The following is a 57,476-nucleotide window of genomic DNA, read 5'->3' on the forward strand; positions in this document are numbered from 1 at the left end:
GGTGGACGTGCTGACCTCCGGCAGGATCTCCTTCAGTTCACCGTCGAAGGACCGTGACGCGTCAGCCTGCAGGACAGCCTTCACCTTCTGCCCAGGTGCAAGGCGTACAGCCTGGACCTCGGGAATCTCGGCCACTGCCCAGACTTTCTCCAGGCCGGCAATGCGAAACAGCGTCACGCCGGGCGTGACCGCGACGCCTTCGCGCACGCCCAGCTCGGCAATGACGCCGCTGGCCGGCGCCGTCAGCACGAAGCGGGCTTGCGCGGTGCCGGCTTTCTCGCTCTGGCGAATGAGTTCGGCCGGAATCGACATGGCCCGCATGCGGTCGCGCGCGGCTGCGATGAGATCAGCGGGAACGCCTGCGCGCTGAAGCGCGATCAGCTCGTTCTGCGGACCCAGCCAGTCCGGCGCGAAGATGGTGGCCAGCGCCTGGCCCTTGCGGACCCGCTCCATCGGTGCGCGCACCGAGAGGCGCTCCACGTAGCCCGCGACGCGGGTCTGCACCGCGACATCGAGCCGCTCGTCGAACTGCACCGCGCCGATCGCGTCGAACGACGAAGAGACCTCGGCGCGCCGCACGGTTGCGTATCGGATGCCGAGGTTCTGCTGTACACCGGGATTGATGCTCACGCCGCCGGCGCCCGCATCGCCTTCGGCGTACACGGGGACCAGTTGCATGTCCATGAAGGGCGACTTGCCGGGCTTGTCGAAGCGAGGACCCGGCACCATCGGGTCGTGCCAGTAGAGAACCTTGCGGCCGTCCGTGCCGGCGGCCGGTGTCGACGCAAGCGTCATGGCGGCGTCGGGTGCATGGCCCGTCGTGCGGCCGGCGTAGAAGGCGCCGCCGGCGATCAGCAGGACGGCCGACAGCGACAGTGTCGCGAGCAGGGCGCGTTTCATGGTGCCACCTCGGAAGCAAGCGGCCGGAAGGCCAGTTGCGCCTGGGCCTTGGCCAGGTCGCGTTGAAGCATCAGCAGCTTTCGCTGCGCTTCGACCTCTGCATGCCGCGCCTCGAAGAGCGTCACCAGGCTGGCCCGGTTGGACCGATACGCCGCGGTGGCAGCGGCCGTTCTTTGCTCGGCTGGAGTGACGACGCCCTCGCGATAGCGCCCGATGCGTTGCTGCAGACGCTGGGCGTCGCTGTCGAGAGTCCGGTACTCGGCCGCCGCGGCGCGTGTCGCCTCCGCCAAGTCGGCTTCCGCCCTGTCGACCAAGGCCAGCTTCGCGGCGGTTTCCCGATCCTGGCGCTCGCCCGGTGCGATCGGCAGCGGGATGCTGACACCGAACGACACCATGTCCGAATAGCCCGTGCGCTGGCCGTAGGCGACCTCCCAGGTCCAGTTCGGCTTGCGGTTGGTCGCAGCGACGGCCGCGACCTGTCTCGCCATCTCGAGGTCTTGTTGCATGGCAGCGACCGAGGGGTGTCCAGCCACGTAGGCCTCTTCGGTAGGCAGCGACGCGAACTGTATGGGCGCCAGATCATCGGGCATCACGCCCACCCAGCGCTGGAGCGCGAGCCTGGCGGCACTCTGTTGTTGTCGGACGTCGGCCGATTCGTCTTCCGAACTGCCCTTCGCGCCGGTGAGAGAAAGCACGTCCTGGCTGTTGCCAGCCGCGGAAGACAGCCTGGCGCGGGCGACCTCGAATTCCTCATGCACGTGGTGCTCCATCAAGGTGGTGAGCTTCAGCGTCTCGCCGGCGTAGAAGGCATCGACGTAGGCGAGCGTGGTTTGCAGGCGGGTGTCGGCGATCGCGATCTGGGCCTGTACCGCCTCCCGGGCGATCGATGCCTGCGCAGCGGCCTGGCGCGCCTCGCGCTTTTCCGCCGACAGCCACTCCTGGCTGATGCCGATGCGCTTCATCGTCATCGAGTCACGCGTCGTGCTGAAGCGGTCCGGCCCAGTCGCCGGCAGGTTGTCGACCCCGGCGCGCAGTACCGGGTCTGGCAGCTGGCCGGCGACGTGAGCGATTTCCGTGGCGCTCAAGATGCCGGCGCGGGCGGCGCGAGCGGCTTCGGAGCGCTGGACGGCGAGTTGCAGGGCTGTCTCGAGAGACAGGGGCGCGGCCTTCGCAAGGCAGGGCAGCAGTGCGGCGGCCAATGCGGCCGCGCGCAGGAAAGGGATGAACATGGGATCTCCGCAGGCGAACGAGGGCTTCGCTGGCGAGCGGACGAGCCGCGCCAGCACCGGTCGGTCGACGGAGATTTCAGACCCGGAGTCTGCGGGTCGAGAGAAAGACGGGATCGGGAGGAGGGCGCTGCTCAGGCTCGCTCTGCGGCGGAAGGCCATGGCCTTCCGCGTCCAGCACCAAGGGCACGAGCAGGACTTGCACCACAGCCGGCAGCGATGGCGTGGCCACCTTCGCCTGCTCGAACGACAGCGACGTCCCGGCGGCATGCTGATGGCAGAGGACCGGCTGGGCCGTATCGGTGCCTTCGCAAGGCTCGCCCGCGACCATCATCCCGGTCATCACCGCCGCGTCGGACATCCCTGGGCAGACGTAGCTCGCCAGCGCCAGCTGCGAAAACAGCAGCGACAGCATCACCATCAGGGCGATGGCGCTGCGGGGGAGGGAGCGACGGCGAGACATCTGGGCCGAAGTGTAGCGTCTGGCCCCCAACCTTTTCAGAGACCGGGAGGCTCGTAAAACGAATGGCAAAGAATGCGAAGAACTTCTCAACGCCGATTCAATTGGCGCAATCCAAGCCATCGCGGCAACATGGAGACGAGCACACCGTCCCTGAGAACGAGGTGATGGTAGAGCCCCGCAAGCGCGTGAAGTCCCGCAAGCCACAGGATCGCATCGCCTAGCCATGTGTGTATGTTGGCGATCTTCGCGCCCGCATTGTGCGAGGCACTGAGGGGGGATGGAATCTGCAAGCCGGCGAGGAATGTCAGGGGATGTCCTTCTAGCCAAGCACCGGCGATCGCGGTCAACGGCAGAGCGAAAAGGAGCAGATAGAGCCCTCCTTGCACAGCCTTCGCGGCGATGCCCATCCAGCGCGAGACCTCAGGTGGGTTTGGGTGTGTGTCGACCAAGCGCCAGAGCACCCGCAAAACAGCGAGTACGAGCACGCAAAATCCCAGTGTCTCGTGGAGCCGCCGGCCGGAATCGAAAGCTGGCGAGTACACGCGCTGCTCGGACCCTCCGGGCCCGTAGATGAAGGCAGCGAGAACGAGGATCGCGGTGGCCCAGTGAAACGCCTGGGCAACCGCTCCGTATCGCGCATGTGATCGATGATTCATTCCATCTTCCTTCGTGAGTCTCTGCGTTGGCGAACGCGCTATTCCGAATACCTCACCGGTGCCAGAACGCGCACAGTCGTCCCGCTGGCGCCAGCGGATTCCACTTCGACCGATGCGTCCAGCAGATCCGATAGCCGCTTGACAATCGACAGGCCTATTCCCTCGCCGGGTCCTTGACGAACAGGGCGATCCTCCTTGGACAAATGCGACAACTGGGGGTCGCTGGAAGAATGGACTGAATCCCCGGCGTCGGCCGCATGCGTGAGTTCCGTCGCCTCCTTGAGGGCGCCTGCCACTGGTCTGCCGGGGTCGGCCCGAAAACCCGGGCCCGTGTCTCGCACCGTCAGGGCCCACCGCTTTTTGTCCTCGGTATCACCAAGGCTCCAGGTCACCGTCACGCCTCCCGTCACGGTGTACTTCAGGGCATTCAAGATCAGGTTCTGCGCGAGACGCCGGGTTTTGAGCGCGTCCCCTTCGACCCAGAAGGGAGCTGGACCTTCAACACGCAGATACAGATTGCGCGCGTGGGCGAATGCCTGGAGGCCTTCGCACAGTTCGCTCAGAAGCGATGCCGCATCCATTTCCGCGAGCTGGCGTTTTTCTCCTCCGGCCTGCAATTTCGTGAGGCTGGTGACGTCATCCAGAAGATGTCGCAACGACTTGATGTTGCGCTCCAACATGTGGAGAAACCGTTCCCGATATTCCGCGGGCGCATCCTTGAGCGTGAGGCCGTGCGCGGCGCTGGCGACGACCCCGACATTGCCTCGGAGGTCGTGCGCGATCTGCCGCCAGAGCTCCGCTCGCTGTTGATCCAACTCGCCAATATCCCGCAACGCCTGTTCGAGATCCTGGACATGTCCAGCAGCCTCCAGACGCTGAAGACGGAAAAACTGCGAAGTGCTCTCCTCCACATCCATCGTGCAGGTGGCTGCCCAAGCCCGGCGGGCGGCGGCCATGACGTCGTGCGATGCGTGCTTGGACTGCGCATAGGCGTCCAGCTCGGCCACCATGACCTCATTGAGCAGGCCCAATTCGCGCGTCACTTCTCGCAGGTCATAGCCTTGCTGCCAGCGATGCAAACCGTGGGCAGCAGCCTCGTCGCCCCCCTTGCTCGGTCGAGCACCCTTGGAGATGGCGTCGGGCTCTCGAAGTTGCCTTTCGAATGCGGCCAGAACCTCGGGGATGTGATCATTCAACTGGGCACGCGGAAGTGCGTCGCCCGCGGTCAGGCTGCGATCGCGTCTGATCGTGTTGCGCCAGATCTGCAGGATGGCTGCACGCCGCCATTCCAGATGCCGGGCAAGCCCTGCAAGTTCGGTTTGGATGTCGGCCATCCGGCGGATTCTATTTCTTGCTTTGCGTGCTTTGTCGGCCGTGTGTCGGCATCGGCCCTTCCTGCCAGGCGCGTCACCGCGGGGCGGCTTCGCAGGCGAAGAGAGCTGCAAGTCAAATGTTGGCCGTCCTCTTTCCGACTCGCATGGCAATTCCCGTGAGTGCCAACGCGATGCCGGCCAACACGATGACGAAATCCAGCACCCAGATGCCGGTCGGAATTTGGCGCAGGGTGCTGCCAGCGTCTCTTGTGGTCATGGGGGTGGTGGCGCGAAATTGCCGTCGGAGTCTAGAATCCGTGCCAATGGTCCGGTTCCGCGCAATTCTGCTTTGGCTCGTCATGCTCGCTGTGCCCTTCCAGGGTTATGCGGCGGCGGCCATGGTGTTTTGTGAGACAGGAGCCTTGCCTGAAACATCGTCGGTCGGTGTCTCTCACGACCACGCGAAACACGATCACGCCGCGGCAGACCATGCGACAGCGAATCACGCCAAAGCGGACTCAGGCTCCAGCGTTCATTCGGACCCCACCGCCAGAGCTGAGCAGGTCGACCACGCCGCTGTAGGCGACCTCCCGGATTCATCTCACGCGTGCAGCACCTGCGGCACGTGCAGTGCATGCCACGCCGTGGCACTCACCACGACGCTCTCGGCCGTCGAGAGCAACAGCCTTCCTCAGGCTGACCTCGCAGAACCCTCTGACGTCATGGCGACTGTCTCGCCCAGCGTCCTCGACAAACCTCCTCGCGCCTGATTGCGTTCACGCAGGGCAGCGTTGCTGCTCGCGCCCTTGAACGCCATTCATCGTTCGTCGCCGTCACGCCCTTCGGGGTTCGTTGACGGCACTTCGTTCATGAACATCGCGAGGATTCCATGTTCACTTCGTCGCCGGCCCGTTGGCTGGCTGCTTTGCCCGCCCTCGTGGCCTTGACGGCCGCCGCTCAGGCCAACGCGCCTACGCCTTCTTCTGCATCGGTCGAGCCGGCGCCTTCGCTGTCTTTCCATTCGGCCATGGAGGGCTACAAGCCATTCGCCGAGGAAAAGCCCATCCCCTGGCAACAGGCCAACAAGACCGTCTACCAGCGCGGCGGCTGGCGCGCTTACGCCAAGGAGGCCTCGGAAGGGTCCAAGGACGAGCCTGCCCGGGACACCCCCGCCGAGGGCGTCAATCCGCGCGCTGCCCATTCGATGTCGATGCCGATGACCGAGCCTGCGAAGGAAAAGCCATGAGCCGCGTGCTGCGCCTCACAGCGGGCGCGCTCGCTGCCGCCTTCCTGATGGGGTGCGCGCCGGTCGGCATCGATGACGCCTTGAAGGAAACGAATTCCTCCGCATCCCAATTCACTGGCGGAAAGCTCGAGCTCAGTCGAACGAAGGCACAGCGCGAGGCCCGCGCGGCGCTCGCCGACGACCTGCTGAGCGAGCCGTTATCAGAGGACGGCGCCGTGCGCCTCGCACTCGCGAACAGTCCTTCTGTCCAGGCGCTGATCGCCCAAAGCGGGGCCGCCATCTCCTCAGCCAACCAGACCGGTCGATTGCCCAACCCGGTCTTCACCTTCGAGCGCATGCGCCTGAACAGTGAGCTCGAGCTGGACCGCCTGTTGTCCTTCGGCTTGGTCGATCTCATCTTGTTTCCGCAACGGCTTTCGATTTCGCGCAGCCAGGCAGCCCAGGCCAAGATTCAACTCACGGGCGCGGTGGTCGACCAGGTCACGCAGGTGAAGCAGGCCTGGGTGCGGGCGGTGGCCGCGCAGCAGTCGCTCCAGTACGCGGAGCAGGTCAACCAGTCGGCCGAAGCCAGCGCCGAGCTGGCGCGACGCATGCAGCTCATCGGCAACTTCAGCAAGCTTCAGCGCGCGCGCCAGCAGGTCTTCTATGCCGACGCCACGACGCAGCTTGCCTCAGCGCGCCACGCCGTCACGGCCAGTCGCGAAGCGCTGGTCCGCGGCCTGGGCCTGGACGATTCGCAGGCCGCCAGGCTGCAGCTGCCCGAGCGCCTTCCGGATCTCCCAAAATCGCCACGCGACGCGCGCGAGGTCGCGAGCACTGCCAGCCAGCAGCGCCTCGACGTGCAGCTGGCCCGGGCGCAACTCGATGTAGCAGGGAAGTCACAGGGCATCGATCTGCTGTCGACCTTCGTCGACGTAGACGCCGGCGTGCGGCGCGACACGGTGTTCGACAGCGGGACGCGCAGTACCCGCCGCGGGTTCGAATTCGATATCCGGCTGCCGCTGTTCGACTGGGGTTCTGCCCAGCGCGATGCGATGAATGCGCAGACGCTGGCGGCGGCCAACCGCTATGACGCCACAGTCCGGGGCGCGACCTCCCAATTGCGCGAGGACTATTCGGCCTACCGAACGGCCTATGACATCGCGCGCCATTACCGCGACGAGATCGTGCCCCTGCGCCAGTCCATGGCCGAGGAAAACGTCCTCCGCTACAACGGGATGCTGATCGGCGTCTTCGAGCTGTTGGCCGAAGCACGCGACCAGATCGCGAGCGTGACCCATGCCATCGACGCCCAGCAGCAGTTCTGGCTGGCGGATTCAGCGCTCGCCGCATCGGTGATCGGCAAGCCCATGACCACGGGCGAGTCGATGGCCGGCGCGGCCTCTCAAACCCCTTTCGGCGCCGCGCATTGAGCGGACAGCCATCCATTGAACGACATGAAGAACAGACGCAACTTTCTGAGCGGTGCAGGCGCGATCACGGGCGCGATGGCCGCCGCCTCGGTGAGCCAAGTGGCGATGGCCGCCTTGCCCGAGCCAGTGCTTCAGACCCGGCCCGACACGATGCCACCCCTGACGCCTCCCACCGGTCGACCCTACAACCCCGTGGTCACGCTCAACGGCTGGACGCTGCCCTGGCGCATGAATGGCGGCGTCAAGGAGTTCCACCTGGTCGCTGAGCCGGTGGTGCGCGAGATGGCGCCCGGCTTCAAGGCTCATCTGTGGGGATACAACGGCCAGTCGCCCGGACCCACGATCGAAGTCGTCGAAGGCGACCGCGTGCGCATCTTCGTCACCAACCGGCTGCCCGAGCACACCAGCATCCACTGGCACGGCCAGCGGCTGCCCAATGGCATGGACGGCGTCACGGGCTTGACGCAGCCGCCGATCCAGCCTGGCAAGACCTTCGTCTACGAGTTCGTCGCGCGCCGGCCGGGCACTTTCATGTACCACCCGCATGCGGACGAGATGACGCAGATGGCGATGGGGATGATGGGTTTCTGGGTCACGCATCCCAAGGGAAAGCATCCACTGATCGCCGAGGTCGACCGGGATTTCGTGTTCCTGCTCAATGCCTACGACATCGAGCCCGGCAGCGCGACGCCAAAGATCATGACGATGCTGGACTTCAACCTCTGGTCCTGGAACAGCCGGGTCTTCCCCGGCATCGACTCGCTCAATGTGCGGCAGAACGACAAGGTGAGGGTTCGCATCGGCAACCTGACGATGACCAACCATCCGATGCATCTTCACGGGCACGAGTTCCTCGTGACGGGCACCGACGGTGGCCCTACCCCCCGGAGCGCTCGCTGGTACGAGGTCACCACCGACGTGGCGGTGGGCCAGATGCGCCAGATCGAGTTCTTGGCGGACGAGGAAGGCGATTGGGCGTTCCATTGCCACAAGAGCCACCACACCATGAACGCGATGGGCCACGAGGTGCCGACCATGATCGGCGTCGACCACCGAGACGTCGTCAAGAAGATCGCAAACCTGGTGCCCGACTACATGGTGATGGGCGAGCGCGGCATGGCCGACATGGGCGAGATGGAAATGCCTGTGCCCGACAACACGGCCCGAATGATGACCGGCGAAGGTCCGTTCGGCTCCGTCGAGATGGGCGGCATGTTCAGCGTGGTCAAGGTGCGCAAGGGCCAGAAGCCCGGTGACTACGCCAACCCCGGCTGGTTCAGGCATCCGCCGGGGACCTCGGCCTACGAACTCGACGCACCGCCGCCGGAGCCACCTCGCTCGCGCGGCGCCGGCGCCGCGGCCATGCCAGCGCAGAACATGGCCGCCGAAAGCATCGAGGTCCAGGTGCGCAAGCCCGTCGGGCATTCCGAGCATTGATTTTTCTACCACTCCAAACGAAAGGATTCTCATGAGAACCATCCGCTATGCAGTCTTCGCTGCGTTGACCGCGTTCGCGGCCGCAGGCGCCAGTGCCCACGGTGACAGCCACGATGAAACAGACGCCATCGGCAAGCCGGGCATCGCAACCAAGGCAATTCGAGCCGTCAACATCGAGATGACCGATGCCATGCGCTTTACGCCCGCGAACATCAATGTGAGGCAGGGCGATACGGTCCGTTTCGTCATCACGAACGCCGGAAAGCTCAAGCACGAGCTGATGCTCGGCACCGAGAAAGAGCTCAAGGAGCACTACGAGCTGATGAAAAAGAACCCCGAGATGGAGCACGACGACCCGAACCAGGTGTCGCTCGCCCCTGGAACCAAGGGCGACATCGTCTGGCAGTTCACGAAGGCCGGTGAGGTGGACTTCGCCTGCCTGCAACCGGGTCACTACGACGCCGGCATGAAGGGTATCGTCAACGTGGCCAAAGCCTCCGACAAATATGCGCGCAAGTAGTGCGAACCCACTGACCCGAGCGCCGCACACCACAAAGGTCTGATTGATCGGCGGCCGCTTTTCTCTCATTCAATTCAAAGGATTCTCATGATCAACATTCGCATCGCTCTCGCGGCATCGGTCGCCACACTCTCCCTGTCAGGGGTGTTTCAAGCCCAGGCCGCCACCAACGCCGCAACGCCTGCCGCCGGCGCCACTGCGTCCTCGGCAGCCTCAGAACTCAGCGAGGGTGAAGTCCGCAAGGTGGACAAGGACAACAAGAAGCTCACGCTCAAACATGGGCCTCTCAAGAACCTCGACATGCCGGGCATGACGATGGTTTTCCAAGTGAAGGACGATGCCATGCTGGACAAGGTCCAGGCCGGCGAAAAGGTCCGCTTTCTGGCTGAAAAAGTCGATGGAAAGATCACCGTCATGAAGATCGAAGCTGCGCGCTGAGCCCCGCTCGTCCCGCACGTGCATGCGCCGAGGTCGGGCTGCATTTGGGGGCGGCAGGTTCGTTCATCTGCCCGGTCAAGTTGACACCTCAACCCCTGTAAAGCCTTAGCTGAGGAGCGTACCAACCACAAACAGGAGCGAAGCAAGGCGTGCTTGCAAGGGTGATGCTGCTATGCCGTAATTGCCCGAATGACTCGGTGACGCAATGACTTCAAGGAGCTGATCCGCCGCATGAGGTTTGGCGGCCAACAGAAGGAAGGAGACACATATGACTACCCACAACCCGGTCCAACAACTCCGTGAGATCTTCGAGGGACCGGTCATGCGACCGGTATTGGAGCATTGGCGGCGCAAGCACTTCGTGTCCGAAGAAGGTCTTGCCTCCTGCTACGGCTTGTTCGAAAGCTTCGCGGAAGCACGCGCCTCGTTGCCGCCCAGCCTCGCGTTCGATCACGCTGCACTGGCCGCCGAATATGTTGAGGTCCGCACGAAGCGAATTTTCGCCTACGACTACCCGGTGATGTGGTGGCTCGAGCGTGCGATTCGCCACGGCGCCGCTCGAGTCCTGGACATCGGCGGATCGGTCGGCGTTCACTACTATGCCTATCGACGCTACTTCGAGATGCCCCCGGAACTGACCTGGCGAATTGTCGAGGTGCCCGCCATCGCCTCGATAGGGCGAGAGATGGCGCTGCGAACCGACGCCCGGGCGCTCAGCTTCGTGGAGGACCTGGAGTCCGCGCTTTCCGGCGCCGACATCTGGATTTCCGCAGGCGCCATTCAGTATTTCGAAGACGGCCGCCCGAGTGACTTGCTGAAGCGATGCGCAACAAGGCCGAAACACATCCTCCTCAACAAGCTTCCGCTGTACGCTGGCCAGGACTTCATTACCACGCAGAACCTCGGCGAGGGTTCCTTTTCTCCTTTCCACGTCTATAACCGAGCGGCATTTATTGGGGATATGACGGCGTTGGGCTATACGCTGGGCGACGAGTGGGCTGTCCATGAGCGTTCGCTTTACCTGCCGGGCCACCCTGATCGGTCGTTCCCGACCTTCACGGGCCTCTATTTCACGAACGACATCTGGCGCCCTGCGCAAAGCTCGCGCCGAGCTTGCCGCACCAGCGCCGGATCGTCTCGTAGCTGACGACAACACCGCGCTCAAACAGAAGCTCCTCGATATCGCGCAGGCTCAGTTGAAACCGAAAACACCAGCGTACCGCCTGGCAATGCCCTCAGCATGAGCGGCACAACGCGTTCACGAAGTCGTTCGGCCGCGCGGAAGATTTGCACCAGAACCGAAACTAGAACCCGCCCTCGCGCCAGGCCACCGACACGGCATTGCGCAGGAAGCGCATGGCCGGCACTTCCCATTGCCCGACGATCGCGACGCGTCCGCGCCACGAGGGGCTGGTGGCGGGCAGCGCTTCGTCGGCGTCCAGCACCACGCGGTAGACGGCGTGCTCCGGATAGAGCACGCCATTCTTCTCGCGCACCAGCACGTCGCCACCGAACAAGGACGCCAGTTCCGGCTCGCCGAGCGTGCGGCTGGCGTCGCGGTCGATGCTGGCGACCTTCAGCCGGAGTGCCGGTGCACCCAGGCCGTCGGCGATGAAGAGCGCGCGGTCATCGCGGGCGATGCGGCGCACGGCGTCCTCGTCGACATAGGTCACCACCTGCCACCGCCCCGGAGTGACCACCGAGCCCAGGTATTCTTGGGTCTTGAGCCATTCCCCGGGTCGCAGGTCCGGATCGACATCGACCATCACGCCATCGTGCAGGGCCGCCGGGCGGTAGCGCTGCAGATCGGTGCCGACGGCCGCCTGCTCGGCATTGGCGAAGCCCAGCTGGTCGTTGAGCACGAGCCAGTCCCTGCGGCTCGCGGCGTCGAGGCCCGAGGACGCCGACTGCCACGCCAGCAGATGCTGACGCGTTGCGGCCTCGCTGGCGCGCAGCTCGAGCTCCGGCGAGGACAGGCGCAGCAGCGGCTGACCCGCCTGCACGGCCTGTCCATTGGCCACCGGCAGCGCTTCGAGCATGGCGTTGGCCGGTGCATAGAGGGCCTGCCGGGTCTGCGGCTGCAGCAGGCCTGACGTGCGCACGCGGTCCGGCCAGGGCAGAAAGAAGACCAGCACCAGCAGCACCGCCAGCACCGCGCTGCGCCGGGCTCGCGGACTGCGGCGCAATGCGGGCCCGCGGGCGCGCCATGCCTGAAGTTCGCGCCACAGGGGCAGCGTGACGAACCAGCCCATCTCCACCGCGAACAGGACAATGCCGACGGCCTTGATGAAGAAGTGATAGACCAGCGCCGCAATGCCGAGGAACAGCACCAGCCGGTAGATCCAGACCGCCCAGGCGAACAGGATCAGGCCCGCGTGCAGCCGGCGCGGGAAGGCCTCGGGCACCGGTTCGCCGAGCGCGAACAGGCGTTCGCGCAAGTCCCAGCGTGCCAGGGCGAAGGCGCGGCTGTGCAGGTTGGGCAAGCCGAGGTAGTCCGACAGCATGTAGTAGCCGTCGAAGCGCATGAAGGGACTGGCGTTGATGGCCAGCGTCGTGATCCAGGTGGTGGTCGAGAGCAGGAATGCGATCTGCTTGGCACCGCCTTCGGGCAGCCAGCTCCAGGCCAGCGTCGCCCAGACGGCAATGCACAGCTCGGTGACGATGCCGGCGCTGGCCACCGCCAGGCGCTGCCCGCGGTTCGCCAGCTTCCACACTTCGTTGGTGTCGGTATAGGCCACCGGCCACATCACCAGCAACGCCACGCCCATGGTCGGCACCCGGCAGCCATAGCGCTTGGCCGTGAGTGCATGGCCCATCTCGTGGCAGGTCTTGGCGAACACGATGGTGCAGCCATACAGGACGGCGCCGTTCCAGCTCAGCGTGTCCATCAGCGTCGCGGAGAAGTGGTCCCACTCGCGGTAGACGCCGGCCAGCCCGAACACACCGGCGACAAGGGTCAGCCGACGGAATGCGGGACTGAACAGGAAGGTGAGCTGCGGTTGCAGCCACGTCAGCCAGCGGTCCGGCCGCAACAGCGGAATGCGAAAGAACAAGTAGTTGTGCAACAGCCACTGGTACCAATTGCCGCGCTCTCTGTCGCGCATCGCGGCCAATGCCGCGGCCGATCCGTTGCCCGGCTGCAGCAGTTGCTGGTCGCGCAGGAAGGCCACCAGGCGGTCGAGCGCTTCGCCCTCGAGCTGCAAGGCCGTATCGCGTTGGATCTCTTCCAGCACCGCCTGCGGATCGCGCAAGTCCCAGCGGCTGAGCATTTCGAAGCTGGGCCAGTCGAGCTGGAAGAACAGGTTGCGCACGGGGTCGTGCAGCGTCCAGCTGGGCTGGCCGTCGGCCAGCCGCGGACCGGTGCCGATGGCCAGTTCCTGGCGCAGCATGGGCAGGCTCGGCGGCATGGCGGCCTTACATGGCGAGGAACTGCCGAATGCTGGCCAGCGGGCGCCGCAGCATCCAGTAGATCAGCGGCACGCGCTCGCCGGACAGCTTGGCCGTGCCCTTGAGACCGATGCGCTGGTCGAGCGGGCTGTCGAGCGTGGCCCGCACGCGGTAGGCGTAGCTGCCGTCCGGCCGCGCCGTGGCGCGGTGGCTCATGTAGCGCAGCGTGCCCGACACCGGCGACAGCGGCGAGGCCGCCAGGTACAGGTTCAGCGGCGCCTTGTCGGCCAATGGAATGGCATCGCCGATCGGCACCCAGGCTTCGATCTCGACGTCGGTGGGCGAGGCCACCTGCATGATGCGTTCGCCAGTTTGCACCGGGCGACCGATCCATTCGGACGGATCGTCGAACAGCACGATGCCCGCCTGCGGCGCCAGCACGCGCGAGCGCTGGGCCTGGCCTTCGAGGAAGCCCGACTGCGCCTTCTTCTCCTCGATCTTGCCGAGCAGCGTGGCCAGTTGGGTCTTGGCACGCGGGTCGTTGAGCACCATCTGCGCGGCTTGCCGGTATTCGGCCTCCGCGGTGCCCAGCGCCTCGCGCGCCACGGTCAGTCGGCTGTCGATCGGCGCCTGGTCGAACGAGAACAGCGCTGCGCCGGCCGCTACCACCTGGTTGGGACGGACCGCGAAATCGGCGATCACGCCGTCCAGTGGCGCGCGGACGGTGGTCGGGTTGGCGGGCACCAGTTCGCCGGGCGCCAGCACCGTGAGGCGAACCGGCACGCACGCCGCGGCCAGCAGCAGCAGGCCGGCGCCAACCCCGCGGCGCCACCTCTGACCTCGGGCGCCGCCCTGCCACCAGCCGTGCAGCCGTGCGGGCAGGCCGCCCATGGACGACCATGCGGAACGCCGATGCGTGGCGCGCCAGGCGTGCTGCCAGATGTCCATCCATTCGTCCAGCACGGCCAATTGCTCGGGCGACGAAGGGGCATCGCCCGCCAGCAGCAGCCCTGCCCGTTGTGCGGCGCCGCCGGCCTGCCCCGCCGCGTGCCGGTGCAGGCTGCGCAGCGGCACCCAGGTCGCGAAGGCGGGCAGCCATTCGCTCCAGGCGGCGCCGACGTCGCGCGGCAACTGCGCCGGCTCGACGGCCAGTGCGCCGCCGGTTTCACGCTGTGCGGCCAGCGTGCGGCACAGCTGGTCGATCCACTGCGCATAGGGCGCGTTGGCTTCGACCGACACCACACCGGACAGCGTGTGGACGCCCGCGGTACCGAACCACAGCGCGGCCTGGCGGTACGGGGTCAGCACGCGGGTGTCGTTGACGGCGAGGAAGGCCAGTTCGTTGTCGCTGGCCGCGGCGCGGGCGCGCTGCGCGAGCTCGAGCAGCTTGAGCAGGGGATGGGCTGGCGCGCCGGGATTCATGTCCGTGATCTTGCCTCCGCCGCACCGCGCGACAGGGCGGCCAGGCGCCCGGCAGCGCCGCCGCGCGCGATGCGCAACTGGTCGCTCAGGCTGGCGCGGCCTGCCGGCTCTGCAAGGTCGAGACGCCACTCGGCATGCGCGGCCTTGAGGCTCGCATCCTTGGTCACCGTGATCTTGAACACCTGCACCGCCTCGCGTCCCTGGGCATCGCGCGCCACCACCTTGAAAGTCAGCGTGCCTTCGAAGCCCAGCGGCGGCGTGCCTTCGAAGCGCGCCGTGCGGGCATCGAACTTGAGCCAGCGCGGCAAGGGCGTTCCGTCCGCCGACTGGGCGCTGAGTTCGATCGCTGCGTTCTCGTCGGCATGGGCGAAGGTGTCGACGGGCAGTTGCAGGGAGAAGCGGTCGCCGCCATGCGCGCTGAAGTCGGCCATCGGCCGGTTCGAGATCAGCGATTCGCCGCTGCCGCGCAGTTCGGGCAGCACCACGATCTGGAAGGCACCATCGGCCGCCGGCCGCGTCAGCAGGGGCAGGAAGGCGGCTTGCTCGGGGCGCGCGCCCCGGAAATCGAAGGATGCGGAGAGCACAGTGGAATCGAGTGCGGACAGATCGACGTCGAGGCTGCTGACCCAGGTGCCCGACGGCGACGTTGTCTCGCTGAAGACGGGAAGCACCGCCGGCGCATCGGAGGGCGGCGCGTCGTGCACCGCCGAGGGAAGTGCCTCGACAGGAAGCGACGGCGGTCCGGGTGGCAGTGGCGGCACGGGCAGCGCTTGCAGCGGCGGCTGAGCCGGGGCTGTCGCCGCACTCACGACCAGCGGCGCACTGGCATTGCCCGCGGCATCGAGCACCTGCACCTGCAAGGCGCCCATGCCTGCGTTGGCGATCGACCACGTGGTCCCGTCGGCGCCGATCAGCGCGGGAACCCATGTGGCACCGCCATCGAGCGATGCCGCCACCGATTCGCCTGCAACCAGCGGCGCCGACAGCCCCCCGCTGACGCTGCCGCCGTCACCCCGCGTCGCCGAGGTCGCGGTCGTCGTGGGCGCCGTGGTGTCGAGCGTGTAGAGCCTCGCGAGGGTGGCGCCGTCGTTGCCGGCGGCGTCGGTGATCCTGAGCCTCAGCGTGTTGCTGCCGGCCAGCGTGACGCCGCTCCAGCTCAGGCGGGTGCCCGAGACCTTGCCGGTGATGTCGATCCACGTGGCGCCGCCATCCAGCGAGCCGAGGACGATGTCGTTGGCCGCCAGCGGGGCACCGAGCGTGACCGTGACGGTCTGTGCGGCGGTGCGGGTGATGAAGTCGGAGCTGCTGCTGCCCGTGTCCGCGGACAGCGCCAGGTTGCCGAGGCTCATGGCCGGCGCCGTCGTGTCCAGCACATAGGCCTGCGCACGCGCGGCGCCGTCGTTGCCGACGTTGTCCGTGACGCGCAACAGGAGCGTGTTGCTGCCGGCCAATGCGATGCCGTCCCAGCTCAGCGTGGTGCCGCCGACCTTGGCCGTGATGTCGACCCAGGTGGTGCCGCCGTCGAGCGAGCCGAAGACCGCGTCGCCGGCCGCCAGCGGCGCGCTGAGCGTCGCCGTGAGGGTCTGGGCGGCGATGCGGGTGATGAAGTCGCTGCTGCTCGTGCCGGTATCGGCCGAGAGCGCGAGGTTGGAGAACACGATCGTGGGCGCGGTGGTGTCCAGCACATAGGCCTGCGACAGCACGGCACCGTCGTTGCCCGCGGCGTCGCTCACCTTGACCTGGAGCGTGTTGCTGGCCGTCAGGGTCTGACCGGCCAGCGACCAGGCATTGCTGCCGACCGCGCCGGTCGCGGCGCTCCAGGTGGCGCCGTTGTCGAGCGAGACGTACACGGTTTCGCCGGCGACCAGGTTGGCCGACAGCGTGCCGCTGACGGTCTGCGCCGCCGCGTTGGTGATGAAGTCGCTCGACGAGCTTCCGCTGTCGTTGGAGAAGGCGGCGCTGGCGACGCTGGTGGTGGGCGCCGTGGTGTCGAGCACGTAGGCCTGGCTGGTGGCGGCGCCGTCGTTGCCGGCCGCGTCGGTCACGCGCAGCTTCAGCGTGTCGCTGGCGGCCAGCGTGATGCCGGTCCAGGTCAGCGTGGTGCCGCTGACCTTGCTGGTGATGTCGGTCCAGGTGGCGCCGTTGTCGAGCGAGCCGTAGACGATGTCGCCGGCCGCCGGGGCGCCGCTGAGCGTCGCGCTGAGGGTCTGGGCCGCACTGTTCGTGATGAAGTCCGCATGGCTCGCGCCGGTGTCGGCCGACAGCGCGAGGTTGCCGAAGCCGATCGTCGGCGCGGTGGTGTCGAGCACATAGGCTTGCGCGTAGGCGGCGCCGTTGTTGCCGGCGTCGTCGGTGACGCGCACCCTGAGCGTGCCGCTGCCGCTCAGCGTCTGGCCGGCAAGCGACCAGGTGTTGGCGCCGACAGAGGCGGTGGCCAGGGCCCAGGTCGCACCGTTGTCGAGCGAGACGTAGACCGACTCGCCCGCAGCCAGGTTGGCCGACAGGGTGCCGCTGACGGTCTGCGCGGCGACGCGGGTGATGAAGTCGCTGCCGGAGGTGCCGGTGTCGGCCGAGAAGGATGCGCTGGCCACGGTATTGGTCGGCGCGGCCGTGTCGACGACGATGTCCTTGTTGGCACCGAGCGAGCCGGCCGTACCCGGCGTGGCCAGCGCGACCGAGGCGGCCACGTGGGCGCCGCCGGCATCGACGATGGTGGCACCGTTCAGGGCCAGCGCGCTGGTCCCGCTGTAGTCGAGGTCGGCGCTGTTCTGGCCGGCGCCGACGACGTAGCTGAAGCTCAGCGTGCCGGTGCCTGAGCCGCCGATGTAGGTGGCGCTGCCGCCGCCGTCGAGCGCCAGCGTCGGCGTGCCGCCGGTGGTGTCGACGGTCACCGCATTCGAGAAATCCACGGTGATGGTGATGGTCTGGCCGCTGCCGTAGGCGCCGTCGGCCGTGCTTGCGCCGACGTTGGTGATGCTGGGTTGCGTGCCGTCGACATCGACGGCGGCGGTGCTGCCGACGCTGTTGAGGGTGGTCACGGCGTCGTTGCCGGCGGCATCCTGCATGAGGGCGCCGTTGGACGACAGCGCGCCGACCGTGATGCCGTTGGCATCCAGGTCGCCGGTCGGCACGGTGTAGCGGAACACCAGCGCGCTGGTGCCCGAACCGGACACGTAGTCGGCGTAGCGGGTGGTGGCGCCCACCACGACGGCGATGCGCGGCGTGCCGCCGAAGGTATCGACGATGACGGCCTCGTCGAAGTTGACCGTGAAGTCCAGCGCGTTGCCGCCGTAGTAGGTGCCGTTGGCCGGCACCGCCACCGAGGTGACGGCGGGCGCGGTGGCGTCGATGGTGACGGTCAGTCCTGCGGAAGCAGCCGAGGCGTTGCCGGCGGTGTCGGTCGACACCGCGGTCAGGGTGTGGCTGCCCTCGCCCAGCACGCCGGTGGTGTAGGTCCACCCGCCCGCGCCGGCGGTGACGGTGCCGAGCAGCGTGGCGCCATCGTAGATCGTGACGGTGCTGCCGTTCTCGGCCGTGCCGCTCAGCGTGGGTGTAGTGTCGAGGGTGATGTTGTCGTTGTTGAGCGGGCCGGTGTCGCTGGCCGTGGCCAGATCCGGTGTGCCCGGCGTGGCCGGCGTGCTGGTGTCGAGCACATAGGCCTGGGTCTTGGCGCTGCCCGTGTTGCCGGCGGCGTCGACGATCCGCAGCTGCAGCGTGTCGCTGCCGGCCAGCGTGACGCCGTTCCAGCTCAAGGCCGTGCCGCTGACCTTGCTGGTGATGTCGGTCCAGGTGGCGCCGTTGTCGAGCGAGCCCCAGACGATGTCGCCGCCGGCCGGCGCGGCGCTCAGCGTGGCGCTGATGGTCTGGGCCGCGGTCCGGGTGATGAAGTCGCTGTTGCTCGTGCCGGTGTCGGCCGACAGCGCCAGGCCGCCGAAGGTGGTGGTTGGCGCGGTGGTGTCGTAGACATAGGCCTGCGACAGCACGGCGCCGTCGTTGCCGGCGCGGTCGCTGACCTTGACCTGGAGCGTGCTGCTGGCCGTCAGCGTGTGCCCGGCCAGCGACCAGGTGTTCTGGCCCACGTTGGCCGTGGCGGCGAACCAGCTGGCGCCGTTGTCGAGCGAGACCTGGACGCTTTCGCCGCTGGCCAGGTTGGCCGACAAGGTGCCGCTGATCGTCTGCGCCGCCGCGTTGGTGATGAAGTCGCTCGACGAGCTGCCGCTGTCGTTGGAGAAGGCGGCGCTGGCCACGCTCTTGGCGGGGGCCGTGGTGTCGAGCGTGTAGTTCTGGAAGCTGAGGCTGCTGTCGTTGCCGGCTGCGTCGGTCACCTTGAGCATGATGGAGCTGCTGCCGGCGCCCAGCGTGGCGCCGTTCCAGCTCAGCGTGGTGCCGGAGACCTTGCTGGTGATGTCGGTCCAGCTGCTGCCGCCGTCGGTCGAGCCCCAGACGACATCGGTGCCGGCCGGCGCATTGGTGAGCGTGGCGGTGATGGTCTGGGCCGCCGTCCTGGTGATGAAGTCGGTGCTGCTGGCGCCGGTGTCGGCCGACAGCGAGATGCCGGTGAAGGCGGTGGTCGGCGCCGTGGTGTCCAGCGTGTAGCTGTGCGAGTAGGCGGTGCTGGAGCTGTCGACATTGCTGACGCGGGCGAGAAAGGTGCTGCCGCCGGCCAGCGTGGTGGTGGTGCTCCAGGCGCTGCTGCCGACCGCGTAGCTGGTGGCGTCGCTCCAGCTGTTGCCGTTGTCGTAGGACACTTGGACCTTTTCGCCGCTGCCCAGGTTGGCCGACAGCGTGCCGCTGATGGTCTGCGCGGCGGTGTTGGTGATGAAGTCGCTGCTGCTGGTGCCGGTGTCGTTCGACAGATGGGCGGTGGCGACCGTGGCCGTCGGCGGCAGCAGCTTGACGTTCTCGATGTCGAAGTTCTGGAACAGCGCGTAGTCGTTCGCGGTCAGCACCACCTGCGTGACGTGGTCGGTGGACGCGCTGAAGCTGGACAATGTCTGCCACGTCTCGAGACCCGACTGGGTGATGCTGCGCGTCGAGCCGTCCGCATACGTCAGGTCGAGTGTCAGGCTGCCCGAACTCGCGACCACCTCGAAGGCGGACAGATCGAACATGTAGCCGCTCTGGACCTGGAGAGTCAGCTTGTAGACGTCGTGGCCGCCGCTGCTTCCTTCGTAGGCAAAGATCCCGCTGCTTGCATCACCGGTATCGGCGGTGGAGTACACGCCCAGTCCGCCCGAGCCGCCGCCGCCCGACAGGGTGAAAGTCCTGCCGTCGATGATCCTCGTGATCGACGTTTGATCCCAGCCCGCCAGGTCCGAATCGGTGTTGGGGTCGAAGGTCAGGACAGTGAGGAGGCCCTGGTAGCCGTCGATGTGCAGCGCATCGGTTGCGACCTTGCCGACATGCGTTTCGAGGGTCCAGTCTCCGCCCCTGTCCGCTGCCCCTGTCGCATTCGTCGATGCGGCGATGTCGGCGCCGGTGAGGCTTGCCAGATCATCGACGAAGCGTTGGCCGTCGCTGCCGGCGGCGACATCGCACCCGTAGAGAAGCAGGTCGCCCCCGGCGGTGAGCGCATGGCCGATTTCGGCCAGTTCCGTCTGCACGGTCCCGGATGCCAGCGTGGCATCGCTTAGCACCGTCGTGCCCAGGTCGAGCTTTCCTTCCGAGCCGTGCGAGAGGATGTGGATCGCGTCCAATCCGCTCTGCGTGGCGGCCCATTGCGCGATCTGCGCCAGGCCGTCGCGGCTGCCGTCGAACTCGACGATGCCCACGCCGTCGCGCACGCCCGCTTCCAGGCTCTTGTAGTTGGCCAGCGAGGTGTCGACCACCACCACTTCCTTCTTGCCTTCGTCCTTGGCTGGCTCGATGGCGCGCACCTGCACCGCGGGCGGCACGGGCGGCGGTGCGCTGTCGTGCGCGGCTTGCGCGTGGTGGGCCGCATCGGCGGCCGCACCGTCGAACATGAAGCGCTGTTCCAGCGCGAGCAGTTGCGACGAGGCACGCAGCAGGCGGCGGCCGCGGAAGGCGCCGGCCGGCAGGCGCAGGGGAGAGAGCGACGGATTCATGGCAGATTCCCTGAGGTGGCGCAGCGTGGGCGGTGTGGCTGCTGGACAGGTGAAAGGGACTTCAGCGCTGCGGCGGCGCCATCATGACCTTGCCGCTCATGCCGGCGGCCAGTTCGCTGAAGTGGCCGTCGATGACCGCATTCAGCTTGACCGACTGGCTGACGGGATCGACGCGCGCGCCGATGCGCTGCACCTTGGCCGGATAGGTCTTGCCGGTCTCGTCGATGTTGACTTCGAAGGTGGTGCCGTTGCGCACCCAGGCGAGCCAGCGCGACGGCACGATGAACTCCAGCTCCAACTGGCTGTCGTCGAGGATCTCCAGCAGCGGTTGACCCGGCTGCACGTATTGCTGCTCGCGCGCCTTCTGCTCGGCGATGCGGCCCGGGAAAGGCGCCGCGATCTGGCACTTGCCGATCAGCGCGCGATTGGCCGAGACCTCGGCCTGCGCACGCAGCACGTCCGCCTTCGAGACGTCGAGCTCGACCTTGCCCACCGAATTGAGATCGGCCAGCCGCTGATTGCCGTGCCAGGCGGTGTTGGCTGCCATCAGCATGGCCTCGGCCTTGGCGAGCTGCGCCTGCTGCAGCACGCAGTCGAATTGCACCAGCATCTGCCCTTGCTTGAAGGCGGCGCCCTCGGGCAGTGGCAGGCGGTTGATCTTGGCGCCGATCTCTGCGGCCAGCGTCGTGTAGCGGCGCGGTGCCAGCTGGGCTCTGACCTCGCGCGTCTCGAGCGCGGAAGCTGCGGCCGGCTGCGGCGTGGCAGCGTGGATGCCCGGGGCAAGAAGCGCGAGCGCGCAGGCCAGCAGGCCGCGCACGCGCGCTTCGAGCGAAACCGGCATCACCGGGTTTCCTCGAGCGGCGGCAACTCGCCCTTGTTCCAGGTCTGCAAGGACTGGCTGACGGCCTGGGTCAGCGCGGCGAGCGGCATGCTGGGCGAGGCGTCGACGGAGGGCTCCATGCCCAGCGTGGCCTGCAGCCGCGATGCGGCCGCCTGCGCGTTCGACAGCGCCTGGTAGCGGCGCAGCTGCGACAGCACCGACACGCTCTGCTGCGAGATCCGGTCCAGCACGGACTGCTTCTGCGCTTCGGCCTGGTTCGCGACCTGCTGGGCGAGGCGGCCATCGACCTGGGCGATGGCATCGGAGCGTTCGTACTGGCGCGCGCTGTTCGCGTACTGCAGGCGCGCGATGTGCAGCTGCGTGAGCACGGCCATCTGCATCGCCATGCGGCGCTGGTCCGCCAGCGCGACGCCGGTGTCGGCCAGGCGCATCTGCGCCGGTGCCGACAGCAGGCCCAGCAGGTTGAACGAGATCTGGGCGCCGACCTCGTTCCAGTTCTGGTGGATCAGGAAGTCGTCGTTGCTGTGGTTGTAGCCGTAGTTGAAGGACAGGCCCGGGAACAGCTTGAGCAGGGCGCGATGCGTTTCCTGCTGGGCGATGCGGGCGTTGTAGATGCCTTCGCGCAGGTCGGGATTGCGCAGCAGCGCCACCTCTTCGAGCTTGTCGAGCGGCTGCTGCAGCCAGACTGTGTTCACGTCGTTGGCGGGCTCGACCACGGTGTAGGGTGCGGCCAGCGGCAGGCCGGCCAAGGTCGCGAGCTCGACGCGCGCCGTCGAGAGTTCCTGCTCGATGGTTTCCAGGAGGCGCAGGTTCTCCAGCAACTGGCGCTGGTAGCGCAGCGGCTCCAGCGGCGAGCGGATGCGGTCGTCCTCGGCCTTGCGGGCATCCTTGAGTGCCTTCTCCGAATCGGCGATGGTGGTGCGCAGCAAGGGCTCCAGCTTCTGCGCGGCGACCACGCGCCAGTAGGCGGTGCGCACGTCCAGGATCAGATTGTGCAGCGCCTTGCGGCGGCGCTCGCCGGCGATGAGGACGCGGTCGGCGTTCTGGCGCGCGGCGTAGTAGCTCTGGCCGAAGTCGAGCAGGCTCCACGACAGGCCGATTTCGCTCGAGGCCACCTGGCGGCTCGACGAGATGTACGGATTGGCGAGCGATGGCAGGCCGGTGACCGAATCGATGCTGCGGGTGATCAGGTCGTTGTTTCGATCGCGGTAGCCGGCCGAGGCGATCAGCTTGGGCAGCATGTCGTACTTGCTGACCTCGAAGGTGCCCATGGCCACCGCTTCTTCCATGGCACGGTAGCGGCGCTCGGCGTTGTACTTGATGGCGCGGGCGATGGCACCGTCGAGTGTCAGCGGGCCGCCGAGCGGCTCGACATTGCGCTCCAGCGCGACCTTGTCCTGCTGCAGGGTGGCGCGGATCTCGGGGGTGGAAAGCTGCGCGGTTTCGACGCTGAACGAGGCACAGCCGCTCAGACCCAGCAACGCGGTGACCGCGAGGATCGTTGCCTTGACGGGACCGAAGCGAGCGCGAGAAAGCGTAGGTTCTTGTTGTTGTTCTTGTGGATCGTTGGGCATTGACACGACTTTCGGTACGCGCGGACACGCCTCGGTCGCCGGCGGCAGCGATCGTCGGGGTCCGGGCGCCGAAAGACGCCTTGCGCTGATGGATTCAGCGCAGGACCGTGCAATGACCATTTGAAGCGAAGCATTCCGAGACAGGGAGGAAGACGCTGTCCGGCGCGAACGCAAGCGAGCGGCTCATTTGTTTGCGAGTGTAGATTTTGTAGATTTATTACTTCCATCTACACACGCAACGTTTGCTGACTATACCGAATGCGGCCGGAAGCAAATGCTCGAAAAGCGCCCCAATTCTCCATTTGTTCGCGCTTTGAGCGTGCGGAATGGCATGTTGCGTCGCCGTGCCGACGACGGCCCTGGTCGTGATCGTCGGGATGCGGCGAGTTCTGGGCCTCTTCCGACTTGACCGTGCCTTCTTCGACATGGAGCTCGGCAACGTGCGCTTGCGCTTCGTGGCGCGCCTCGTCGGGCTGCGGCGCAGAGGGTGACCCACGTTGTCGGCCTCATGGCCCATGACAGCGGTAATCAGGGCCTCGCCAAGCGGTGGGTCGACAGCCCGCGGGGCAGTGCCTACGGTTGGCCTCAGCCACGATGTACGCCGAGAGCGCGGGCGTCAGCGGAACGACCTCGCGGGGCTTCCGCTTAGCCTCGGCGGCGGCGAAGGCTTCAGCCGCTTCGGACCAGTGGCGATGCGCCAGAGCGGCGGCGATGCGCTTGTCGTTGGTGCCGAGCGACGTGCGCTGGAGCGGGCGAAGGGAATCGAACCCTCGTATGAAGCTTGGGAAGCTGCCGTTCTGCCATTGAACTACGCCCGCGGCAGGCGCGGATTCTACTCTTTGCTCCGGTGGCTCTGAACCGATCGAAGGACCTTCGTGCGATCCCTGTGTACCGGGATGGAACCAGATCCGCCATCAGTGTCACACAGTGCGTTTCCCACAGCACGAGTTCCATGATTGGATCGCCATTTGCATCGCCGAATTCATCACCGGAGATATCTCCTCGCTCGAGCTTTCCGAGTCCATGTCGAATACCGGTCGGTAGCGAGCAAGATCGCGAAGCCCCGGACCTTGCGGACGAGAGCCACTGGACCGGAGTCTTGAAAGAGGTCGCGAATGATCTTCACGAACAGAAATGCCAGGTGCTTCTGGGCGTCCATGCCATGGTGATCGAGGCGATCGGGATCACGAGGGACTTCCCGTCCGAGCTGAAGATCGAATGCGAAGAGGCGGCCGTCGAGTTGACGAAAGCGATTGCATGTCCCGATGCGGATGCGCGCGGCTTCCAGATGGTCATCTCCAAGGCCGCGCACTGGATCAACAGTCAACCGCAAGACCCCGACGACCCGAACACCTCGTATGGCGGCCTGCTGGGCAACGCCATTTTCCAAAGAGTCACAAGCAGCCACACGATGCCGACAGTGGCAGCCTGCCTGGCCAAGTTCCATGCTGAGACGAAGGATTTGCCGTTCCGCGCGCGGGCGGATGCGGCTTCGGTATTTGTTCGCGTCATGTTCAATGCCGTGGCGCAGGACAGGCAGGCGATGGCCGTGATGTCGGGCACGAACGCTCCCCATCGATTCGGCGCTCGACTTGACGACATGGACACCAGCCTGGACGACCCCGTGCTCAGCTGGCCTGCATGGGCCGGGAAAGTCCGGGGAAAATTCGAATCGATGGTCGAACTCGAATGGAACATGTATTGCTTCCGTAATTCGGATCCGACGTTCTTCGAGTTTCTGGTGAGCAAAGAGAAACCTGGTGGCAATCGAAGGGTTGCGAAATTTTTCAGCGGAAAGGAAAACGCCGCCCTTGGCTACGATCTGATCGGCGGCCGGTCGGGAAAGGGGTGGCTGCAGCCCATATCCGAGTCGAAATGTATTTCGTTCTTCACGTTCAAATGGTCTGCCAGGGCCGATGGGGACATCGACATCTCCCGTCTGCGCTGCATTCATGCGCGCGGCTCGGACGTCGATGCGGAGGAGGTGATCGTGCCCGATGTCCTGTCTGCCCTCGACTGGGACCCCAGCTTCGGAATCGATCACCTCAAGCAGTCGCTGGCGAGGATCCTCTACAAGTCTTCCCACGCCTCCACCTTCGAGAGAGGGCAGGCGTCGATCGTGGAGACGGTCATGAAGTCGATGGCGCTTCATCACAACTACAAGCTGGCGTTCAGTCCGGCGTGGTCGCGACCCAACCCGCAGCCCGATCAGCACGCGCTCAGCGAATTCAACAGCAGGCAATTTGTCGTCGACGCGCTTCCCCATCTCATGCTCACGCCGACATGATGCGTCTTGCGGCCTCGCGGACTTCTTCGCGTCGTGCTCTGCGTCACACCAGCCGATGGCGCCCCAGCACCTCATGCCACACCCGATGCGGAGGCAGCCACGACCGCACGAGCACGAACTCCCGCACCTGCCAGCGGATCGGCGTCATGCGCTGCGCGCCCGCGCCCAGCGCGCGACGGGCGATGGTGATGTGCGGCTCCCACGGAGCAGGCCGTGCCCACGGCAAGATCGCTCGCTCGATCGCATGATGCAGCTTCGTCAGGCCCGGATGCGCCTGCGGACAGACGACAGCCACGCCGTTGCGCGTCCAGACACCGGATCGGTCGAGCACGAGTTCGAAGCTGCCGGCCCGCACGCCGCGCAGGGCCTCGTCGATGCCTTCGAGCTGCGCGTCGCTGCGCGCACCGAGCGGACACAGGGTCAGATGCAGCCGGTGCGGCTTGGGCTGATGGCTGCCCTCGGGCCACCACCACGCGCGACGATGCGCGTCGATGGCGGCCTGCACGGCCGGATCGGGTGCGATCCACACGTAGAGGGCCGGCGCCGGATCGGCCCGGTCGTGCAGGGGATCTCGATGGGTGGCTGCAGCCATGATTTGCCCGTCATTGAACTCCACCTGCGCGCTTGTCGTCCCCGACAGGGTTCCCGTGCAGGAATACCGGTTGGTGCGCCCCATTGCCGAGGCGCGGAGCCTGGATTGTTAACACGCTAAATCGATTCCGGCAAAATGCCTCCGATGAAGAAATCAACGATCGAGGCGAGCCTTCTTCTTGTCGACGACGACCCTGCCATCGTCCAGATGTTGAGCCGAATCCTTTCGGATTACTCGACCGTGCGCTTCGCGACCAGCGGCACCGACGCGCTGAGGCTCAGCCGGGAGGCGCCACCCGACCTGATCCTGCTCGACGCGCAGATGGGCGACATGAGCGGGCTGCAGGTGTGCGAGGCGCTCAAGGCCGATGCCGCACTGGCCGACATCCCCGTCATCTTCGTGAGCAGCCACCAGGAGCCGGAACTGGAGGTCGCGGTGCTCAAGATGGGCGCGGTCGATTTCATCCGCAAGCCCTTCGATCCGGCGCAAGTGACGGCGCGCGTGCAGACCCAGCTCAAGCTCAAGCGGCTGGCGGACGATCTTCGCCGCCTGTCGCGCGTCGATCTCGTCACCGGCGTGGGGAACGAGGCCGCCTATCTCGAGAACCTGATGCGCGAAGGCCAGCGCGCCCGGCGGTCGCGGCATCCGCTCTCGCTCGTGCTGGTCGAGGTCGACTTCTTCGAATCCTTCGAGGCCCTCTACGACCGCAAGGCTGCCGAGGCCAGCCTTGCATCCGTGGCCGAGAGCATACGGCGCAGCGTTCGCCGCGGCAGTGATTTCGTCGCCCGCCTCGAGCGCGACCGGTTCGCGCTGATCCTGCCCGAAACGCCGGCCGAGGGCGCCTTGCATGTGGCCAACGCGGCGCTCGGTGCGGTCGAGGCGCTGGACATTGCTCACCAGGGGTCGCCGGTGTCGCGTCACCTCACGTGCAGCGCCGGCGTCGCCTGCTTCGATGCGTCCTTGCAGGGCGAGGCGGCGCGGCCCGAAGCGATCGACAGCGTCGACGCGCTCGCCGATGCGGCGGCCGCGGCGCTCGATCGCGCGCGGGCCGCCGGTCGCGCCCAGGTCAGCCTGGTGACTGAAAAGGTTGCAATGCCGGGCCCCGAGCCCGAGCCGGACTGATCGTCTTCGTGCGGTCCTGGCGCTTCGCCCGCTCACTGGCCTGGCTCGCGATCGGGTTGTGCATTGCCGTGGTCGCGGCGCTGTGGCAGGTCCACGAGAACAACGAACTCGAGCGATCACGTTTCGACGCGCTGGCCCGCCGTGCGGTCGACCACCTCGCCGTGCGCATGCACACCTACGAATACGGTCTGCGCGGGACGCGCGGCGCCATCATCGCGGCCGGCGGCGAGACCGGCATCACACGCCTGCGCTTCGCGCAGTACAGCGCATCGCGCGACATCGAACGCGAGTACCCGGGCGCGCACGGCTTCGGCTTCGCCCGGCGCGTGCCGGTCGCACAGGAAGCGGCCTTCGTCGCCGCGGCACGGCTCGACGGCAAGCCCGACTTCAAGGTGCATCAGCTGGGGCCGAACGAGGGCGAGCGCTATGTGATCCAGTACCTGGAGCCGTCCGATCCTGCCAATCCGGCGTTCGGGCTCGACATCGCCTCGGAGCCCGAGCGGCATGCGGCCGCGGAGCGCGCGATGCTGAGCGGCATGGCCACGCTGACCGCGCCGATCACGCTGATACAGGCCACGCGGAAGCTGCATTCCTTGTTGCTGCTGCTGCCGGTCTACAAGGTCGGCAGCCCGGCTGCCAGGGCGCAGCGCGAAGGCCGCGTGCCGCTTTCGGCGCGGCAGATGCATGAAGAGACGGTGGGCTGGATCTACACGCCGCTCGTGATCGATGACGTGATGAAGGATTTCGATTTCCAGGACGGCGAGTTCGCGCTGACCCTGTCCGACGCCACCCGTCCCGGTCGGCCCGAACCCTTCTTCGCGTCCGCCGGCGCCGCGTCCGCGGACGCGCTGCGGACCGCGCTGCCGCTCGAGCTCTTCGGACGGACCTGGCAGGTCGAGGTCACCGCGTTGCCGCCCTTCGCGACGCAGCTGAACCTGCGCAGTCCCTGGGCGGTGCTGGCACGGGTGTCGACCCTCGTGGTGCTGCTGTCGCTGCTGTCGTACATCCATCAGCTCACGCAGCGCCGCAAGGTACAGGCCGACGAGCAGCGATCGCGGCTCGCCGCCATCGTGACCAGTTCCACCGACGCGATCATCGGGCGCGACCTCGAGGGCCGGATCACCGACTGGAACGGCGCCGCGGCCAAGATCTTCGGCTACACCGCGACCGAGGTGGTGAACCAGTCGCTGGAGACGCTGCTGGTGCCGCCCGAGTTCGAAACGGAAGAAGAGACCCTGATCCGTCATATTGCCCAGGGCCATTCGGTCGCCGCGTTCGAGACCTTCCGGCGGCACCGCGATGGCCGCCTGGTCGCGGTGTCGGTGGCGGCCGCGCCGATCCGCTCGGCCAACGGCCGCGTGATCGGCGCCGCGCAGACCGTGCGCGACATCACCCACGAGAACGCCAGCAAGGCACACATCCTGCAGCTGAACGCGACCCTTGAGCAGCAGGTGAGCGAACGCACCGCCCAGCTCGAGGCGCTGTCGGCGCGCGAACGGGCGATCCTGATCGGCGCGGCCAGCGCCATCATCGCCACCGACGTCAACGGGCTGGTGATGCTGTTCAATCCTGCTGCCGAGGCGCTGCTGGGCTATTCGGCGGCCGAGGTGGTGGACCGGGTCGGCATGAACCGCTTCCACGACACCTTCGAAGTGCACAGCCGCGCCATGGCCCTCACCACCGAGCTGGGACGGCCGCTCGACGTGGGCGAAGTGTTCGCGCCCGCGCCCGGAAGCGGCCCGGCCCACACCCGCGAGTGGACCTACGTGCGCAAGGACGGCAGCCGCGTCCCGGTGCATCTGAACGTGAGCCCGCTGCGCGACACGGACGGCCAGGTGGTCGGCTTCATCACCATCGCGATCGACCTGACCGAGCGCAAGGAGGTCGAGGAGAAGCTGCGCAACAACGAGCGCTTCATGCGCATCGTGACTGACAACATTCCCGGCCTGGTCGCCTACTGGACCACCGACCTGCGCTGCACCTTCGCCAACAGCGCCTACGAGCGATGGCTGGGCGTGTCCGCCGACCGGATGATCGGCATCTCGCAACAGGAACTGCTCGGGCCCGAGCTGTTCAGGAAGAATGAACCGCACATCCGCGCCGCGCTCGGAGGCGAACTGCAGCGCGTCGCGCGCACGCGGATCATTCCGTCCGGCTCGACCGTTCACTACTGGCTGCACTACATCCCCGACCGCGACGACGACGGCGTGGTGCAGGGCCTGATCTCGGTGGCGGTGGACGTTACCGACATGCGGCAGGCCCAGGAGCAGCTGGAAGCCCTGAACCTCGCGCTCAACGAGCGCAGCGCCCAGGCCGAGTCGGCGAACAAGGCCAAGAGCGAGTTCCTGGCCAACATGAGCCACGAGATCCGCTCGCCGCTCAACGCGGTCATCGGCCTGGCCTATCTGCTGCGGCAGACCGCGCTGGACGAACAGCAGCGCTCGTTCCTGCAGAAGATCGACGCCGCCGGCAATTCGCTGCTCGGCGTCATCAACGACATCCTCGACATCTCCAAGATCGAGGCCGGCGGCATGGTGCTGGACGAATCCGGCTTCGTGCTGCGCGGGCTGCTGGACGGCGTGGTGGCGATGATGGCCGTGAATGCCGGCGACAAGGGCATCGCGCTGCTGCTGGAGGCCGGCGACGATCTGCCGGCGCGCGTGCTGGGCGACGTCACGCGCATCCGGCAGATCCTGGTCAACCTTCTGAGCAACGCGATCAAGTTCACCGCGGAAGGCTCGGTCCGGCTGAACGTGCAGGTGCTCGAACGCGTGGAGTCCAAAGTGCGGCTGCGCCTGTGCGTGACCGACACCGGTGTCGGCATCGAGGCTTCGGTGCTCGGCCGCCTGTTCACCCCGTTCATGCAGGCCGATACCTCGACCACGCGACGCTTCGGCGGCACCGGACTGGGCCTGTCGATCGTCAAGCAGCTCGTCGAACTGATGGGCGGCGAGATCGGCGTCCGCAGCACGCCCGGCTCGGGCAGCGAATTCTGGGTCATCCTGCCGCTGATCGTCACCCACGAGAACGTCGCCCAGGCGGCCACCGGCATGCTGCCGGCCAAGGCCAAGCCCGAGGCGGTCGCCGAGGCGAGCCCGCTGCGCCTGGCGCGCGTGCGTGTGCTGGTGGTGGACGACAGCCCGGTCAACCTCGAGGTCTGCCAGCACATCCTCCAACGCCAGGGCGCCCAGGTCAGCCTGGCGAGAGACGGCCGCGAAGCGGTCGAGCGGTTGCGCGCGACGCCCGAGGCCTTCGACGTCGTGCTGATGGACATCCACATGCCCACGCTCGACGGCAATGAGGCGACACGCCTGATCCGCCGCGAACTCGGCCTCGCGCAACTGCCCGTGATCGCGCTGACCGCCAGTGCGCTGGTGGCGGAGCGCGAGCGCGCGCTCGAAGCGGGCATGACGGATTTCATCAGCAAGCCCTTCGATGCGCAGGCGCTGATCCGCAGTGTGCGCCGCTATGCGCAGCGCACGCGCGAAACGCTGCTGCCGGCCGCGCGGCCGGCGACTTCCAGCGTTGTTCGACTGCCCGCGGAATGGCCGCTCGTCGACGGCATCGACGCTGCCGATGCGTTCCACCGGCTGAGCGGCGACACCGACCTGTTGCTGAGCGTGCTGCACCGCCTGCTGGCCGAATTCGGCGACCTGGCGCACGCGGATGCCGCGGCCGTGGAAGGCGCGTCGCCGGCGGCGCAGGCTGCATTGGCGGCGCGGCTGCACAAGCTGCAGGGGAGTGCCGGCATGGTCGGCGCCAAGGCCGTGCTGCAGTTGGCCGCCGAGGGCGAAAGCGCGCTCAGGGCTGGCGACCCGGCACGTGCCGCACGTGCGATGCCGGGGCTCGGCGCGGCGCTGCGCAAGCTGCAGGCCGCGGCGCAACCCTTCTTCGACGTCCAGGCCGGCACCCGCGCCGCTGCGGTGCAGGCCGTTGCGGTGCTGCCCGTCGATTCGGGCGAGCTGGCGCGCCTGATCGACACGCTGCGCCGGCAAAGCCTGCTGGCGATGCCGATGTTCGACGCGCTCGGGCCCGCGCTCAGGGCATCGCTGGGCGGCGAGCGCTTCGCGGCGCTGGACCGTGCGGTGCAGGATCTCCAGTTCCAGCGCGCGGTCGAGATCCTGCAGTCGGGCTGAAGGGCCGAAGGGCTGTCAGGCGAAGGCCCAAACCTATAATCGCGCGTTCAGGAAAACCAAGCAGTCAGGTGGGTTCGATGCAGGGGCTGCCCGCAGCCGGCCGCCTTTGTGCAAAGCCAGACCCAAGATGAGCCAGCCCACTTCCAGCGTCGCCGACATCCGCAAGACCTTTCTCGATTTCTTCGAGAGCAAGGGCCACACCGTGGTGCCTTCGAGTTCGCTGGTACCGGCCAACGACCCGACCCTGATGTTCACCAACTCGGGCATGGTGCAGTTCAAGGACGTGTTCCTCGGCACCGACCGCCGCTCCTATGTGCGCGCGGCCTCGGTGCAGGCCTGCCTGCGCGCCGGCGGCAAGCACAACGACCTCGAGAATGTCGGCTACACCGCGCGCCACCACACCTTCTTCGAGATGCTGGGCAACTGGAGCTTCGGCGACTATTTCAAGCGCGAATCGCTCACCTGGGCCTTCGAGCTGCTGACGAAGGTCTACAAGCTGCCGGCCGAAAAACTCTGGGCCACCGTCTACATCGAGGACGACGAGGCCTACGACATCTGGACCCAGGAAATCGGCCTGCCGCCCGAGCGCGTGGTGCGCATCGGCGACAACAAGGGCGGCCGCTACATGTCCGACAACTTCTGGATGATGGCCGACACCGGCCCGTGCGGCCCCTGCAGCGAGATCTTCTACGACCACGGCCCCGACATCCCCGGCGGCCCGCCCGGCTCGCCGGATGAAGACGGCGACCGCTACATCGAGATCTGGAACAACGTGTTCATGCAGTTCGACATGCAGCCCGACGGCAGCGTCCGGCCGCTGCCCGCGCCCTGCGTCGACACCGGTATGGGGCTGGAGCGCCTGGCCGCGATCCTGCAACACGTCCACAGCAACTACGAGATCGACCTGTTCGATGCGCTGATCAAGGCGGCCTCGCGCGAAACCGGCGAGAAGGATCTCGAGAACAAGAGCCTGCGCGTGATCGCCGACCACATCCGCGCCACCGCGTTCCTGGTGGCCGACGGCGTCATTCCGTCGAACGAGGGCCGCGGCTACGTGCAGCGACGCATCGTGCGGCGCGCGATCCGGCACGGCTACAAGCTCGGGCAGAAGAAGCCCTTCTTCCACAAGCTGGTGCCCGACCTCGTCAAGCTGATGGGCGCGGCCTATCCCAAGCTCGTGGCTGACCAGCAGCGCATCATCGAGACGCTGAAGGCCGAGGAAGAGCGCTTCTTCGAGACCTTGGCCAACGGCATGGAAATCCTCGATGCGGCGCTGGCCGGCGATGCCAAGGTGCTGCCGGGCGACGTGGCCTTCAAGCTGCATGACACCTATGGCTTCCCGCTCGACCTGTCGGCCGATGTGTGCCGCGAGCGCGGCGTCGCGGTCGACGAGGCCGGCTTCAACGCGGCGATGGAAAGGCAGAAGGCTGCCGGCCGCGCCGCCGGCAAGTTCCGCATGGACCGTGCGGTCGACTATGCGGGCGCGGCCAACACCTTCACCGGCTACGAGCATCTCGAGGAGAAGGCGCGGGTCGTGGCGCTCTACGTCGAGGGCGTGGCGGTGCAACAGCTCGACGAGGGCCAGTCCGGCATCGTGGTGCTAGACACCACGCCTTTCTATGCCGAGAGCGGTGGCCAGGTCGGCGACGCCGGCGTGCTGATCGCCGAGGGCGTGCAGTTCGGCGTCGACGACACGCAGAAGATCAAGGCCGACGTGTTCGGCCACCACGGCACGCAGACGCAGGGCGCGCTCAAGCTCGGCGATGCCGTCACCGCGCGCGTCGACACGGCGCGCCGCGCCGCCACCATGCGCAACCACAGCGTCACCCACCTGATGCACAAGGCCTTGCGCGAGGTGCTCGGCGCGCACGTGCAGCAGAAGGGTTCGCTGGTCGATGCCGACAAGACGCGCTTCGACTTCGCGCACAACGCCGGTGTCACGCCGGCGCAGATCCTCGAGATCGAGCAGCGCGTCAATGCCGAGATCCTCGCCAACCAGGCGACGCAGGCGCGCGTGATGGACATGGAGTCGGCCCAGAAGACCGGCGCCGTGATGCTGTTCGGCGAGAAATACGGCGAGACCGTGCGCGTGCTCGACATCGGCTCCAGCCGCGAGCTCTGCGGCGGCACGCACGTGGCGCGCACCGGCGACATCGGTCTCTTCAAGATCGTCAGCGAAGGCGGCGTCGCCGCCGGCGTGCGCCGCATCGAGGCCGTGACCGGTGCCAACGCGCTGGCCTATCTGCAGCAGCTCGAGGCGACGGTGCACAGCGTGGCCGCCACGCTCAAGACGCCGCCCGCCGAACTGCAGGGCCGCCTCGCGCAGGTGCTCGACCAGGTGCGCGCACTGGAGCGCGAAGTGGGCTCGCTCAAGGGCCGGCTCGCATCGTCGCAGGGCGACGAGCTGGTCGCCCAGGCCGTGGACGTCAAGGGCCTCAAGGTGCTCGCCGCCAAGCTCGACGGCGCCGATGCGAAGACGCTGCGCGAGACCATGGACAAGCTGAAAGACAAACTCAAGTCCGCGGCCATCGTGCTGGCTGCGGTCGACGGCGGCAAGGTGCAGATCGCGGCCGGCGTCACGGCCGATGCCATGGGCCGCATCAAGGCCGGCGAACTGGTCAACTTCGTTGCCCAGCAGGTCGGCGGCAAGGGCGGCGGCAAGCCCGACATGGCGATGGCCGGCGGCACCGATGCGGCCGGCCTGCCGGCTGCGCTGAAGTCGGTGCAGGCCTGGGTGGCGCAACGGGCCTGAACACCGGCGCCGCGCAACGTCGATGTCTACGCGGTGTGCATGGATGAATCGGAGGCCGCGCCCATTCGGCGTGCTGCTTGCTTCACTCGCCTCCCTCGTTTTCTGCGGCGCCGTCGCGGCCTACCCTGCGCAAGCCGTGAGCTTCGATGGCCGGGATGGCCTGCGGCTCAGCGGCTGGCTGATGCTGCCGGCAACGCCGCCGCAAGGCACCGTCATCGCATTGCACGGCTGCGGCGGGCTCTACGCCACGGCGGGATCGCGCAAGGGCGAGCTCAATGCGCGCCATCAGGCCATGGGTGACATGCTCGTCGACCAGGGTTATGCAGTGTTGTTTCCCGACAGCTTCACATCACGCGGCGTGCATGAGATCTGCACGCAGCGCTTCGGAGCGCGGGCGCTCGGCCAGACGGAGCGGCGCCGTGACGTGCTGGCATCGCTGGATTGGGTCGCGGCGCAGCCGTGGGCCGATGCGCGCAAGGTGGCATTGCTGGGCTGGTCGCACGGTGGCAGCGCGGTGCTGGCGGCCACCGACGCGACGCGGCGCGACGTGATGGCCGAGCCGCTTCGCTTCGCCACCGCGATCGCTTTCTATCCGGGCTGTTCGGCGGCGCTGAAGTCGGGCTATCGCCCCGACACGCGGCTCACCGTGATGATCGGTGCCGACGACGACTGGACACCGGCCGCTCCCTGCATCGAGCTCGGCAAGGCCGTGGATGCGGAGGTCGTCGTCTATCCGGACAGCTTCCACGATTTCGACAATCCCGTAGGCCAGGTGCGGCTGCGCGCCGACGTGCCCAATGGCGTCCATCCGGGTCAGGGCGTGCACGCCGGTGCCAATCCGGCCGCGCGTGCACAGGCCTACGAGCGCGTGCGCGCGCTGCTGCGACAGGCATTCGATCGGCCCCATGTCTGACGCCGTCCCCGTCGACATCCTCGTGATGGGCGCCGGCACCATCGGCTGCTTCGTCGGCGGCAGCCTGCTGGCGGCGGGCGTGCGCGTCGCTTTCATCGGACGACCCCGCGTGCTGGATGCGCTGGCCGCGCAGGGTCTCACGGTGAGCGATCTCGACGGCGCGCGGCACCACGTCCCGGCCGATCGGCTGCTGCTTGCGGACGGCGTGCCAGCGGGACTGCGGCCGGCCTTGGTGCTGCTGGCCGTCAAGAGCGGCGCGACCGCCGAAGCTGCGGCCGAGCTCGCATCGGTGCTGCCGGCGGGCACGCTGGTCGTGTCGTTGCAGAACGGCATCTCGAACGCGGCGATCGCCGCCGAGGCCGCGCCCGGCCTGCGCGTGCTGCCGGCGATGGTGCCGTACAACGTGGCGGAGATCGGGCCCGGCGCCTTTCATCGCGGCACCGTCGGCCGCCTGGCGGTGCAGGCCGATCCGGCGCTCGCGCCGTGGACCGCGGTGTTCGAGCGCGCCGGCGTTCCGCTCGACCAGCATGCGGACCTGCGGCCGATCCAGTGGGGCAAGCTGCTGCTCAATCTCAACAACCCGGTCAATGCGCTGTCGGGCCTGCCGCTGCGCGACGAGCTGCTGCAGCGCGGCTACCGGCGCTGCCTCGCCGCACTGATGGACGAGGCGCTCGATGCCTTGCGGCGCGCGGGCATCGAGCCGGCACAGCTCGGCGCCGTGCCGGCGCACCGCATGCCGTCCATCCTGCGGCTGCCGACGCCATTGTTCAAGCTGGTCGCCGCGCGCATGCTGCGCATCGATGCCAAGGCGCGCTCCAGCATGGCGGACGACCTCGCACTCGGCCGGCGCACCGAGATCGATGCCTTCTGCGGCGAGGTCGCGCGGCTCGCCGAGGCGCATGGCGGTGCGGCCCCGCGCAATGCGAAGATGGTCGAGTTGCTGGAAGCCTGGCCCGAGCGCGGCGAGCGATGGCCGGCATCGCAACTGCTCTCTGCGATGGGTTTGTAGACGACGGCTTCACGTCGGAGAGGGCGACCATTCGCTGCCTGCCCCTCGCGCATGTCAGGGGCCGGCTTCGCGCAGGCGCTCGGCGGCGATTTGCGCCACGCGGCGCACGTGGTCCTGCGACGCTTCCTGCGCGGCCTGCGGGTCGCGCTTCTGCAGCGCTTCGACGATGCGGCTCATCTCGGCCGACGCTTCCTTCCTGCGTCCGCTGGCGCTGATGGTCAGGGCACGCAGCCGGTTGATCCGCGCGTTGAGCGACTGCACCACTTCCCACGCCATGGCCAGGCCGGCTTCCTTGAAGAGCGCTTCGTAGAACGCCGTGGTGCGCACCATGACTTCATGGAGGTCGCCCTTGCGGAATGCCGCCTGGGTGGCGGCGTTCAGGGTCACCAGCCGCTTGATGGCCGCCGGGCTGCCCTTCTCGGCGCAAGTGCGGGCGGCGTGTCCTTCAAGCAGGGCGCGGATCTCGTAGATCTGTGCGGCCTGGTCTGCCGTCAGGGTGGCCACGACCGGACCCTGCTGCGAGCCGGATTCGACCAGTCCCTCGGTCTCCAGGTGGCGCAGCACTTCCCGCACGATGGAACGACTGACGTCGAGCTGCTCGCACAGCGTGCGCTCGACCAGCCGCTCGCCGGGCTTGAAGCGCCCATTGCAGATGGCGTCCCGCATCTTCTCCAGCGTCAGCTCACGCAGCGTTTTCGCGCTGCGGTCGACTTTCAGAGAATCAGCGGGAGACGCAGCCATGGAGAAAGCCTCGAAAAAGAAGATTGCCGGGCCACGAGTATTTCACGTCCAGAGAGTCATTCAGACGGACTGTGCGGGTCGCTCTTGCATCGATAGCCCGGCTTCATCCGATGCGGGGACGGGCGAGCCAGCGGGCGAAGCTCTGGTTGACCGCATCGGGCGTCGTGACGTTCATCATGTGCCGCGCGCCCGCGATGACCTCGACGGTCGAACAGGGCGCTTCGCCACCCATGGCCAGCGACATCTCGGGCGTGGAGTTCGCGTCGTGCTCGCCGGTCAGGAACAGCGTGGGCATCGACAGGTGTTGCAGCCGGCCGGCATGCGCCTCGTCGGACGACGCGAACAGGCCATAGGTGTGGGCGTAGCCGGCGGGCTGAACGTTCTGCAGGTAGCTGCCGACCTCATGGGCCATCGCCTGCAGCGCGGCTGGGACCGGATCTCCGAACCAGCGGGCCATGGTCGATCCGAGGGTGGCCTGGACACCGGTGTGCTGCAGCATTGCGGCGCGGTCCTGCACCGCCGTGCGCTGCTCGGGCGTGCGCCGGAAGACGGCATTCAGCGCCGCCACGCGCAGGGCGCGCGCGGGGTGGCGCAGCGCGAATTCGAGTACGACCAGGGCGCCCATCGAATGGCCGGCCACGTTGGCCGCGGCGATGCCCAGGTGATCGAGCAGCGCTTCGAGCTGCGCCGCATAGTCGGCCAGCGTCGCGCCTGGCGGCGGCAGGCGGCTGGCGCCGTGGCCGAGCATGTCATACACCACCACCTGGTGCTTGCGTGCCAGGGCGGCGATCTGAGGCGCCCACACGCCGTGCTGCATGCCGACGCCGTGCACGAGAACCAGAGGCTCGCCGCCGCCGGCAACGGCAAAGGCCGTGCCATCCGGTGTGAGAGAAACTTCCGTGCCGCGCTCAGGCGTCATTGCTGCCCAGCTCCTTGAGGTCCTGATAGCGGTCGCCGATGCGATGGTGCGGGCGGCCACCGATCGAGGCACCCAGTGCCACCACGATCTCGTCCGGCGCCGGCGCGTCGTTGATGGCGAACTGCAGCGTCAGGTAGTGGGAGCGCATGCCTTCGTCGTGCTTGTGCATCATGGGGATGGCGATCGAGCAGTTCGGGCCACCGCGGACGTTGGTGAAACTCAGGTAGCTCTTGGCACCCACCGCCTTGCGGTAGAAGTTGCCGAAGCGCAGCGTGTGGATCAGCGCCGAGGCGTGCTCCACCTCTCCGGCCGTGCCGACCACGGCGGCTTTCCCGTAGCCTTCGACCGCTTCTCCGGAGCCAACCCGCTGCAGGATGGTCTCGGTGAGCAATTCGCCGAGCACGGGGGCGATCGTCCGGATCTCCGGCTGAAGGTCTTCCACGAAGCCACGGCCAGCCCACGGATTGGCCAGCACGGCAGCCACACCGAAGAGCGTCAGCGGCCGTTGTGCGGCCTTGCCACCCTCGATGCGGGATTCCTCGGTATAGGTGACGATCTTGCGAATACCTGCGTCCATGCGAACTCCTTGTTGGACTGTGTGTGATGGGATATCGAATTCTTCGGACGGCCGTCGGAAGATCACTCGACGGTGATGTTTGCAGCCTTCACGACGGCACGGTACTTTTCCTGCTCGGTGGCCATGAACTTGCGCAGACTCTCGCCCGACTCGCCGGACACGCTGATGCCTTGATCGGCCAGCTTCTTGCGCAAGCTCGGATCGGCCAGGACCTGCTGGGCTGCCGCCTGGATCTTCTGGGCAATGTCCTTCGGTGTCTTTGCCGGCACGAACAGTCCGAACCAGACGTTGAGGTCGAAGCCCGCCAGGCCCGGCTGCTTGCCCATGGCAGGGATGCCGGGTGCCAGTTCCGAGGGTTCGGCGCCGGTGGTGGCCAGTGCCTTCACGCTGCCCGCCTTGATGTAGGCGTTCGCGGCGCTCAAGGTGGAAATCGCCAGATCGATCTGGCCGCCCAGCAGATCGGTCAGCGCGGGTGCCGCGCCCCGGTAGGGGATGTGGGTCATGGACACGCCGGCACGCATCTTCAACAGTTCACCGGCGACATTCATCGGCGTGCCATTGCCGGCCGAACCGTAGCTGAGCGTGCCGGGCTTGGCGCGCAGGAGTTGCAGCAGTTCCGGCACGGTGCTGGCCTGCAGCGTCGGCTTGCCGAGCAGCACCATCGGGCCGGTGCCAACGAAGATGACGGGTGCGAGATCCTTGGTCGCGTCGTAGGTCAGGCGCGGATTGATCAGCTTGTTGATCAGGATCTCGGATCCCGAGCCGAGCAGTACCGTGTAGCCGTCCGGCGCGGCGCGCACAGCCCGCTGGGTGCCGACAACGCCGCCGGCGCCGCCTACGTTCTCGATCACGACCGGCTGGCCGAGTTTTTCCGACAGCAGCGGAGACATGTTGCGCGCAATGATGTCGGAGCTGCCGCCCGGTGCAAAAGGCACCACGAGCGTGACCGGCTTGTCGGGGTAGGCCGCCTGGGCTGGCAAGGCGATCCCTCCCAGGCACGCCGCGAGAGAGAGCATGGCGACAGGGCGGCGGTTGGGGCGGGCGTGGATAAGGCTTCTCAGCGCCAGAAGCATGTTCATGGTTCTACCTCCGATGTGATTTTGATCATATGGTATACCATCATACAGTCAGAATGCGGCTGTGAGTGATGCGTGACCTCCGGTTACGGACACGTGCCATGCGCTCTAATCTGTACCCTCGATAGGAGAAGGTCGACATGCACGTTCTGATCCTCGGCAGCGGCGTGATCGGCACCACGGTCGCGTACTACCTCGCGCAGGCCGGCCACGAGGTCACGGTGATCGACCGCCAGCCCGCGCCCGCGCTCGAAACCAGCTATGCCAATGCCGGCGAGGTGTCGCCCGGCTACTCCGCGCCATGGGCCGGGCCCGGCGTGCCGCTGAAGGCGATCAAGTGGCTGCTGATGCAACACAGTCCGCTGGTCATCAAGCCGATGCTCGATCCGGCGATGTGGCGCTGGGGACTCTCGATGCTGTGCAACTGCACGCAGGCGCGCTACGAGATCAACAAGGGCCGCATGGTGCGCCTGGCCGAGTACAGCCGCGATTGCCTGAAGCAGCTGCGCGCCGACACCGGCATCCGCTACGACGAGCGCGCGCTGGGCACGCTGCAGCTCTTTCGCACGCAGAAGCAGTTCGAGGGCAGCGCGAAGGACATCCGGATCCTGGAGGCCTATCGCGTGCCTCATCAATTGCTCGACCGCGATGGCTGCATCGAATACGAACCTGCGCTCGCCGCGGTCAGGCACAAGTTCGTCGGCGGCCTGCGCCTGCCGGGCGACGAGACCGGCGACTGCTTCAAGTTCACCCAGGCTTTGGCGCGGCTGGCCGAGGCCGCGGGCGTGCGCTTCCGCTTCGGCATCGCCATCACCGACATCGGACACGACGCGAGCGGCGTGACGGCCGTCCACACCGATGCGGGGCCGGTCCATGCCGACCGCTACGTGGTGGCGCTGGGCAGCTACTCGCCGCAGCTGATGCGGCCGCTGGGCATCCGGCTGCCGGTCTATCCGGTCAAGGGTTTCTCGATCACGCTGCCGATCGGCGATGCGGCGGGCGCGCCCGAATCCACCGTGATGGACGAAACTTTCAAGGTCGCGGTCACGCGCCTGGGCGAGCGCATCCGGGTCGGCGGCACGGCGCAGCTCTCGGGCTACGACCTGGCGCTGGACGATCGCCGGCGCGACACGCTGGAGCACGTGGTCACGGATCTGTTCCCGCAGGGCGGCAGCGTGAAGGGCGCCGAGTTCTGGACCGGCCTGCGCCCGATGACACCCGACGGCACGCCCATCCTCGGCACCACGCCGATCGCCAGGCTGCTGCTGGCCACCGGCCACGGCACGCTGGGCTGGACGATGGCGGCCGGCACCGGCCGCGTGATGGCCGACCTGATCGGCGGCCGGCGCCCCGAGATCGACATGGAAGGCCTGGGCGTCGCGCGCTACGCCTGAAGCGTGCGCGGCGCGCGCCTCAGGCGGCCGGCGCGACGATCGCGCCTTCGATGCGATGGCGCTTCAGCGCATCGGCCACGAAGCCGCTTGCCTTCATCTCCTCGACGAAGGCCGACAGCGCTGCGGCCGCCTCGTCGCCGCGCGAGGCCGGCGTACCCATCGCCTGCTGGATCACCATGAAACGGCCCGGCAGCAGGCGAAGCCCACCGAGGCGCCTGGCATCAGCCTCCAGTTGCTGCTTGACGCCGGCGGCGACGTCGGCGTTCTCGGCGATGAAGGCATCGACCACCGCCGGCGAGGTCGGTGCGCGCAGCAACTGCGCGGCCTTGATCTCGCGCGTCAGGTAGAGGTCGTAGGCGCTGCCCTTGCCGACCATCACACGCCGCCCGGCGCGGTCGACTTCCGCGTTGTCCTGGAGCGGCGAATCCTGGCGCACGAGATAGGCGCCTTCGATCAGCACGTAGGGCGCGGTGAAGCGGATGCCTTCGCCGCGCAGCGGGTCGATCGCGAAGAAGCCGATGTCGGCCTGCTCGGCCTTCACTGCGTCGACCGACTTGCCGGCCGACTCGAACACCACGAACTCGATGCCGACGCCGAGCCGATCGGCGAAGGCGCGTGCCAGATCGATCGACGCGCCGGCCGGCTCGCCGGTGGCCGCGTCCTTGCGCGCCAGGATCGGATTGCCGAGGTTGATGGAGGCGCGCAGCTTGCCGCTGGGCGTGAAGGCGGAGACGACGGGCGGGCGGATCGATGGTTTCATGGCGATGCAGGCGGTGGTCAGGAGTGCTGCGGCGGGCAGCGATGCGAGCAGGCGTCGGCGGGTGAGGCGCTCGCGCATGGTGTCGGCGCTCAATCGCGCCAGGTGCCATGTTCACGCAGCAGGGTCTTCGTGCCACGCGTCATGACCAACCAGCCGTCCTGGCCGACGAAGTAGTTCGCGTCGCCGTCCTGGAATTGCCAGCCCCTCGGATCGCAGGGCGCGTTGCCGCGCGGGCAGGGGCCTTGCCCCGGCTTGCCGACCAGGTTGAGGCGACTGCGATTCCGATTGTGCGTGCCCGCATAGGCGAATTGTTCGCAATCGGTCACGCGCTCGCCGCACATCGGCGTGATCTCGACCGTGTAGGTCCGGGTTTCGAGCGTGGCCGCGTGCAGCGGCGCCATGGCGATCAGCGGCAGAACGGCAGCGGCGAGTCGCTTCATGTCGACCTCCAGGGAAAGCGATGGCCGCCAGTGTATGACGCGACGCGCGCTGCCGGCGGCGTCGGCGAACACGGTGCGTAGCGACCGCCTGGCTGCTGCGCGTGACTAGGGTTATCCCCTATTTTTGGAACAAGGTCGGCCACTTATCCTTCGCTGGCCGTTCCATTAATAAATCATTGTTTTATTAGTGAAACAAACCAACGATGAAACACCCCATGAGCATCGCCCGATCATGACCGACATCAAAGCCATTCCAGATCCCGACAGCCTGCAGGCGCTGCTCGCCGAACTGCCGGCGAATCTGCTGGCCGGCCGCCGCGTGCTGGTGACCGGCGCGGCTCGCGGCCTCGGGCTGGCCTTCGCGAAATGCATTGCGGCGAGCGGCGCGGCCGTGGTATTGGCCGACATCCTCGGCGACCTGGCGCAGACAGAGGCGCAGGCGCTGCGCGATGCAGGCCGGCAAGCGCAGGCACTGACCGTCGATCTGTCCGACCCGTCATCGATCGATGCCTGCGCCGCTGCGGCCCGCCGCGCGCTCGGCGGCCTCGACGGTCTGGTCAACAACGCTGCCATCACCAACTCGGGCGGCCGCGACGCGCATGCACTCGAGATCGACATGTGGGATCGCGTGATGGATGTCAACGTGCGCGGCACCTGGCTCATGAGCCGCGCCTGCCAGCCTGCGCTGGCGCAGGGCGGCCGCGGCGCCATCGTCAACCTCGCGTCCGACACGGCACTGTGGGGCGCGCCCAACCTGCTGGCCTATGCGTCGAGCAAGGGCGCGGTCATCTCGATGACGCGCTCGCTGTCGCGTGAATGGGGCGGCGACGGCATCACGGTCAATGCCGTGGCGCCCGGCCTCACGCTGGTGGAAGCCACCGAATACGTGCCCATGGCGCGGCACCAGAAATACCTCGAAGGCCGCGCCATCCCGCGCGAGCAGCAGGCGGTCGACGTCTGCGGCGCGGTCCTGTTTGCCCTGTCCGGCCTGTCGCGTTTCGTGACCGGCCAGTTGCTCGCCGTCAACGGCGGCTTCGTGATGCACTGATTTTTCGACCAAGGAGAACCCTGATGAGCGATCTGTCCGAACAACAAAACATCGACGAAGCGCCGAGCTGGGCGCGCCCCGAAGGCGCCAGCCTCGACGCGTGGATGAACACCCGCATCGCGCGCTATTCGACGCGCAAGTACGATTGGAACGCGCTCAAGTTCCAGGCCGACCACGACCCCAAGTTCCGCCGCGCGCAGATGCGCTACATGGGCACCGGGGGCACCGGCGTCGCCGCCGACATGAACACCGTCCCGGCCGAGAACTTCACCTTCTCGACCATGGTGATCCCGGCCGGCCACGAAGGACCGCCGCACCTGCACACCGATGTGGAAGAAGTGTTCTTCCTGATCCGCGGCAAGCTCAAGGTCGTCATCGAGAAGGACGGCGAGCGCTTCGAGACCATCATGACCGACCGCGACCTGATCTCGGTCCCGCCGGGCGTGTACCGCGAGGAGATCAACATCGGCGACGAAGATGCTCTGATGTGCGTGATGCTCGGTTCCAAGAAGCCGGTGACGCCGACGTATCCGGCCGACCACCCGCTCGCAAAAATCAAGCGCTGAGCACCGCGATGAGCGACGCCGCCATGATCTCCGCGCTGCCGCCGTCCGAAGTGGCACGCCTCGACGCGCGTTTTCCGGCGCGCCGTGTGCCGGTGCGTGGCGGCGTGGTTTCCGTGCGCGCGTGCGGTGCCGGCCCGGTGATCGTGTGTCTGCACGGCATCGGTTCGGGCGCGGCCTCGTGGCTCGACACGGCGTTGCTGCTCGAGCCGCATGCGCACCTGATCGCATGGGACGCGCCGGGCTACGGCGAATCCACGCCGGTGGTGCCCGAAGTGCCGATGGCGGCGGACTATGCCGAGCGGCTGCATGCCTTGCTCGACGCGATGGACATCGAATCCTGCGTGCTGGTCGGACATTCGCTCGGCGCGCTCACCGCGGCTTTCGCGGCGCGCGCGGGTTCGCCGCTGGCCGCGCGTATCGAGCGGCTGGTGCTCATCAGCCCGGCCGGTGGCTATGGCGCACCCGCCCGTGCGCAGGCCCGCCAGCGCGTCCGCACGGAACGGCTCGACACGCTGGCCAGGCTCGGCGTCGCCGGCATGGCCACGCAACGCTCGGGCCGCCTGGTATCGGACAACGCGAGCGAACTGGCCCGCCAATGGGTGCGCTGGAACATGGCGCGCCTGAACGACCACGGCTACCGCCAGGCCGTCGAACTGCTGTGCGGCGGCGACCTGCAGGCCGACCTGCCGCCCGCCATGCCCGTCCGCGTGGCCTGCGGCGCGCTCGATGTCGTCACGACGCCTGCCGCCTGCGAAGAGGTGGCGATCCGATGCGGCGTCGCGCTCGAACTGCTGGACGGCGCGGGGCATGCCAGCTACGTGGAGCAGCCGGAGACCGTCGCCGCGATGTTGCGCTACGTGCTCGCGTCCTGAACCGAACAACGAACAACAGAAATCAGCAACCTATGACCACCCTTGGCAATGACGTGATGGAAGAAGGCGCGGACCGCTACAACGTTCCGGCGCTCGAGCGCGGCCTGCGCGTGCTGTGCGAGTTCAGCCGCGAGAACCGCACGCTGTCCGCGCCCGAACTCGCGCGCCGCTTCGATCTGCCGCGCTCGACCGTGTTCCGCCTGCTCACGACGCTGGAAAGCATGGGCTTCCTGGAGCGCGCCGAAGGCGGCCGCGACTACCGGCTCGGCCTGGCGGTGCTGCGCCTCGGCTTCGAATACCTGGCCTCGCTGGAGCTCACGCAGCTCGGCACGCCGCTGCTGCAGCGCCTGTGCGAAGAGCTGCGCACGCCGTGCAACCTGGTGGTGCGCGACGGCCGCTCGATCGTCTACGTCGCCAAGGTCGCACCGCCCACGCCATTCGCCAGCTCGGTCACCGTCGGCACGCGGCTGCCCGCACACGCCACGGTGCTCGGCCGCATCCTGCTCGAAGACCTGAGCCTGCCGCAGCTGCGCGCGCTCTATCCCGAAGACAAGCTCGAGACCTTCTCGCCGAGTACGCCGAAGACGGTCAACGAACTGTTCGACATGGTCCAGAGCGACCGCGATCGCGGCTACGTGCTGGGCGAAGGCTTCTTCGAATCGAACATCTCCAGCATCGCCGCGCCGGTGCGCGACCACAGCGGCCACATCGTGGCGGCGCTGGGCGCGACCATCACCTCGGGCCACATCGAGGAAGCCCGCATGGACGAGATGGTGCAGCGTGTGCGCGAGACGGCCGACGCCATCTCGGGCCTGTTGAACTATTCGCCGGCGGCCAAGGTGGTTGCGTTGCGCGGCGGCCATCGCGCCTGAAGGGCCGCGGATCATCATCATGACGGCGCCCACCATTTCCGCTTCCTTCTTTTCGCCCCACGCGTTCGCCGGCCGCGTGGCGGTGGTGACGGGCGGTTCCTCCGGCATCGGCCTGGCAACGGTCGAGCAGCTGCTGGACTGCGGCGCGGCGGTCGCGCTGTGCGGCCGCAATGCCGAGCGGCTCGAAAGCGCCGTGGCCGGTTTGCGCGCATCGCGTCCGCAAGCCAGGCTCTTCGCCCGCACCTGCGACGTGCTCGATGCTGCCGCCGTGCGGAGCTTCGCGGCCGAGAGCGAAGCGGCGCTCGGGCCGGCCTCCATGCTCATCAACAACGCCGGCCAGGGCCGCGTATCGACCTTCGCCGACACCGAGGACAAGGCCTGGACCGATGAGCTGCACCTGAAGTTCTTCTCGGTGATCCATCCCACGCGGGCCTTCCTGCCGCAACTGGCCGCGCAGCGCGTCGTGCTCGGCGACGCTTCGATCGTCTGCGCCAACTCGCTGCTCGCGCGCCAGCCCGAGCCGCACATGGTCGCGACCTCGGCCGCGCGCGCCGGCCTGCTCAACCTCGTGCGCTCCATGGCCACCGAGTTCGCACCGCAGGGCGTGCGCGTCAACGGCATCCTCATCGGCCTCGTCGAATCCGGCCAGTGGCGCCGCCGCTTCGAGGCGCGCGACGACAAATCGCTGGACTGGGCCGCCTGGAGCGGCCAGCTCGCGAAGAGCAAACACATTCCGCTCGGCCGCCTGGGACTTCCGGTCGAAGCCGCGCGCGCCATTCTTTTCCTTGCTTCGCCCCTCGCTTCCTACACGACGGGTGCCCACATCGACATCTCCGGAGGCCATTCCCGCCATGCATAACCCCACCCACACCGTGACCGTCGGCGCCGTCGTCGCGGCCTTTCTCGAACAATGCGGCGTGAAGGCTGCGTTCGGCGTGATCTCCATCCACAACATGCCGATCCTGGATGCCTTCGCGCAGCGTGGCGCGATCCGCTTCATCTCGGCGCGCGGCGAGGCCGGCGCGGGCAACATGGCGGACGCCTATGCGCGCTCCACCGCGAGCCTGGGCGTGTGCGTCACCAGCACCGGCCCGGCCGCCGGCAACATCGCCGGCAGCATGGTCGAGGCCCTGACGGCCGGCGCGCCGCTGCTGCACATCACGGGCCAGATCGAGACGCCCTACATCGACAAGGGCATGTCGTACATCCACGAGGCGCCCGACCAGCTCACGATGCTCAAGGCCATCTCCAAGGCCGCCTTCCGCGTGCGCAGCGTAGAGACCGTGCTCGGCACGCTCAAGCGCGCGGTGCAGATCGCGATGACCGCGCCCACTGGCCCGGTCAGCATCGAGATCCCGATCGACATCCAGTCTGCGCTCACGACGATGCCGGCCGACCTCTCGCCGCTGCCTGTCGAGGCTGCCGTGCCCTCGAAGGCGGCGCTCGACGCGCTGGCCAGGAGTCTTTCGGCCGCCAGGCGCCCGATGCTGTGGGTCGGCGGCGGTGCGCGCCATGCGGGTGCGGCGATCAGGCGCCTGCAGAAGCTCGGCTTCGGCGTCGTCACCACCACGCAGGGCCGCGGCATCGTGCCGGAAGACGATGCCGGCTCGCTGGGCGCCTACAACATCCAGAAGCCCGTCGAAGACCTCTACCAGACCTGCGACGCGATGCTGGTGGTGGGCTCGCGCCTGCGCGGCAACGAAACGCTCAAGTACGAGCTGAAGCTGCCGCGCCCGCTCTACCGCATCGACGCCGACGCTGCCGTCGAAGGCCGCTGCTACGCCAGCGACGCCTTCGTCTGCGGCGACGCCGGCCTCGCGCTTGAAGGCCTGGCCGACCGCCTCGAAGCCATCCAGTACAGGGCCGATCCGAAGCTGCTGGCCGACCTGCGCGCCGCGCACGACCAGGCCGTGGCCACGCTGCGGGACGGACTCGGCCCCTATGCCGAGCTCGTGCGCCAGATCCAGGCCGTGGCCGGCCGCAATTTCAACTGGGTGCGCGACGTCACCGTGTCCAACAGCACCTGGGGCAACCGCGAACTGCGCGTCTTCGAACCCAGCGCCGGCGTGCACGCCACCGGCGGCGGCATCGGGCAGGGCATGCCGATGGCCATCGGTGCCGCCATCGGCGCGGTGGTGACCGGCTCGGGCCGCAAGACCTTCTGCCTGGCCGGTGACGGCGGCTTCATCCTCAACCTGGGCGAGCTGGCCTGCATGGTGCAGGAGCGGGCGCCCATGGTCATCGTGCTGATGAACGACAAGAGCTACGGTGTCATCAAGAACATCCAGGACGCGCAGTACGGCGGCCGCCGTTGCTATGCCGATCTGCACACGCCCGACTACGAGCTGCTGTGCAAGTCGCTCGCGCTGCCGCACGCCTGCGTGAAGAGCCTGGACGAACTGCCGGCGCGGCTTGACGCGGCGATGGCCGCCGACGGCCCCTTCCTGCTGGAAATCGACATGCTGTCGATCGGCGGCTTCAAGAGCGCGTTCGCGGGCCCACCGACCAACAAGATCACGCAGATCCCCTCGCTCAGCGCGGTGGGCAAGTGAACGAGGCCATGCGCATGCCCGTGCTACGCATCGCACTCCTCGGCTGCGGCGCCATCGGCAGCGCCGCGCTCGAACTGCTGCGCGACGACGCGGCCCTGTCGGTCGCGGCCATCGTGGTGCCGGTCGATGCCTTCGAGGCGGCGCGGGCTGTCGCCGAGCGCTTTGCGCCCGGCGCGCAGATCGTGTCGTCCGTGCCCGTCCAGGGCATCGACCTCGTGATCGAAGCCGCCGGCCATGCGGCGATCGAAGCACACGTCCTGCCGGCGCTGCAGCGCGGCATGCCGTGCATCGTGGCTTCGGTGGGCGCACTCTCGGCGCAAGGACTCGCCGAGCAGCTCGAAGCCGCAGCCAAAGCCGGCAATACGCAGGTGCAACTGATCGCCGGCGCGATCGGCGCCATCGACGCGCTGGCCGCGGCCCGCGTCGGCGGACTCGACAGCGTGCGCTACACGGGCCGCAAGCCGCCGCACGCCTGGAAGGGCACGCCGGCAGAGCAGGGCTGCGATCTCGCCGGATTGAAAGGTGAAACGGTGATCTTCGAAGGCAGTGCCCGCAAGGCCGCTTCGCTCTACCCGAAGAACGCCAACGTCGCGGCGACGGTATCGCTGGCCGGCCTCGGCCTCGACCGCACGCACGTGCGCCTGATCGCCGACCCGGCCGTCACCGACAACGTCCACACGGTCGAGGCCGAAGGCGCCTTCGGCAGCTTTGAACTGACCATGCGCAACAAGCCGCTGGCTGCCAATCCCAAGACTTCCGCGCTGACCGTCTACAGCGCCGTGCGCGCGTTGCGCAACCGCGTCGCGGCGCTGTCGATCTGAAGCGAGACACCCCATGATTTCCTCCGAACTGCTCCCCATCAACGTGGCCGGCGAATGGCGCCTCGGCGGCGGCGAGGCCTACGAGAGCCTCTACCCGGCGACCGGCGAACCCGTCGCGCGCCTGCGGGCTGCGAGCCTGGCCGATGTGGAAGAAGCCATCACCCGCGCGCACCATGCGTTCCTCACCAGTGGTTGGGCACAGAAGCTGCCGCACGAGCGCGCCGCCGTGCTGCATCGCGTGGCCCATCTGATCCGTGCCGAGTCCGAGACGCTGGCGCAGAAGCAGCGCCTGGACAACGGCAAGCCCATCAACGAGACGCGCGCGCTGGTCGCAAGCGCCGCCGCCACCTTCCAGTTCTTCGCCGCCGCGCTGGAGACGCTGGAAGAAACCATCACGCCTTCGCGTGGCGCCTTCGTGACGATGAGCGTGCATGAGCCCATGGGCGTGGTCGCCGCGATCACGCCGTGGAACTCGCCCATCGCGAGCGAAGCGCAGAAGCTCGCGCCCGCGCTCGCCGCCGGCAACGCGGTGGTGGTCAAGCCCGCCGAGGTCACGCCGGTGATGGCACTCGAACTCGCCCGCATCTGCGAAGAGGGTGGCGTGCCCAAGGGCATCGTCAGCGTGCTGCCGGGCAAGGGCGCGGTCATCGGTGACGCGATCACCCGGCATCCGCTGGTCAAGCGCGTGTCCTTCACCGGCGGCACCACCACCGGCAAGCACATCGCGCACATCGCAGCGGACAAGATGATGCCGGTGTCGCTCGAACTCGGCGGCAAGTCGCCGACGATGGTGCTCGAAGACGCCGATCTGGACCATGCGGTCAACGGCGTGCTCTACGGCATCTTCAGCTCGTCGGGCGAATCGTGCATCGCGGGCTCGCGGCTGTTCGTCGCGCGTTCGATCTACGACGAATTCCTGACCCGGTTGGCCGAAGGCGCCAACGCGCTGCGCGTGGGCGATCCGGCCTCGGAGCGCACACAGATGGGCCCGCTGATCACTGCACGCCATCGCGAAGGCATCGAGCGCTACGTCGAACTCGGCGTGTCCGAAGGCGGCCGCATCCGCACCGGCGGCGTGCGCCCGCACGGAGATGGCCTCGATCGCGGCTACTTCTACACGCCCACGATCCTCGAGGGGCTGACCAACAACGCGCGCATCAGCCAGGAAGAAATCTTCGGGCCGGTGCTCGTCGCGATGCCTTTCGACAACGAGGAGGAGCTGATCGCGCAGGCCAACGACAGCGTCTACGCGCTGGCAGCCGGCGTGTGGAGCCGCGACTTCAAGCGCGCCTGGCGCCTGGGCCGCGCGGTGCAGGCCGGCACGGTCTGGGTCAACACCTACAAGCAGTTCTCCGTTTCGACGCCTTTCGGCGGCTGGCGCGACAGCGGCCTCGGCCGCGAGAAGGGCCGCGAAGGCATCTTCCAGTACATGGAGCAGAAGAGCATGTACTGGGGCACGAACGAACAACCACTCCCTTGGGCAGAAGCATGAGCACCCCCAGGCTTGCCCACTTCGTGTGGCCGCACACCTCCTCAAGGCGGCAGCACCAGCGGCCCGGCGAAGCCGGTTCCGCGGTATTCCTGGAATGGAGAAATTGAAATGAGTGTTTTGGGTATCGATCAGATCACTTACGGCGCGGACGATCTCGCCAGCTGCCGCACCTTCTTCCAGGACTGGGGCCTGACCCTGAAGTCCGAGGCCGCCGACGAACTCGTCTTCGAGTGCCTGAACGGCTGCCGCGTCACCGTCGCTGCGCTGGACAAGCCCGGCCTGCCGCCGGCCATCGAGGAAGGCCCCACGCTGCGCGAAGTGGTGTGGGGCGTCGAGAGCGACGCCGACCTCGACCGCTACGCCGCCGCCATCGCCAAGGACGCCGGCTTCGTCGACGGCATCGTCGAGGGCGCGCGCCGCATCGGCTGCACCGACCCCAACGGGCTGGCCGTGCGCCTGCAGGTCAGCCGCAAGCACGCCGTCGACATCGACTGCGGCGCGATGAACACCTGGAATGCCAAGCCGCGCATCAACCAGGCCGCACCGATCTACGAGCGCGGCACGCCGATCGAAGTCGGCCACGTCGTCTTCTTCGTCAGCGACGTGAACGCCACCAGCGCCTTCTACATCGACCGCTTCGGCTTCGTCGCATCGGACAGCTATCCCAACCGCGGTTCGTTCATGCGCTGCGCGCCAGAGGGCGGCCATCACGACCTGTTCCTGCTGCAACTGCCCTCGGGCAAGCGCGGCATCAATCACGTGGCCTTCACCGTGCGCGACATCCATGAAGTGTTCGGCGGCGGCCTGCACTTCTCGCGCCGCGGCTGGGAAACGCAGCTCGGCCCGGGACGGCATCCGGTGTCGTCGGCGTACTTCTGGTACTTCAAGAATCCGGCCGGCGGCCTGATCGAGTACTACGCCGACGAAGACCAGCTCACCGCCGAATGGCAGCCGCGCGAGTTCGAGCCGGGTCCGACCGTGTTCGCCGAATGGGCGGTCGATGGCGGACTCGACGGCAATACCCGCCGTCAGAAAAACGTCGAAGGCCCCCAGGGCAAATTCCTCACTGAAAAGAAATGAAAAAATTCACTACCCCCAGTCTTCGCGCACTTCGTGTCGCTGCGCCAACCCCCTGGAAGGGGGCCACACCAGCGGCCCGGCAAAGCCGGTTCCGCGGTGTTTTCCGAACGGGCATCGCCGCGCTTGCCGCTGTGCTTTGCTGCGTGCCTGCTTTCGCGCAGATCGACGCGCACAAGCAACTCGCGAGCAATCGCTTCACGATCATCTCGCCGTTCCCGCCCGGCGGCCCAGTCGACACGTTGGCGCGCATCCTGTCGGAGGGCCTCGGCAAGCGCTATGGCCAGGCGGCGGTGGTGGAGAACGATGCAGGTGCGGCCGGCAACATCGGCATGGACAAGGTCAAGCGCGCCAAGGGCGACGGTCACACGCTGCTGGTGATCCCGGCGGGCAACCTCACGATCAACCCGACCCTGATGCCGAACTTCCCGTTCAACATCGAGAAGGACTTCGTGCCGGTCACGATGCTTGCGAAGGCACCGAACGTGCTGGTGGCCTCGACGGCGTCGGGCATCAAGAGCGCGAAGGACCTCGTCGCGATGGCCAAGGCCAAGCCGAACACGCTGTCGTACGCCTCGCCGGGCGTGGGCAGCGGTCTGCATCTGGCGGGCGAGCTGTTCAAGCAACAGGCCGGCGTCGACCTGCTGCACGTGCCGTACAAGGGCACGGGGCCGGCGCTCAACGACGTGCTCGGCGGCGTGGTGCCACTGATGTTCAGCAACCTGCCCGCGACGCTGCCCTTCATCAAGAGCGGCAAGCTGGTCGCGCTCGGCGTGACCGAAGCCAGGCGCACGCCGGTCGCGCCCGAGATCCCGACGCTCGCCGAGCAGGGCATCCAGGGTGTGAACGTGACCTCGTGGTACGGCCTGCTGGCACCGGCAGGCACGCCGCCGGCCGTCGTCGAGCAACTCGCGAAGGACGCGGCCGAGATCCTGGCCAAGCCCGATGTGCGCGAGCGCCTGCAGACGCAGGGCATGACCAGCGCCGCCATGAAGCCGGCCGAGTTCGCCGCCGCCATGCGCGACGAGACGGCGGTGTGGGCCAGGATCATCAAGGCCCGCAACATCGTCGCCGAATAACTCGAAGAACAAGGGGACCTCCATGCCGGCATGCGAATCCACCGCCGGCATCGAGCGCGTCCTCAACGGCGGCCAGTGAGGCCCATACCGAAACCAACCTTTCCCCCCGATGGAGCGAACCATGACTGACCGTTACCTCGAACCGCACCAGGCGCGCACGCGCACCCCCACCACCTACGAGGACCTGCTCGGCGATGCGATCGAGCGGGCCTACGCGACCGGCATCCACGACCTGGCCGGCCTGGTGGAAGCCCTCAACCGCAGCGGCCTGACAAGCCCCAGCGGCCAGCTCTGGACCGAGGCCATCTACCGCGAAGAGATCGCCGCCCTGGGCGTCTGATCCGTCACGACATCACTTTCTTCCCTTCTCGAGAGGAGCCCTCATGACTACCACCCACAGTGACCCGGTCGACCAACTGCTGGAGATCGGCCTCAAGGATCTCTGGTATCCGATCTGCCCGTCCAGCCTCATCAAGGAATCGCCGGTCTCGCTGCGCCGCCTCGGCCGCAAGTTCGCCTTCTGGCGCGACCACGCCGGCAAGCTGCACGCGCTGGAAGACCGATGCCCGCACCGCGGCGCGCCGCTGTCGCAGGGCGTGATCCTCGGCGACCGGCTGTCCTGCCCGTACCACGGCGTCGAAGTGCGCTGCGACGGCGTGGTCACGCGCGTGCCCGGCAGCCCCGGCTGCAAGCTCGAAGGCGCGCAGGCCACGCGCTTCTTCCACGTGGAAGAGAAGGCCGGCGCGGTGTGGCTCTACAACGGCAAGGAATCGGTCGAGACGCCGCCGCCGCTGGTGCTGCCCGAGCAGCTGACCAACGACGAGGAATACTCGTCCTTCCTCTGCTATACGGAATGGAAGGGCGACTATCGCTACGTGCTGGACAACGTGATGGACCCGATGCACGGCACCTTCCTGCACAAGCAGTCGCACTCGATGGCCGAGGGCGATTCGACCGCCAAGTTCGGCGTTCGCCAGACCGACACCGGCTTCGTGTTCGAGAAGGAAGGTCAGCGCAACGTCAACTTCGACTGGACCGAGTGGGCCGACACCGGCCTGCACTGGATGCGGCTGGAGATTCCCTACCCGAAGACCGGCGGCCCCGGCGGCAACTTCATCATCATCGGCAGCTACACGCCGATCTCGCCGACGCTGTCGTGCGCCTTCCACTGGCGCGTGCGCAAGCTGCCGAAGGGCTGGGAGCGCGACACCTGGCGCTTCCTCTACAAGAACCGGCTCGAAGCGCGGCACTGGCGCGTGCTGGAGCAGGACCGCGTGCTGATCGAGAACATGGAGCCGGACGCGAACCAGCACGAGTCGCTCTACCAGCACGACGTAGGCGTGGTGCGCCTGCGGCGCCATCTGCGCGGCCTTGCACAAGCTCAGGTCGGCTGACCTGAAGAGGCATCGAGCCATGTCTTCTCCCACGCTGAACGCGCTGGTGCACACCATGCGCCACGAGGCCGACGGCATCGTCAGCGTCGAGTTCCGTCCGGCTTCGTCCGAGGTGGACTTTCCCGCTTTCGAGGCTGGATCGCACATCGATATTCACCTGCCCAACGGCCTGGTGCGCAGCTATTCGCTGTGCAATCCCTCGACCGATCGCCAGCGCTACGTGGTCGGCGTGCTCAACGACCGCAAGAGCCGCGGCGGCTCGCGCTACATGCATCAGCAGTTGCGCGTGGGCATGACGCTGCCGATCTCGGCGCCGCGCAACAACTTCAAGCTGGAAGAGGGCGCCGAGCGCTCCGTGCTGGTGGCCGGCGGCATCGGCGTGACGCCCATCTGGTGCATGCTGCAGCGCCTGGTGGCGATCGGCAAGCCGGTGGAAATGCTCTACTGCGCGCGCACCCGCAAGGAGGCCGCCTTCTGCGAAGCGATCGCCGCACTGGCTGCCGAAAAAGGCGTGCAGCTGACCTGGCATTTCGACGAAGAGAAGGGCGGTCCGCCCGACCTCGCGGCGCTGCTGGCCGGCAAGGGCGCCGACAGCCACTACTACTGCTGCGGCCCCACGCCGATGCTCGACGGCTTCGAGAAGACCTGCGCGGAGCTCGGCTATGTTCACGTCCACATCGAGCGCTTCGCCGCGGCGCATGCCGAGGTGCCGAGCGCGACGGAGAGCTACGTGGTGGAGTGCGCGAAGAGCGGCAGGACGATCGAGATCCGGCCCGGCAAGTCGATCCTCGACAGCCTGATCGATGCCGGGCTCGACCCCGACCACAGTTGCAAGGAAGGCGTGTGCGGCGCCTGCGAAACCAGGGTGCTGGCCGGCGAGGTCGAACACCACGACGGCATCCTCAGCCCGCTCGAACGTGCGGCCAACAAGACCATGATGATCTGCGTTTCGGGATGCAGGCGCGGTCCGCTGGTGCTCGACATCTAGATCCCAGGCTCCCGAAAGACAACATGAAGAGATCTCTTGTGGCCGTGGCCGCGTGCACGGCCGCGACCTGGGCCTGCGCGCAATCGTCGGTGACGGTGTTCGGTGTCGTCGATGCCGACATCACCCACACCACTGGCGATGGCCCCACTTCGACCAGCAAATGGCAGTTGGGCAACAGCGGCAACAGCTTCAGCCGCCTCGGCTTTCGCGGCACCGAAGACCTGGGCGGCGGCCTGTCGGCCGGCTTCTGGCTCGAGGCCGGGCTGCAGAACGACACCGGCCTCGGCCTGCCGTCGAATTCCAACAACCAGACGAGCGGTGCGGGGACGCCCAACGCCATCAGCTTCAACCGCCGCTCGACGGTCAGCCTGTCCGGCGGCTTCGGCGAGCTGCGCCTCGGGCGCGACTACGTACCCACCTTCTGGAGCACCGCGCTGTTCGATCCCTTCGGCACCGGCGGCGGCATCGGCGCCAACCAGCTCTACTTCTCCGGGTTCGGTGGCCTCGCCGCGCCCACCGGCACGCGGGCATCGAACAGCGTCGGCTACTTCCTGCCGCCCAATCTCGGCGGCTTCTATGGCCAGGCCATGGTCGCAACGGGCGAGAACGCTTCGAACTCGGTGCTGCCCGGGCCGCTGCCGATCCCCAACAGGTCGGACGGCAACTACATCGGCTTGCGCGTGGGCTATCTCAACGGTCCGCTGAACGTGGCGTTCGCCACCGGCCGGACGCGCTATGCCACGGGCGACCTGCACGTCGCGAACCTGGCCGCTTCCTACACCTTCGAGACACTGATGAGTCTCAAGCTGATGGGCGAGTACTACACCGAGTCGCTGGGCGCGGTGGACGGCAAGGGCGCGTTGCTGGGCCTGAACCTGCCGGTCGGCGTCGGCGAGATCAAGGCCTCGTATGCGTTCTACCGGCGCGAACCCGCGGGCCCGGTGCCGAAGCCGACCACCTCCAAGTTCGCGCTCGGTTATGTGCACAACCTGTCCAGGCGCACCGCCCTCTACGCGACCGTGGCGATCATCGCCAACCACAACGGCGCGACGCAGGCGCTGTCGGGATCCACCACCGAACCGAATCGCCGCTCCACCGGCACCGAGTTCGGCATTCGCCACGCGTTCTAGCGCGCGGTCCCATCCATTTCAAGGAGTCGAGCAATGCAAGCCAGAGCGTTTCGTTGGTATGGCGTCATCACCCTGTTCGTGATCGTCGCCATCTCCTATGTCGACCGCATCAACATCGCGGTGCTGATCACCGACCCGGCCTTCCTCGCGCATGCGGGCATTGCGCGGGCCGACCGTGTCAGCCAGGGGCTGCTGGCCACCGCCTTCATGGTCGGCTACGGCGTGTCGGCCTTCGTGTTGACGCCGTTCTGCGCGGCGCTGTTCGGCGTGCGCAGAAGCCTGATCTACGGGCTGGTGCTGTGGGGCGTGGTGACGTTCATGACACCGTGGTTCCAGGGCTATGGCCTGCTGCTGGCCTCGCGCGCGCTGCTCGGCGTGGCCGAAGGCCCGTTGTTCTCGCTGGCCTCCTCGTTCATCAAGGCGCATTTCGAGAGCCGCGAGAACGGCAAGCCGAATTCCTTCGTCAACATGGGGACCGGCCTCGGCCTCGCGCTCGGCTACCCGCTGGTCGGCTACCTGCTCGCGAGCTTTCAATGGGAGGCTTCCTTCCAGGCGCTCGGCGTGCTGAACATCGCGCTCGGCATTCCGCTGGTGTTCGCCTTCGTCCGCATGCCCAAGGGCTATCTGGCCAGCGCCAAGCCGAGTTCCTTCGGTGACGCGATGAAGCGGGTGGCCGACAACGCGAAGGGCGGCCTGCAGACGCGCCACGTGGTGCTGGTGACCGTGCTGACCTCGGCCTTCCTGGCCTATCTGTGGGGCGGCAGCAATTGGCTGCCGGCCTACCTGAAGGAAGCACGCGGCTTCTCGCTCAGGGAGATGGGCTGGCTGGCCTCGCTGCCGCAGTACGCGACCGTGCTGGCCGTGCTGATCGGCGGCGTGATCATCGACCGGATCGACCGGCAGCGGATTCCCTTCATCTTCATGGCCGGGAGCATCGGCGTGGCGCTGTCGGTGTTGCTGGCCATCAATGCCCAGGACCGCTATCTGGCGGCTTACAGCCTGATCGCCGCCAACTTCTTCTGGGGCCTGCAAAGCCCAGCCATTCCGAGCACGGTGCAGAACTGCTCGCGCCCCGAGCACACGGCCAGCGCCTTCGGCGTCGTCAACGGCACGGGCAGCCTTGTCGCGGGATTCATGCCGGCGCTGATGGGCAGCGTGATCAGCATGGTGTCGGCCGGCCCGGGCGCTTCGGGCGGGGCGGCGGCGGGCTTCTTCGCGGGGTTCGCGCTCCTGATCGGCACGCAGCTGGTGGTGTTCGCGTGCGGCGGCGTGCTGTGGCTGCGCGAGCGCAAGGCCGACGGACTCGGCATGACCGCGCATGCCGCCTGAGCCGCAGCGAGCCGCGACCCGGCCCGCGAGCGGCGTCGGTCAGTCCTTGTAGCCCGGGTCCAGCCGGTCCAGCTTGCGGATCAGCGAAGGCCAGACGAAGGCGCCGCCGAGGCCGCCGGTCTGCACCTTCATCGCCAGGCCCACGCCTTCGACGATCTTCGGATTCACCTGCGTCAGTTCGCCGCCGCCGGCCTGCGCCGCGATCTGGATCTGGCAGGTGTTTTCGAAGGTGTACATCGAGAGGAAGGCATCGGCGATGGTCTTGCCGACGGTGAGCAGACCATGGTTGCGCAGCATGAGGAAATTGGCCTCGCCCATGTCGGCCTGCAGGCGCGGCTTCTCGTCGTCGCGGAAGGCCACGCCTTCGTAGTCGTGGTAGGCCAGCGAGGCCAGCACGAAGGTCGACTGCTGGCTGATCGGCAGCACGCCGTTCTTCTGCGCGCTGACAGCGATGCCGGCGCGCGTGTGGGTGTGCAGCACGCATTGCACGTCCTCGCGCGCCGCATGCACCGCGCTGTGGATCACGAAGCCGGCCGGATTGACGGGGTAGGGCGAGTCGATCACCTTGTTGCAATCCTTGTCGACCTTGATCAGGCTCGACGCGGTGATCTCGTCGAACATCAGGCCATAAGGGTTGA

General features: G+C 67.4%; 48 protein-coding genes, 1 tRNA gene and 1 pseudogene (2 of these 50 only partly in view). 29 read left to right on the plus strand and 21 right to left on the minus strand.

Annotated elements, in window-relative coordinates:
* The 6 genes from E5P2_RS10865 to E5P2_RS10890 all read right to left on the minus strand — a co-directional run.
* On the minus strand, positions 1-900 hold the 5' portion of the coding sequence (locus tag E5P2_RS10865) for an efflux RND transporter periplasmic adaptor subunit (RefSeq protein WP_162567090.1). It extends 615 nt beyond the left edge of the window; 900 of the gene's 1,515 nt are visible here — the first part of the coding sequence; its start codon is at positions 898-900; its stop codon lies beyond the left edge, outside the window.
* Positions 897-2,186, minus strand: coding sequence for a TolC family protein (locus E5P2_RS10870; RefSeq protein WP_232080658.1), 1,290 nt, complete (start codon positions 2,184-2,186; stop codon positions 897-899). The genes E5P2_RS10865 and E5P2_RS10870 overlap by 4 nt, the downstream gene beginning before the upstream one ends.
* A gap of 19 nt (positions 2,187-2,205) precedes the next feature.
* Positions 2,206-2,541: a hypothetical protein gene (locus E5P2_RS10875; RefSeq protein ID WP_232080659.1), complete on the minus strand. Its 336-nt coding sequence runs from the start codon at positions 2,539-2,541 to the stop codon at positions 2,206-2,208.
* 134 nt (positions 2,542-2,675) lie between these two features.
* Positions 2,676-3,245, minus strand: a complete 570-nt coding sequence (locus E5P2_RS10880; RefSeq protein WP_162567092.1) for a cytochrome b — start codon at positions 3,243-3,245, stop codon at positions 2,676-2,678.
* Between the two features lie 38 nt (positions 3,246-3,283).
* A complete protein-coding gene (locus E5P2_RS10885) occupies positions 3,284-4,579 on the minus strand; it encodes a sensor histidine kinase (RefSeq protein ID WP_162567093.1) in 1,296 nt (431 codons plus the stop codon).
* Between the two features lie 112 nt (positions 4,580-4,691).
* Positions 4,692-4,835 (minus strand): hypothetical protein, encoded by a 144-nt coding sequence (locus E5P2_RS10890; RefSeq protein ID WP_162567094.1) that lies wholly within the window; start codon positions 4,833-4,835, stop codon positions 4,692-4,694.
* Between the two features lie 612 nt (positions 4,836-5,447).
* Here E5P2_RS10890 and E5P2_RS10895 point away from each other — a divergent pair.
* From E5P2_RS10895 to E5P2_RS10920, 6 genes are all read left to right on the plus strand, one after another.
* Positions 5,448-5,804, plus strand: coding sequence for a hypothetical protein (locus E5P2_RS10895; protein ID WP_162567095.1), 357 nt, complete (start codon positions 5,448-5,450; stop codon positions 5,802-5,804).
* Positions 5,801-7,216 carry a TolC family protein gene (locus E5P2_RS10900; protein ID WP_162567096.1) on the plus strand — a complete coding sequence of 472 codons (1,416 nt, stop codon included), beginning with the start codon at positions 5,801-5,803 and terminating at the stop codon, positions 7,214-7,216. The genes E5P2_RS10895 and E5P2_RS10900 overlap by 4 nt, the downstream gene beginning before the upstream one ends.
* Positions 7,217-7,240: 24 nt before the next feature.
* Positions 7,241-8,653: a multicopper oxidase family protein gene (locus E5P2_RS10905; RefSeq protein WP_162567097.1), complete on the plus strand. Its 1,413-nt coding sequence runs from the start codon at positions 7,241-7,243 to the stop codon at positions 8,651-8,653.
* Positions 8,654-8,684: 31 nt separating this feature from the next.
* A complete protein-coding gene (locus tag E5P2_RS10910) occupies positions 8,685-9,173 on the plus strand; it encodes a cupredoxin domain-containing protein (protein WP_162567098.1) in 489 nt (162 codons plus the stop codon).
* A gap of 87 nt (positions 9,174-9,260) precedes the next feature.
* On the plus strand, positions 9,261-9,611 hold the full coding sequence (locus tag E5P2_RS10915; RefSeq protein ID WP_162567099.1) for a copper-binding protein: 351 nt from the start codon (positions 9,261-9,263) through the stop codon (positions 9,609-9,611).
* 322 nt (positions 9,612-9,933) lie between these two features.
* Positions 9,934-10,758, plus strand: a complete 825-nt coding sequence (locus E5P2_RS10920) for a methyltransferase, TIGR04325 family (RefSeq protein WP_232080902.1) — start codon at positions 9,934-9,936, stop codon at positions 10,756-10,758.
* Here E5P2_RS10920 and E5P2_RS10925 read toward each other — a convergent pair.
* The 6 genes and pseudogenes from E5P2_RS10925 to E5P2_RS10950 form a co-directional block, all read right to left on the minus strand.
* Positions 10,703-10,837: pseudogene (locus E5P2_RS10925) on the minus strand (IS6 family transposase); the annotation flags it as partial. The gene E5P2_RS10920 and the pseudogene E5P2_RS10925 overlap by 56 nt on opposite strands.
* Before the next feature lie 78 nt (positions 10,838-10,915).
* On the minus strand, positions 10,916-13,018 hold the full coding sequence (locus tag E5P2_RS10930) for an HlyD family efflux transporter periplasmic adaptor subunit (protein ID WP_174262657.1): 2,103 nt from the start codon (positions 13,016-13,018) through the stop codon (positions 10,916-10,918).
* 7 nt (positions 13,019-13,025) lie between these two features.
* Complete coding sequence (locus E5P2_RS10935; RefSeq protein ID WP_162567101.1) at positions 13,026-14,420, minus strand: efflux RND transporter periplasmic adaptor subunit; 1,395 nt, start codon at positions 14,418-14,420, stop codon at positions 13,026-13,028.
* A complete protein-coding gene (locus E5P2_RS10940; protein WP_162567102.1) occupies positions 14,417-20,485 on the minus strand; it encodes an Ig-like domain-containing protein in 6,069 nt (2,022 codons plus the stop codon). The genes E5P2_RS10935 and E5P2_RS10940 overlap by 4 nt, the downstream gene beginning before the upstream one ends.
* Before the next feature lie 61 nt (positions 20,486-20,546).
* Complete coding sequence (locus E5P2_RS10945) at positions 20,547-21,326, minus strand: efflux RND transporter periplasmic adaptor subunit (RefSeq protein WP_162567103.1); 780 nt, start codon at positions 21,324-21,326, stop codon at positions 20,547-20,549.
* A complete protein-coding gene (locus tag E5P2_RS10950) occupies positions 21,326-22,900 on the minus strand; it encodes a TolC family protein (protein ID WP_162567104.1) in 1,575 nt (524 codons plus the stop codon). The genes E5P2_RS10945 and E5P2_RS10950 overlap by 1 nt, the downstream gene beginning before the upstream one ends.
* Before the next feature lie 344 nt (positions 22,901-23,244).
* Here E5P2_RS10950 and E5P2_RS10955 point away from each other — a divergent pair, with 344 nt between their 5' ends.
* The gene (locus E5P2_RS10955) at positions 23,245-23,391 is read left to right on the plus strand and encodes a hypothetical protein (RefSeq protein WP_162567105.1); all 147 of its coding nucleotides are present in this window, start codon (positions 23,245-23,247) and stop codon (positions 23,389-23,391) included.
* Between the two features lie 253 nt (positions 23,392-23,644).
* Here E5P2_RS10955 and E5P2_RS10960 read toward each other — a convergent pair.
* Positions 23,645-23,718 (minus strand) — tRNA-Gly (locus E5P2_RS10960).
* Positions 23,719-23,999: 281 nt separating this feature from the next.
* Between E5P2_RS10960 and E5P2_RS10965 the strand changes: the two genes are divergently transcribed.
* The gene (locus E5P2_RS10965) at positions 24,000-25,187 is read left to right on the plus strand and encodes a hypothetical protein (RefSeq protein ID WP_162567106.1); all 1,188 of its coding nucleotides are present in this window, start codon (positions 24,000-24,002) and stop codon (positions 25,185-25,187) included.
* A gap of 43 nt (positions 25,188-25,230) precedes the next feature.
* Here E5P2_RS10965 and E5P2_RS10970 read toward each other — a convergent pair whose 3' ends face one another.
* Positions 25,231-25,779, minus strand: coding sequence for a 2'-5' RNA ligase family protein (locus E5P2_RS10970; protein ID WP_162567107.1), 549 nt, complete (start codon positions 25,777-25,779; stop codon positions 25,231-25,233).
* 144 nt (positions 25,780-25,923) lie between these two features.
* Here E5P2_RS10970 and E5P2_RS10975 point away from each other — a divergent pair, with 144 nt between their 5' ends.
* From E5P2_RS10975 to E5P2_RS10995, 5 genes are all read left to right on the plus strand, one after another.
* Complete coding sequence (locus E5P2_RS10975; protein WP_162567108.1) at positions 25,924-26,901, plus strand: GGDEF domain-containing response regulator; 978 nt, start codon at positions 25,924-25,926, stop codon at positions 26,899-26,901.
* Between the two features lie 8 nt (positions 26,902-26,909).
* Positions 26,910-31,037: a PAS domain S-box protein gene (locus E5P2_RS10980; RefSeq protein WP_162567109.1), complete on the plus strand. Its 4,128-nt coding sequence runs from the start codon at positions 26,910-26,912 to the stop codon at positions 31,035-31,037.
* A 127-nt stretch (positions 31,038-31,164) separates the two neighbouring features.
* Complete coding sequence (gene alaS / locus E5P2_RS10985) at positions 31,165-33,789, plus strand: alanine--tRNA ligase (RefSeq protein WP_162567110.1); 2,625 nt, start codon at positions 31,165-31,167, stop codon at positions 33,787-33,789.
* Between the two features lie 43 nt (positions 33,790-33,832).
* Entirely contained in the window at positions 33,833-34,702 is an 870-nt protein-coding gene (locus E5P2_RS10990) for a dienelactone hydrolase family protein (RefSeq protein WP_232080660.1), read from the plus strand.
* Entirely contained in the window at positions 34,695-35,711 is a 1,017-nt protein-coding gene (locus E5P2_RS10995; protein ID WP_162567112.1) for a 2-dehydropantoate 2-reductase, read from the plus strand. The genes E5P2_RS10990 and E5P2_RS10995 overlap by 8 nt, the downstream gene beginning before the upstream one ends.
* Before the next feature lie 54 nt (positions 35,712-35,765).
* On the opposite strand, the gene E5P2_RS11000 is transcribed toward E5P2_RS10995, so the two are convergent.
* From E5P2_RS11000 to E5P2_RS11015, 4 genes are all read right to left on the minus strand, one after another.
* The gene (locus E5P2_RS11000; protein ID WP_162567113.1) at positions 35,766-36,452 is read right to left on the minus strand and encodes a GntR family transcriptional regulator; all 687 of its coding nucleotides are present in this window, start codon (positions 36,450-36,452) and stop codon (positions 35,766-35,768) included.
* A 103-nt stretch (positions 36,453-36,555) separates the two neighbouring features.
* Positions 36,556-37,371, minus strand: coding sequence for an alpha/beta fold hydrolase (locus E5P2_RS11005; protein WP_162567114.1), 816 nt, complete (start codon positions 37,369-37,371; stop codon positions 36,556-36,558).
* Entirely contained in the window at positions 37,361-37,948 is a 588-nt protein-coding gene (locus E5P2_RS11010) for an amino acid synthesis family protein (protein WP_162567115.1), read from the minus strand. Before E5P2_RS11010 ends, E5P2_RS11005 begins: the two co-directional genes overlap by 11 nt.
* Positions 37,949-38,010: 62 nt before the next feature.
* A complete protein-coding gene (locus E5P2_RS11015) occupies positions 38,011-39,027 on the minus strand; it encodes a Bug family tripartite tricarboxylate transporter substrate binding protein (RefSeq protein ID WP_232080661.1) in 1,017 nt (338 codons plus the stop codon).
* Positions 39,028-39,164: 137 nt separating this feature from the next.
* Between E5P2_RS11015 and E5P2_RS11020 the strand changes: the two genes are divergently transcribed.
* Entirely contained in the window at positions 39,165-40,418 is a 1,254-nt protein-coding gene (locus tag E5P2_RS11020; protein WP_162567116.1) for a D-amino acid dehydrogenase, read from the plus strand.
* Between the two features lie 19 nt (positions 40,419-40,437).
* Here the strand turns inward: E5P2_RS11020 and E5P2_RS11025 are convergent, their stop codons facing one another.
* Both E5P2_RS11025 and E5P2_RS11030 read right to left on the minus strand, forming a co-directional pair.
* Positions 40,438-41,178, minus strand: coding sequence for an ABC transporter substrate-binding protein (locus E5P2_RS11025; RefSeq protein ID WP_162570446.1), 741 nt, complete (start codon positions 41,176-41,178; stop codon positions 40,438-40,440).
* 89 nt (positions 41,179-41,267) lie between these two features.
* Positions 41,268-41,690 (minus strand): hypothetical protein, encoded by a 423-nt coding sequence (locus tag E5P2_RS11030; protein ID WP_162567117.1) that lies wholly within the window; start codon positions 41,688-41,690, stop codon positions 41,268-41,270.
* Between the two features lie 160 nt (positions 41,691-41,850).
* Between E5P2_RS11030 and E5P2_RS11035 the strand changes: the two genes are divergently transcribed.
* The 15 genes from E5P2_RS11035 to E5P2_RS11105 all read left to right on the plus strand — a co-directional run bounded on the left by E5P2_RS11035 (position 41,851) and on the right by E5P2_RS11105 (position 56,838).
* Positions 41,851-42,666 (plus strand): SDR family oxidoreductase, encoded by an 816-nt coding sequence (locus E5P2_RS11035; protein WP_162567118.1) that lies wholly within the window; start codon positions 41,851-41,853, stop codon positions 42,664-42,666.
* A 23-nt stretch (positions 42,667-42,689) separates the two neighbouring features.
* On the plus strand, positions 42,690-43,232 hold the full coding sequence (locus E5P2_RS11040) for a cupin domain-containing protein (protein ID WP_162567119.1): 543 nt from the start codon (positions 42,690-42,692) through the stop codon (positions 43,230-43,232).
* A gap of 8 nt (positions 43,233-43,240) precedes the next feature.
* Positions 43,241-44,104, plus strand: coding sequence for an alpha/beta fold hydrolase (locus E5P2_RS11045; RefSeq protein ID WP_162567120.1), 864 nt, complete (start codon positions 43,241-43,243; stop codon positions 44,102-44,104).
* 32 nt (positions 44,105-44,136) lie between these two features.
* Positions 44,137-44,976: an IclR family transcriptional regulator gene (locus E5P2_RS11050; protein ID WP_162567121.1), complete on the plus strand. Its 840-nt coding sequence runs from the start codon at positions 44,137-44,139 to the stop codon at positions 44,974-44,976.
* Positions 44,977-44,995: 19 nt separating this feature from the next.
* On the plus strand, positions 44,996-45,835 hold the full coding sequence (locus tag E5P2_RS11055; protein WP_162567122.1) for an SDR family oxidoreductase: 840 nt from the start codon (positions 44,996-44,998) through the stop codon (positions 45,833-45,835).
* Positions 45,828-47,528, plus strand: a complete 1,701-nt coding sequence (locus tag E5P2_RS11060) for a thiamine pyrophosphate-binding protein (protein WP_162567123.1) — start codon at positions 45,828-45,830, stop codon at positions 47,526-47,528. The genes E5P2_RS11055 and E5P2_RS11060 overlap by 8 nt, the downstream gene beginning before the upstream one ends.
* A gap of 14 nt (positions 47,529-47,542) precedes the next feature.
* Positions 47,543-48,349: an aspartate dehydrogenase gene (locus tag E5P2_RS11065; RefSeq protein WP_162567124.1), complete on the plus strand. Its 807-nt coding sequence runs from the start codon at positions 47,543-47,545 to the stop codon at positions 48,347-48,349.
* A 13-nt stretch (positions 48,350-48,362) separates the two neighbouring features.
* Complete coding sequence (locus E5P2_RS11070; protein ID WP_162567125.1) at positions 48,363-49,841, plus strand: aldehyde dehydrogenase; 1,479 nt, start codon at positions 48,363-48,365, stop codon at positions 49,839-49,841.
* Between the two features lie 108 nt (positions 49,842-49,949).
* Positions 49,950-50,921, plus strand: coding sequence for a VOC family protein (locus tag E5P2_RS11075; protein WP_162567126.1), 972 nt, complete (start codon positions 49,950-49,952; stop codon positions 50,919-50,921).
* A 143-nt stretch (positions 50,922-51,064) separates the two neighbouring features.
* Positions 51,065-51,997, plus strand: a complete 933-nt coding sequence (locus tag E5P2_RS11080; protein ID WP_232080662.1) for a Bug family tripartite tricarboxylate transporter substrate binding protein — start codon at positions 51,065-51,067, stop codon at positions 51,995-51,997.
* 109 nt (positions 51,998-52,106) lie between these two features.
* A complete protein-coding gene (locus E5P2_RS11085; RefSeq protein ID WP_197908490.1) occupies positions 52,107-52,337 on the plus strand; it encodes a recombinase-like helix-turn-helix domain-containing protein in 231 nt (76 codons plus the stop codon).
* 43 nt (positions 52,338-52,380) lie between these two features.
* On the plus strand, positions 52,381-53,391 hold the full coding sequence (locus E5P2_RS11090) for an aromatic ring-hydroxylating oxygenase subunit alpha (RefSeq protein ID WP_162567129.1): 1,011 nt from the start codon (positions 52,381-52,383) through the stop codon (positions 53,389-53,391).
* 19 nt (positions 53,392-53,410) lie between these two features.
* On the plus strand, positions 53,411-54,379 hold the full coding sequence (locus E5P2_RS11095; protein WP_162567130.1) for a PDR/VanB family oxidoreductase: 969 nt from the start codon (positions 53,411-53,413) through the stop codon (positions 54,377-54,379).
* Between the two features lie 23 nt (positions 54,380-54,402).
* Complete coding sequence (locus E5P2_RS11100; RefSeq protein ID WP_162567131.1) at positions 54,403-55,509, plus strand: porin; 1,107 nt, start codon at positions 54,403-54,405, stop codon at positions 55,507-55,509.
* Positions 55,510-55,542: 33 nt separating this feature from the next.
* Complete coding sequence (locus E5P2_RS11105) at positions 55,543-56,838, plus strand: MFS transporter (protein WP_162567132.1); 1,296 nt, start codon at positions 55,543-55,545, stop codon at positions 56,836-56,838.
* 39 nt (positions 56,839-56,877) lie between these two features.
* Here the strand turns inward: E5P2_RS11105 and E5P2_RS11110 are convergent, their stop codons facing one another.
* Positions 56,878-57,476, minus strand: partial view of a class II aldolase/adducin family protein gene (locus E5P2_RS11110; protein WP_162567133.1) — the 3' portion only. 169 nt of this gene lie beyond the right edge of the window; 599 of the gene's 768 nt are visible here — the last part of the coding sequence; its start codon lies off the right edge, out of view; the stop codon is at positions 56,878-56,880.

This window comes from Variovorax sp. SRS16, assembly GCF_901827165.1.
Lineage (GTDB): Bacteria > Pseudomonadota > Gammaproteobacteria > Burkholderiales > Burkholderiaceae_C > Variovorax.

Bases quoted from the DNA above. Each gene is read 5' to 3' on its own strand.
- E5P2_RS10875 (WP_232080659.1), bottom strand. From the start codon at position 2,541: ATGCTGTCGCTGCTGTTTTCGCAGCTGGCGCTGGCGAGCTACGTCTGC.
- E5P2_RS10880 (WP_162567092.1), bottom strand. From the start codon at position 3,245: ATGAATCATCGATCACATGCGCGATACGGAGCGGTTGCCCAGGCGTTT.
- E5P2_RS10885 (WP_162567093.1), bottom strand. From the start codon at position 4,579: ATGGCCGACATCCAAACCGAACTTGCAGGGCTTGCCCGGCATCTGGAA.
- E5P2_RS10890 (WP_162567094.1), bottom strand. From the start codon at position 4,835: ATGACCACAAGAGACGCTGGCAGCACCCTGCGCCAAATTCCGACCGGC.
- E5P2_RS10895 (WP_162567095.1), top strand. From the start codon at position 5,448: ATGTTCACTTCGTCGCCGGCCCGTTGGCTGGCTGCTTTGCCCGCCCTC.
- E5P2_RS10900 (WP_162567096.1), top strand. From the start codon at position 5,801: ATGAGCCGCGTGCTGCGCCTCACAGCGGGCGCGCTCGCTGCCGCCTTC.
- E5P2_RS10905 (WP_162567097.1), top strand. From the start codon at position 7,241: ATGAAGAACAGACGCAACTTTCTGAGCGGTGCAGGCGCGATCACGGGC.
- E5P2_RS10910 (WP_162567098.1), top strand. From the start codon at position 8,685: ATGAGAACCATCCGCTATGCAGTCTTCGCTGCGTTGACCGCGTTCGCG.
- E5P2_RS10915 (WP_162567099.1), top strand. From the start codon at position 9,261: ATGATCAACATTCGCATCGCTCTCGCGGCATCGGTCGCCACACTCTCC.
- E5P2_RS10920 (WP_232080902.1), top strand. From the start codon at position 9,934: ATGCGACCGGTATTGGAGCATTGGCGGCGCAAGCACTTCGTGTCCGAA.
- E5P2_RS10930 (WP_174262657.1), bottom strand. From the start codon at position 13,018: ATGCCGCCGAGCCTGCCCATGCTGCGCCAGGAACTGGCCATCGGCACC.
- E5P2_RS10935 (WP_162567101.1), bottom strand. From the start codon at position 14,420: ATGAATCCCGGCGCGCCAGCCCATCCCCTGCTCAAGCTGCTCGAGCTC.
- E5P2_RS10940 (WP_162567102.1), bottom strand. From the start codon at position 20,485: ATGAATCCGTCGCTCTCTCCCCTGCGCCTGCCGGCCGGCGCCTTCCGC.
- E5P2_RS10945 (WP_162567103.1), bottom strand. From the start codon at position 21,326: ATGCCGGTTTCGCTCGAAGCGCGCGTGCGCGGCCTGCTGGCCTGCGCG.
- E5P2_RS10950 (WP_162567104.1), bottom strand. From the start codon at position 22,900: ATGCCCAACGATCCACAAGAACAACAACAAGAACCTACGCTTTCTCGC.
- E5P2_RS10970 (WP_162567107.1), bottom strand. From the start codon at position 25,779: ATGGCTGCAGCCACCCATCGAGATCCCCTGCACGACCGGGCCGATCCG.
- E5P2_RS10975 (WP_162567108.1), top strand. From the start codon at position 25,924: ATGAAGAAATCAACGATCGAGGCGAGCCTTCTTCTTGTCGACGACGAC.
- alaS (WP_162567110.1), top strand. From the start codon at position 31,165: ATGAGCCAGCCCACTTCCAGCGTCGCCGACATCCGCAAGACCTTTCTC.
- E5P2_RS10990 (WP_232080660.1), top strand. From the start codon at position 33,833: ATGAATCGGAGGCCGCGCCCATTCGGCGTGCTGCTTGCTTCACTCGCC.
- E5P2_RS10995 (WP_162567112.1), top strand. From the start codon at position 34,695: ATGTCTGACGCCGTCCCCGTCGACATCCTCGTGATGGGCGCCGGCACC.
- E5P2_RS11000 (WP_162567113.1), bottom strand. From the start codon at position 36,452: ATGGCTGCGTCTCCCGCTGATTCTCTGAAAGTCGACCGCAGCGCGAAA.
- E5P2_RS11005 (WP_162567114.1), bottom strand. From the start codon at position 37,371: ATGACGCCTGAGCGCGGCACGGAAGTTTCTCTCACACCGGATGGCACG.
- E5P2_RS11010 (WP_162567115.1), bottom strand. From the start codon at position 37,948: ATGGACGCAGGTATTCGCAAGATCGTCACCTATACCGAGGAATCCCGC.
- E5P2_RS11015 (WP_232080661.1), bottom strand. From the start codon at position 39,027: ATGAACATGCTTCTGGCGCTGAGAAGCCTTATCCACGCCCGCCCCAAC.
- E5P2_RS11020 (WP_162567116.1), top strand. From the start codon at position 39,165: ATGCACGTTCTGATCCTCGGCAGCGGCGTGATCGGCACCACGGTCGCG.
- E5P2_RS11025 (WP_162570446.1), bottom strand. From the start codon at position 41,178: ATGAAACCATCGATCCGCCCGCCCGTCGTCTCCGCCTTCACGCCCAGC.
- E5P2_RS11035 (WP_162567118.1), top strand. From the start codon at position 41,851: ATGACCGACATCAAAGCCATTCCAGATCCCGACAGCCTGCAGGCGCTG.
- E5P2_RS11040 (WP_162567119.1), top strand. From the start codon at position 42,690: ATGAGCGATCTGTCCGAACAACAAAACATCGACGAAGCGCCGAGCTGG.
- E5P2_RS11045 (WP_162567120.1), top strand. From the start codon at position 43,241: ATGAGCGACGCCGCCATGATCTCCGCGCTGCCGCCGTCCGAAGTGGCA.
- E5P2_RS11050 (WP_162567121.1), top strand. From the start codon at position 44,137: ATGACCACCCTTGGCAATGACGTGATGGAAGAAGGCGCGGACCGCTAC.
- E5P2_RS11055 (WP_162567122.1), top strand. From the start codon at position 44,996: ATGACGGCGCCCACCATTTCCGCTTCCTTCTTTTCGCCCCACGCGTTC.
- E5P2_RS11060 (WP_162567123.1), top strand. From the start codon at position 45,828: ATGCATAACCCCACCCACACCGTGACCGTCGGCGCCGTCGTCGCGGCC.
- E5P2_RS11065 (WP_162567124.1), top strand. From the start codon at position 47,543: ATGCCCGTGCTACGCATCGCACTCCTCGGCTGCGGCGCCATCGGCAGC.
- E5P2_RS11070 (WP_162567125.1), top strand. From the start codon at position 48,363: ATGATTTCCTCCGAACTGCTCCCCATCAACGTGGCCGGCGAATGGCGC.
- E5P2_RS11075 (WP_162567126.1), top strand. From the start codon at position 49,950: ATGAGTGTTTTGGGTATCGATCAGATCACTTACGGCGCGGACGATCTC.
- E5P2_RS11085 (WP_197908490.1), top strand. From the start codon at position 52,107: ATGGAGCGAACCATGACTGACCGTTACCTCGAACCGCACCAGGCGCGC.
- E5P2_RS11090 (WP_162567129.1), top strand. From the start codon at position 52,381: ATGACTACCACCCACAGTGACCCGGTCGACCAACTGCTGGAGATCGGC.
- E5P2_RS11095 (WP_162567130.1), top strand. From the start codon at position 53,411: ATGTCTTCTCCCACGCTGAACGCGCTGGTGCACACCATGCGCCACGAG.
- E5P2_RS11100 (WP_162567131.1), top strand. From the start codon at position 54,403: ATGAAGAGATCTCTTGTGGCCGTGGCCGCGTGCACGGCCGCGACCTGG.
- E5P2_RS11105 (WP_162567132.1), top strand. From the start codon at position 55,543: ATGCAAGCCAGAGCGTTTCGTTGGTATGGCGTCATCACCCTGTTCGTG.